The 56513-nt window shown below is 70.8% G+C and carries 58 protein-coding genes and 1 pseudogene (2 of these 59 running past the window's edge); 19 read left to right on the top strand and 40 right to left on the bottom strand.

Annotation, left to right across the window (positions count from 1 at the left end; genetic code table 11):
* Positions 1 to 228, bottom strand: partial view of a methionyl-tRNA formyltransferase gene (gene fmt / locus OG439_RS03265; RefSeq protein ID WP_326947830.1) — the 5' portion only. The gene continues 699 nt to the left of window position 1, outside the view; only the first 228 of its 927 coding nucleotides appear in the window; it begins with the start codon at positions 226 to 228; the stop codon falls past the left edge of the window.
* A gap of 724 nt (positions 229 to 952) precedes the next feature.
* Positions 953 to 2752 carry a gamma-glutamyltransferase gene (ggt, locus tag OG439_RS03260; protein ID WP_326947829.1) on the bottom strand — a complete coding sequence of 600 codons (1800 nt, stop codon included), beginning with the start codon at positions 2750 to 2752 and terminating at the stop codon, positions 953 to 955.
* A gap of 210 nt (positions 2753 to 2962) precedes the next feature.
* Between ggt and OG439_RS03255 the strand changes: the two genes are divergently transcribed.
* Both OG439_RS03255 and OG439_RS03250 read left to right on the top strand, forming a co-directional pair.
* A complete protein-coding gene (locus OG439_RS03255; RefSeq protein WP_326947828.1) occupies positions 2963 to 3787 on the top strand; it encodes a GH25 family lysozyme in 825 nt (274 codons plus the stop codon).
* A gap of 114 nt (positions 3788 to 3901) precedes the next feature.
* On the top strand, positions 3902 to 4990 hold the full coding sequence (locus OG439_RS03250; protein ID WP_326947827.1) for a hypothetical protein: 1089 nt from the start codon (positions 3902 to 3904) through the stop codon (positions 4988 to 4990).
* Positions 4991 to 5628: 638 nt separating this feature from the next.
* Here OG439_RS03250 and OG439_RS03245 read toward each other — a convergent pair.
* Together OG439_RS03245 and OG439_RS03240 are read right to left on the bottom strand one after the other, a co-directional pair.
* Positions 5629 to 6228 carry an STAS-like domain-containing protein gene (locus OG439_RS03245; RefSeq protein WP_326947826.1) on the bottom strand — a complete coding sequence of 200 codons (600 nt, stop codon included), beginning with the start codon at positions 6226 to 6228 and terminating at the stop codon, positions 5629 to 5631.
* A gap of 20 nt (positions 6229 to 6248) precedes the next feature.
* The gene (locus tag OG439_RS03240) at positions 6249 to 7088 is read right to left on the bottom strand and encodes a hypothetical protein (protein WP_326947825.1); all 840 of its coding nucleotides are present in this window, start codon (positions 7086 to 7088) and stop codon (positions 6249 to 6251) included.
* Positions 7089 to 7294: 206 nt separating this feature from the next.
* Here OG439_RS03240 and OG439_RS03235 point away from each other — a divergent pair, with 206 nt between their 5' ends.
* The 6 genes from OG439_RS03235 to OG439_RS03210 all read left to right on the top strand — a co-directional run bounded on the left by OG439_RS03235 (position 7295) and on the right by OG439_RS03210 (position 11963).
* A complete protein-coding gene (locus tag OG439_RS03235; protein ID WP_326947824.1) occupies positions 7295 to 7423 on the top strand; it encodes a hypothetical protein in 129 nt (42 codons plus the stop codon).
* Positions 7424 to 7471: 48 nt separating this feature from the next.
* Positions 7472 to 8491, top strand: coding sequence for a nucleotidyltransferase (locus OG439_RS03230; protein ID WP_326947823.1), 1020 nt, complete (start codon positions 7472 to 7474; stop codon positions 8489 to 8491).
* Positions 8488 to 9342 carry a hypothetical protein gene (locus OG439_RS03225; RefSeq protein WP_326947822.1) on the top strand — a complete coding sequence of 285 codons (855 nt, stop codon included), beginning with the start codon at positions 8488 to 8490 and terminating at the stop codon, positions 9340 to 9342. Before OG439_RS03230 ends, OG439_RS03225 begins: the two co-directional genes overlap by 4 nt.
* Positions 9339 to 9893, top strand: coding sequence for a Mov34/MPN/PAD-1 family protein (locus OG439_RS03220; RefSeq protein ID WP_326947821.1), 555 nt, complete (start codon positions 9339 to 9341; stop codon positions 9891 to 9893). Before OG439_RS03225 ends, OG439_RS03220 begins: the two co-directional genes overlap by 4 nt.
* A 3-nt stretch (positions 9894 to 9896) precedes the next feature.
* Positions 9897 to 11138 (top strand): SAVED domain-containing protein, encoded by a 1242-nt coding sequence (locus OG439_RS03215; protein WP_326947820.1) that lies wholly within the window; start codon positions 9897 to 9899, stop codon positions 11136 to 11138.
* 66 nt (positions 11139 to 11204) lie between these two features.
* Entirely contained in the window at positions 11205 to 11963 is a 759-nt protein-coding gene (locus OG439_RS03210; RefSeq protein WP_326947819.1) for a hypothetical protein, read from the top strand.
* A 211-nt stretch (positions 11964 to 12174) separates the two neighbouring features.
* Here OG439_RS03210 and OG439_RS03205 read toward each other — a convergent pair whose 3' ends face one another.
* Entirely contained in the window at positions 12175 to 12516 is a 342-nt protein-coding gene (locus OG439_RS03205; RefSeq protein WP_326947818.1) for a hypothetical protein, read from the bottom strand.
* A 28-nt stretch (positions 12517 to 12544) separates the two neighbouring features.
* Here OG439_RS03205 and OG439_RS03200 point away from each other — a divergent pair, with 28 nt between their 5' ends.
* Positions 12545 to 12823, top strand: a complete 279-nt coding sequence (locus OG439_RS03200) for a hypothetical protein (RefSeq protein ID WP_442792279.1) — start codon at positions 12545 to 12547, stop codon at positions 12821 to 12823.
* Positions 12824 to 12996: 173 nt separating this feature from the next.
* Here the strand turns inward: OG439_RS03200 and OG439_RS03195 are convergent, their stop codons facing one another.
* The 15 genes from OG439_RS03195 to pyrR form a co-directional block, all read right to left on the bottom strand.
* Positions 12997 to 15114, bottom strand: coding sequence for a primosomal protein N' (locus OG439_RS03195; RefSeq protein ID WP_326947817.1), 2118 nt, complete (start codon positions 15112 to 15114; stop codon positions 12997 to 12999).
* A gap of 115 nt (positions 15115 to 15229) precedes the next feature.
* Positions 15230 to 16432: a methionine adenosyltransferase gene (metK, locus tag OG439_RS03190; protein ID WP_326947816.1), complete on the bottom strand. Its 1203-nt coding sequence runs from the start codon at positions 16430 to 16432 to the stop codon at positions 15230 to 15232.
* A 93-nt stretch (positions 16433 to 16525) separates the two neighbouring features.
* The gene (gene coaBC / locus OG439_RS03185; RefSeq protein WP_326947815.1) at positions 16526 to 17746 is read right to left on the bottom strand and encodes a bifunctional phosphopantothenoylcysteine decarboxylase/phosphopantothenate--cysteine ligase CoaBC; all 1221 of its coding nucleotides are present in this window, start codon (positions 17744 to 17746) and stop codon (positions 16526 to 16528) included.
* Positions 17739 to 18008, bottom strand: coding sequence for a DNA-directed RNA polymerase subunit omega (gene rpoZ / locus OG439_RS03180; protein ID WP_005152353.1), 270 nt, complete (start codon positions 18006 to 18008; stop codon positions 17739 to 17741). Before rpoZ ends, coaBC begins: the two co-directional genes overlap by 8 nt.
* Positions 18005 to 18673: a guanylate kinase gene (gene gmk, locus OG439_RS03175; protein WP_442788233.1), complete on the bottom strand. Its 669-nt coding sequence runs from the start codon at positions 18671 to 18673 to the stop codon at positions 18005 to 18007. Before gmk ends, rpoZ begins: the two co-directional genes overlap by 4 nt.
* Positions 18670 to 18987 carry an integration host factor, actinobacterial type gene (gene mihF, locus OG439_RS03170; protein ID WP_013224622.1) on the bottom strand — a complete coding sequence of 106 codons (318 nt, stop codon included), beginning with the start codon at positions 18985 to 18987 and terminating at the stop codon, positions 18670 to 18672. Before mihF ends, gmk begins: the two co-directional genes overlap by 4 nt.
* Before the next feature lie 107 nt (positions 18988 to 19094).
* A complete protein-coding gene (pyrF, locus tag OG439_RS03165; protein ID WP_326947814.1) occupies positions 19095 to 19958 on the bottom strand; it encodes an orotidine-5'-phosphate decarboxylase in 864 nt (287 codons plus the stop codon).
* Positions 19955 to 23269, bottom strand: a complete 3315-nt coding sequence (gene carB, locus OG439_RS03160; protein ID WP_326947813.1) for a carbamoyl-phosphate synthase large subunit — start codon at positions 23267 to 23269, stop codon at positions 19955 to 19957. The genes pyrF and carB overlap by 4 nt, the downstream gene beginning before the upstream one ends.
* On the bottom strand, positions 23269 to 23880 hold the full coding sequence (locus OG439_RS03155) for a DUF4276 family protein (RefSeq protein ID WP_326947812.1): 612 nt from the start codon (positions 23878 to 23880) through the stop codon (positions 23269 to 23271). Before OG439_RS03155 ends, carB begins: the two co-directional genes overlap by 1 nt.
* Positions 23877 to 25037: an AAA family ATPase gene (locus tag OG439_RS03150; protein ID WP_326947811.1), complete on the bottom strand. Its 1161-nt coding sequence runs from the start codon at positions 25035 to 25037 to the stop codon at positions 23877 to 23879. Before OG439_RS03150 ends, OG439_RS03155 begins: the two co-directional genes overlap by 4 nt.
* Positions 25034 to 26155, bottom strand: coding sequence for a glutamine-hydrolyzing carbamoyl-phosphate synthase small subunit (carA, locus tag OG439_RS03145; RefSeq protein ID WP_326947810.1), 1122 nt, complete (start codon positions 26153 to 26155; stop codon positions 25034 to 25036). Before carA ends, OG439_RS03150 begins: the two co-directional genes overlap by 4 nt.
* A complete protein-coding gene (locus OG439_RS03140; RefSeq protein ID WP_247049137.1) occupies positions 26152 to 26646 on the bottom strand; it encodes a PH-like domain-containing protein in 495 nt (164 codons plus the stop codon). The genes carA and OG439_RS03140 overlap by 4 nt, the downstream gene beginning before the upstream one ends.
* The gene (locus OG439_RS03135; RefSeq protein ID WP_326947809.1) at positions 26646 to 27932 is read right to left on the bottom strand and encodes a dihydroorotase; all 1287 of its coding nucleotides are present in this window, start codon (positions 27930 to 27932) and stop codon (positions 26646 to 26648) included. Before OG439_RS03135 ends, OG439_RS03140 begins: the two co-directional genes overlap by 1 nt.
* Positions 27929 to 28876: an aspartate carbamoyltransferase catalytic subunit gene (locus OG439_RS03130; protein ID WP_326947808.1), complete on the bottom strand. Its 948-nt coding sequence runs from the start codon at positions 28874 to 28876 to the stop codon at positions 27929 to 27931. Before OG439_RS03130 ends, OG439_RS03135 begins: the two co-directional genes overlap by 4 nt.
* Positions 28873 to 29475: a bifunctional pyr operon transcriptional regulator/uracil phosphoribosyltransferase PyrR gene (gene pyrR / locus OG439_RS03125; RefSeq protein WP_256474682.1), complete on the bottom strand. Its 603-nt coding sequence runs from the start codon at positions 29473 to 29475 to the stop codon at positions 28873 to 28875. Before pyrR ends, OG439_RS03130 begins: the two co-directional genes overlap by 4 nt.
* A 249-nt stretch (positions 29476 to 29724) precedes the next feature.
* Here pyrR and bldD point away from each other — a divergent pair, with 249 nt between their 5' ends.
* Entirely contained in the window at positions 29725 to 30213 is a 489-nt protein-coding gene (gene bldD / locus OG439_RS03120) for a transcriptional regulator BldD (RefSeq protein ID WP_020422358.1), read from the top strand.
* A gap of 97 nt (positions 30214 to 30310) precedes the next feature.
* Here the strand turns inward: bldD and nusB are convergent, their stop codons facing one another.
* The 3 genes from nusB to OG439_RS03105 are packed head-to-tail and all read right to left on the bottom strand — an operon-like array spanning position 30311 to position 32461.
* Entirely contained in the window at positions 30311 to 30766 is a 456-nt protein-coding gene (gene nusB / locus OG439_RS03115; protein WP_326947807.1) for a transcription antitermination factor NusB, read from the bottom strand.
* Complete coding sequence (gene efp, locus OG439_RS03110) at positions 30766 to 31329, bottom strand: elongation factor P (protein ID WP_326947804.1); 564 nt, start codon at positions 31327 to 31329, stop codon at positions 30766 to 30768. Before efp ends, nusB begins: the two co-directional genes overlap by 1 nt.
* Before the next feature lie 55 nt (positions 31330 to 31384).
* The gene (locus OG439_RS03105; protein WP_326947803.1) at positions 31385 to 32461 is read right to left on the bottom strand and encodes a M24 family metallopeptidase; all 1077 of its coding nucleotides are present in this window, start codon (positions 32459 to 32461) and stop codon (positions 31385 to 31387) included.
* 133 nt (positions 32462 to 32594) lie between these two features.
* Here OG439_RS03105 and OG439_RS03100 point away from each other — a divergent pair.
* Positions 32595 to 32969: pseudogene (locus OG439_RS03100) on the top strand (B-4DMT family transporter); the annotation flags it as partial.
* 689 nt (positions 32970 to 33658) lie between these two features.
* Here OG439_RS03100 and OG439_RS03095 read toward each other — a convergent pair.
* The 10 genes from OG439_RS03095 to OG439_RS03050 form a co-directional block, all read right to left on the bottom strand.
* Positions 33659 to 34972, bottom strand: a complete 1314-nt coding sequence (locus OG439_RS03095) for a beta-xylosidase (RefSeq protein ID WP_326947802.1) — start codon at positions 34970 to 34972, stop codon at positions 33659 to 33661.
* Positions 34973 to 36121: 1149 nt separating this feature from the next.
* Positions 36122 to 37039: a GNAT family N-acetyltransferase gene (locus OG439_RS03090; RefSeq protein WP_326947801.1), complete on the bottom strand. Its 918-nt coding sequence runs from the start codon at positions 37037 to 37039 to the stop codon at positions 36122 to 36124.
* The gene (gene aroQ, locus OG439_RS03085) at positions 37036 to 37467 is read right to left on the bottom strand and encodes a type II 3-dehydroquinate dehydratase (protein WP_326947800.1); all 432 of its coding nucleotides are present in this window, start codon (positions 37465 to 37467) and stop codon (positions 37036 to 37038) included. Before aroQ ends, OG439_RS03090 begins: the two co-directional genes overlap by 4 nt.
* Positions 37464 to 38573, bottom strand: a complete 1110-nt coding sequence (aroB, locus tag OG439_RS03080; RefSeq protein WP_326947799.1) for a 3-dehydroquinate synthase — start codon at positions 38571 to 38573, stop codon at positions 37464 to 37466. Before aroB ends, aroQ begins: the two co-directional genes overlap by 4 nt.
* 7 nt (positions 38574 to 38580) lie before the next feature.
* On the bottom strand, positions 38581 to 39105 hold the full coding sequence (locus tag OG439_RS03075) for a shikimate kinase (RefSeq protein ID WP_326947798.1): 525 nt from the start codon (positions 39103 to 39105) through the stop codon (positions 38581 to 38583).
* Positions 39102 to 40289 (bottom strand): chorismate synthase, encoded by a 1188-nt coding sequence (gene aroC / locus OG439_RS03070; RefSeq protein WP_326947797.1) that lies wholly within the window; start codon positions 40287 to 40289, stop codon positions 39102 to 39104. The genes OG439_RS03075 and aroC overlap by 4 nt, the downstream gene beginning before the upstream one ends.
* 269 nt (positions 40290 to 40558) lie before the next feature.
* Positions 40559 to 41161 (bottom strand): A24 family peptidase, encoded by a 603-nt coding sequence (locus OG439_RS03065; RefSeq protein WP_326947796.1) that lies wholly within the window; start codon positions 41159 to 41161, stop codon positions 40559 to 40561.
* Positions 41162 to 41748: 587 nt separating this feature from the next.
* Positions 41749 to 42414: an anti-sigma factor family protein gene (locus OG439_RS03060; RefSeq protein ID WP_326947795.1), complete on the bottom strand. Its 666-nt coding sequence runs from the start codon at positions 42412 to 42414 to the stop codon at positions 41749 to 41751.
* Entirely contained in the window at positions 42411 to 42923 is a 513-nt protein-coding gene (locus OG439_RS03055; RefSeq protein ID WP_305879311.1) for a sigma-70 family RNA polymerase sigma factor, read from the bottom strand. The genes OG439_RS03060 and OG439_RS03055 overlap by 4 nt, the downstream gene beginning before the upstream one ends.
* A gap of 4 nt (positions 42924 to 42927) precedes the next feature.
* Positions 42928 to 43296 carry a hypothetical protein gene (locus OG439_RS03050; RefSeq protein WP_247049123.1) on the bottom strand — a complete coding sequence of 123 codons (369 nt, stop codon included), beginning with the start codon at positions 43294 to 43296 and terminating at the stop codon, positions 42928 to 42930.
* Positions 43297 to 43408: 112 nt separating this feature from the next.
* Between OG439_RS03050 and OG439_RS03045 the strand changes: the two genes are divergently transcribed.
* Positions 43409 to 43846 (top strand): QcrA and Rieske domain-containing protein, encoded by a 438-nt coding sequence (locus tag OG439_RS03045; RefSeq protein ID WP_326947794.1) that lies wholly within the window; start codon positions 43409 to 43411, stop codon positions 43844 to 43846.
* A 73-nt stretch (positions 43847 to 43919) separates the two neighbouring features.
* On the opposite strand, the gene OG439_RS03040 is transcribed toward OG439_RS03045, so the two are convergent.
* A complete protein-coding gene (locus OG439_RS03040; protein WP_326947793.1) occupies positions 43920 to 44375 on the bottom strand; it encodes a PTS sugar transporter subunit IIA in 456 nt (151 codons plus the stop codon).
* Positions 44372 to 44689 (bottom strand): PTS glucose/sucrose transporter subunit IIB, encoded by a 318-nt coding sequence (locus OG439_RS03035; protein ID WP_305879310.1) that lies wholly within the window; start codon positions 44687 to 44689, stop codon positions 44372 to 44374. Before OG439_RS03035 ends, OG439_RS03040 begins: the two co-directional genes overlap by 4 nt.
* 164 nt (positions 44690 to 44853) lie before the next feature.
* Between OG439_RS03035 and OG439_RS03030 the strand changes: the two genes are divergently transcribed.
* The 5 genes from OG439_RS03030 to OG439_RS03010 all read left to right on the top strand — a co-directional run bounded on the left by OG439_RS03030 (position 44854) and on the right by OG439_RS03010 (position 49562).
* Positions 44854 to 45639 carry a GntR family transcriptional regulator gene (locus OG439_RS03030; protein WP_247049119.1) on the top strand — a complete coding sequence of 262 codons (786 nt, stop codon included), beginning with the start codon at positions 44854 to 44856 and terminating at the stop codon, positions 45637 to 45639.
* On the top strand, positions 45639 to 46877 hold the full coding sequence (locus OG439_RS03025; protein WP_326947792.1) for a PTS transporter subunit EIIC: 1239 nt from the start codon (positions 45639 to 45641) through the stop codon (positions 46875 to 46877). The genes OG439_RS03030 and OG439_RS03025 overlap by 1 nt, the downstream gene beginning before the upstream one ends.
* 38 nt (positions 46878 to 46915) lie before the next feature.
* On the top strand, positions 46916 to 47182 hold the full coding sequence (locus OG439_RS03020; RefSeq protein WP_247049117.1) for an HPr family phosphocarrier protein: 267 nt from the start codon (positions 46916 to 46918) through the stop codon (positions 47180 to 47182).
* Between the two features lie 80 nt (positions 47183 to 47262).
* On the top strand, positions 47263 to 48078 hold the full coding sequence (locus tag OG439_RS03015) for a serine hydrolase domain-containing protein (protein ID WP_326947790.1): 816 nt from the start codon (positions 47263 to 47265) through the stop codon (positions 48076 to 48078).
* A complete protein-coding gene (locus tag OG439_RS03010; protein WP_326947789.1) occupies positions 48075 to 49562 on the top strand; it encodes an alpha/beta hydrolase in 1488 nt (495 codons plus the stop codon). The genes OG439_RS03015 and OG439_RS03010 overlap by 4 nt, the downstream gene beginning before the upstream one ends.
* A 208-nt stretch (positions 49563 to 49770) precedes the next feature.
* On the opposite strand, the gene OG439_RS03005 is transcribed toward OG439_RS03010, so the two are convergent.
* Positions 49771 to 50700, bottom strand: coding sequence for a D-2-hydroxyacid dehydrogenase family protein (locus OG439_RS03005; protein WP_326947787.1), 930 nt, complete (start codon positions 50698 to 50700; stop codon positions 49771 to 49773).
* A 113-nt stretch (positions 50701 to 50813) separates the two neighbouring features.
* On the opposite strand from OG439_RS03005, the gene OG439_RS03000 reads away from it, so the two are divergent.
* Positions 50814 to 51260, top strand: coding sequence for a hypothetical protein (locus OG439_RS03000; RefSeq protein ID WP_247049113.1), 447 nt, complete (start codon positions 50814 to 50816; stop codon positions 51258 to 51260).
* A gap of 25 nt (positions 51261 to 51285) precedes the next feature.
* The gene (locus OG439_RS02995; RefSeq protein ID WP_326947786.1) at positions 51286 to 51945 is read left to right on the top strand and encodes a TetR/AcrR family transcriptional regulator; all 660 of its coding nucleotides are present in this window, start codon (positions 51286 to 51288) and stop codon (positions 51943 to 51945) included.
* Here the strand turns inward: OG439_RS02995 and OG439_RS02990 are convergent.
* The 4 genes in view from OG439_RS02990 to ruvX are tightly spaced (at most 58 nt apart) and all read right to left on the bottom strand, a layout consistent with a single transcriptional unit that may run on beyond the window.
* Positions 51896 to 53188 (bottom strand): GrpB family protein, encoded by a 1293-nt coding sequence (locus tag OG439_RS02990; protein ID WP_326947785.1) that lies wholly within the window; start codon positions 53186 to 53188, stop codon positions 51896 to 51898. The two genes, OG439_RS02995 and OG439_RS02990, sit on opposite strands and share 50 nt — an antisense overlap.
* A 58-nt stretch (positions 53189 to 53246) precedes the next feature.
* A complete protein-coding gene (locus tag OG439_RS02985) occupies positions 53247 to 54077 on the bottom strand; it encodes a shikimate dehydrogenase (RefSeq protein WP_326951479.1) in 831 nt (276 codons plus the stop codon).
* A 16-nt stretch (positions 54078 to 54093) separates the two neighbouring features.
* Positions 54094 to 56256 (bottom strand): endolytic transglycosylase MltG, encoded by a 2163-nt coding sequence (gene mltG / locus OG439_RS02980; protein WP_326947784.1) that lies wholly within the window; start codon positions 56254 to 56256, stop codon positions 54094 to 54096.
* On the bottom strand, positions 56253 to 56513 hold the 3' portion of the coding sequence (gene ruvX, locus OG439_RS02975; protein ID WP_230862612.1) for a Holliday junction resolvase RuvX. Its footprint extends 168 nt past the window's final position; the window shows 261 of its 429 coding nt (coding positions 169-429); the start codon falls outside the window, past its right edge — the gene reads right to left on this strand; it ends in the stop codon at positions 56253 to 56255. Before ruvX ends, mltG begins: the two co-directional genes overlap by 4 nt.

Below are 56513 nucleotides of genomic sequence, written 5' to 3'. Positions count from 1 at the left end.
GGCGAGCCGTGCGAGGAAGGCCGGGTCGCCGGCGCGGGCGGGCGTCAGCACCTCGATGCCGTGCTCGTCAGCGAGGGCGCCGACGGGCGAGCGGACGACGTGGCGGCCGCGCCCGGCCTGGGCATCGGGCCGGGTCACGACGGCGACGACCTCGTGCCGGCCGGAGTCGAGCAGAGCGCGCAGGGCGGGGACCGCCGGTTCGGGGGTGCCGGCGAAGACGAGCTTCATCGGCCCACCACCGGCGGGAGCAGGGAGGATTCACGTGGCTGGAACATCGGGCCTGAGTCTAGAAGGCCCCCTCCGGCCGGGCGCGCCAGTGCCCACCTTGAGCCGAAGTTGTGCACAGCCCGGCCGTGATGTGGACAACCGTCCCCGGTCGCGCTCGTTCCCGGCTTCCCGTCGGCCACCCCCGGTAAACTGGGAGCGGGGCCGGACCCCCGGTGAGGGTGGGGGCTGCTTTCGGGACCGGGGCTGTGTGGCGAGCAGCGCGGTGCTGGGGGCTGGCCGCACTGGGGATCGGGCTGCGTCGGGACCGGGCTGCTCAGGACTCCGGCTGTTTGGGGCCGGTTGCACCGGGACCGAGGCGCGCCGCGAGTCAGGCCGAAGGCGCGCTGGGCCGTGTCGGGACCGGCTTGCTCCGGGACCGGCTTGCTCCGGGACCGGCTTGCTCCGGGACCGGCTTGCTCCGGGATCCGGCCGCAAGGCTAGCCAACCGGAGTTCCGGCCCAGCCAGACCGCAAGGCAAGCCGGCCCGCGCCGAAACCGGCTCGCTTCGAGATCCGACCGCAAGGCCAGCCAACCGGAGTTCAGCCGAGCCAGGCCACAAGGCGAACCGGGCCACGCCGGAACCGGCCTGCTTCGGGATCCGCCCGCAAGACGAAACCGACCGAAGTTTCGAACCAGGCCGCGCCGCGAGCCAGGCCGCAAGGCGAGCCGGCCTGGGCGCGAGCCGCTACCAGTGCGTGGGCCACACCACCTGGGCCGAGCCGATGCCGCGGCGGACCGGTTCCGCCGCCGCCAGCCAGCGGCCGTCGCGCAGCCTCTCGACTCCGGTGGCCGCGCCGATCTCCGCGGGTGCCGTCGAGAAGCCCTGGCCGCGGGCCTTGAGCGCCGCCGTCTCGGGCAGGTTCAGGAACTCCTGCTCGACCTGGGCCTGCACCGAGTTCCGCTGCGACGCGCGCGGCGCCGCGATGGCGTCCTCCAGCGAGAGGCCGCGGTCGATCCGGCCGGTCAGCACCTGCAGCACCGTCGTGATGATCGACGCCCCGCCCGGCGAACCCGTCGCGAAGAACGGGCGGCCGTCCTTGAGCACGATCGTCGGCGCCATCGACGAGCGCGGCCGCTTGCCGGGGCCGGGCAGGTTCGGGTCGGGCACGCCCGGCGTCACCGGGGTGAACGAGAAGTCGGTCAGCTCGTTGTTGAGCAGGAACCCGCGGCCCGGCACGACGATCCCGCTGCCGCCCTCCTGCTCGATCGTCAGCGTATAGGCGACGACGTTGCCCCACTTGTCGGCGACCGTGAGGTGGGTGGTGTTCTCACCCTCGTACGGCGTCGGCGCGGCCGTCGTGCCCGCGGCGCACGGGGTCGGGTGCCTCGGGTCGGCGGGCGCGACCGGGCTGGTCGCGGCCTTGTCCTTCGAGATCAGGCAGGCCCGCGAGTCGGCGAAGCGCTGGCTCAGCAGCTGCTTGGCCGGGACGTCGATCACGGCCGGGTCGCCGATCCAGCGGTTGCGGTCGGCAAAGGCGAACCGCGTCGACTCCAGGAAGTACTGCAGGTAGTCGGCCTTGCTCGCGTGCTTGAGGTCGAAGTTCTCGAGGATGTTGAGCGCTTCGCCGACGGTCAGCCCGCCCGACGACGGTGCCGGCATGCCGTAGACGTCCAGCCCGCGGTATTCGGCGTGGGTCGGCGTGCGCTCGATCGCCCGGTAGTCGGCGATGTCCCGGGCGGTCAGCTTGCCGGGCCGCACGTTCAGCGTCGAGGCGGGATCCTTCGGCGGATTCTGCACGGTCTTCGCGATGTCCGCGCCGATCGGGCCCCGGTACAGCGCGTCGACGCCGCCGCGCTCCAGCTGCGCGTACGTCGCGGCGAGGTCCGGGTTCCGGAAGACGGTGCCGGGCGCGGGCGGCGCGCCGTCCGGCAGGTACAGCGAGCGTGTCGACGGGAACGCGGCGAACCGCGCGGCGTTGTTCGCGATCTGCGTCTGGAACGTCGGATCGACGACGAATCCCTTACGCGCCAGGTTCTCCGCGGGCTTCAGGGTCTTCGCCAGCGACCGCGTCCCCCACTTGCGGAGGGCCTCGGACCACGTCGCGGGCGTGCCGGGGACGCCGACGCTCAGCCCGCTCGTGACGGCGTCGTTGAACGGCAGCGGCTGGCCGTTCTCGACGAAGAGGTTCGCGTCGGCCGACTTCGGCGCGGTCTCGCGGCCGTCCAAGGTGTGGACGCGGCCGGTCCTGGCGTCGTAGTAGACGAAGAACCCGCCCCCGCCGACCCCGGCCGAGAACGGATCGGTGACCCCGAGCGCGGCGGCGACGGCGACGGCCGCGTCGACGGCGTTCCCGCCGTCGCGCAGGACCTGGGTGCCGATCGCGGTGGCGTCGGCGTCGATGCTGGCCACGGCGCCGCCGAAGCCGGTGGCGACCGGTGTCTTCGGGGTGGGCGTGGCGGCGGTGGCGGGTCCGGTCGCGACGGTCGTGAGGAGCGCGGCCGTGGCGGCGATGACGAGGGTTCGGCGACTCCGGAGCGCGGGCATGCGGGGAGTCTGCCCCCTGCGCCAGGCCGCTTCAAGCGCCAAAGGGACCCCGGAATCCCTTTCGTCCGGTCCGTTGCCGATTCACGGGCTCGGCCACAGCGGGAAATTGAATCACATGGAGCAGTGACATCGCCTACGCAGATGTAACAGACTCATGCCGCGCGGCCCTGCACAGCCGCGCACAGCGAGGGCAACCCGAAAGGAACGACGATGACAGCACAACGACGGGGGTGGCGACGCCTGTTCGGCGCCGCGCTCGCGGTCTCGGCCTCCCTGCTGGTCGTGACCGCCACCGGCGCGAACGCGGCGCCGGGGCTCCCGGACCAGGACGCCACCGGCAACCACGAGATGGGCGCCGCGATCCGCGCCCACGACGGCGTCGGCGTCGCCCCGGCCGGCTTGGCCCCGGCGTCGGTGGACGCGAGCGTCCCCGGCATCGACGTCAGCTCCTACCAGGGCAACGTCAACTGGGCGTCGTACTGGAGCGCGGGCAAGAAGTTCGCCTACGTCAAGGCGACCGAGGGCACCGGCTACGTCAACGCCTACTTCAGCCAGCAGTACACCGGTTCCTACAACGTCGGCATGATCCACGGCGCCTACCACTACGGCCGCCCGGACCTCGCGGGCGGCGCGGCCCAGGCCGACTACTTCGTCGCCCACGGCGGCGGCTGGTCGAAGGACGGCAGGACACTGCCGGGCACACTCGACATCGAGTGGGGCCCGAACAACGCGTGCTACGGCAAGACCGCGGCGCAGATGGTCGCGTGGATCAAGGCGTTCAGCGACGAGTACCACAAGAAGACCACCCGCTGGCCGGTGATCTACACGGCGACGAGCTGGTGGAGCCAGTGCACCGGCAACACGGGCGACTTCAGCTCGACGAACCCGCTGTGGGTGGCTCGGTATGCGTCGTCGGTGGGCACGCTGCCGTACAAGTGGGGCTTCTACACGTTCTGGCAGTACAGCTCCACGCCGCTCGACCAGGACCAGTTCAGCGCGGACATCTCGCGCTTGAAGGTCCTGGCGACCGGCTGACACCCGGGTCGGGAGCACGCCACGCGCCGGGTGTGCTCCCGACTTGTGCCCCTACCCGGGTTTCGCGGACCCCGGAAGACTCGGCCGCGTCGCTCACGACGTGGAGGGAAACCCGTGCGCCTCACCGCTCTGCTCCCCCTGCTCGCCGCCGTCCCGCTCTTCGCGTCACCCGCTGTGGCCACAGCCGCGCCCGGCTGCTTCGACACGGCCGTCCCGCTGACCGTCGAGGAACAGCGGCTCACCGCCACCATGCCCGCGGGTGGTCCCGCGGTCGGCCCCGAGCTCGTCCGGCTGGCCGGGCTGGATCCCTTGGTGGCCGGGGTGAAGCACGATCTCTGCGCCGCGCGGACCCCGCGCCGGGCCGAGCGGGTCGTCACCGAGGCCGGCGACCGGCTGTGGCGGACCGCGGTCGACCGCGCCCAGGGCCGCCGTCCGGACCTCGGCACGCTCGACCGCTTCGACGACCGGCCGCTGTACTGGGCACGGCTGCAGCTCAGCAGCGCGCTGCGGCAGTGGACGCCCGCGTTTCCGTTGCTTGAACGCACTTCTCTGCTCACGGCGTTCGACCGGGGCTCGCGCGGCCTCGACGACGTCCGGTTCCCGCTCGGGAAGACGCGGCGGGTCATGGTGAGCGGGTTCGACCCGTTCCGGCTGGACGGCGCCGGCGTCCGGATCTCGAACCCGGCCGGGGCGTCGGCGCTGCAGCTGGACGGGCGCGTGCTGGACACGCCGTCCGGCCCCGCCGTGGTGCAGGCGGTGAGCTTCCCGGTCGTGTGGGGCTACTTCGACGAGGGTGTCGTCGAAGCGGCGTACGGCTCGGCGCTGCGCGACCGCGCGCGGCGGCCCGACGTGCTGGTCACGATCAGCCAGGGCCGGCCGGACCGGTTCGACATCGAACGCTGGGCCGGCGCCTGGCGCGGCGGCTTCCCGGACAACAACAACGCGTCGGTGACCGGCGGCGTCCCGCCCGCGGCGGGCTGGCCGCAGCCGGACGTCCAGTTCATCGAGACGACGCTGCCGTACCAACAGATGCTCGCCGCACCGGCCGGCGCGTACCCGGTGAACTTCAACCAGGCGTTCTGCGTGTGGCCCGACTCGTCACACCCGGGCGCGGGCGCGCCGGTGTGCCGTTCGGACGCTCCGGCCGCGGGCGAGATCGCGGCGTCGGGCGGCGGCGGGAACTACCTGTCGAAAGAGACATAACGACCGTAGGGACTCATGAACAGCCATCTGAGCTGCAGAAACTTACAAAGCACCTGCGCAAAGTTCACCCGTTCGGACTAGGCTTCGAGCCTCCGCAGCCACACCTCGTCAACAGAAACGACCGCCCGCTGGTGACGTTGATTGGTGACGGCCAGGCCGGGACGCCGATGATTCCGCATCTTGATACAGCACCTGCGCGCGTGGCGCGCCTCGGACGCGGTCGGACTCGGACTCGGACTCGGACTCGGACTGACCGTGCCAGCGGTGACGAGGCCTGTTCTCCGCTGGCTTTTGCGCGCCCGGGGCATCTTCGCCGTTTTCCCTGAATCTTCCGTTCAGGTCGAGGATCGCAGGCACCACGATTCCCTAGCCGGTGTCCACCAGCTTTCGACCCGGTCGACTACTGCGACCCAACGTCTTCGGACACCGCATCAGTGGCTCAAGCAATGGCACGGTTTGGCCACTCGTTACAACAAGCACTCCGACGTCTAGCGCTGCGCGGCAGTTCGCCATGCCGTGGTCGTGCAGACGAGGGAATTGTCATATAAGCCCTAGCCGGCCTGAGTGGACATGACATCCGGTTTAGTGTTGTCACAGAAAGCATGGCGCGACGCTGAGCAGTCGCTTCGATAGCCGGCTCATGCGGACCCTTCGGACCACGGTCCCGGTATCGTGTAAACGAATTCCTTGCCACCCCGGTTGGATGGAATACTCTTTTCCCGTTTGAGCGTGCCGCTCGACACCAGGCGTTTCAATCGATTGTTGACGTTCTGCAGTGTAACCCCGAGACGTTCGGAAAGTTCTCCCGCGCGAAATCTTCGCAAGGCGACAGCTTGGCGGTACGTTTCGTCAAGATGTTCCGGCGCGGCTATTAAACGAATTCCGTCACTGTCCACAGTGGCCGCTATTAACTCGCGCCGATCAAGGCAGACCTGCATGGTCTCGAAGGTCTCCTCGTTGAGCCCCTGCAGCAGCACTGCCGATACCGCGACGTCTCCAACCGCGACCGCGGCGTAAAACTTCCCGAGGAACTCATCGGCGAAACTGATGGTCATGGCATCGACACCGGTGAAGTCGATGATGACCTCTGTGGTGCGCGGACCGGCGGACGACTCTCGCTCCAGTGACTCCCGAGCCACCTTGGCTGTGCTCCGGGTGGCAAGGAAGGGACCATGCTTGCCCACCTGGTAAAGATGTTGCGAACCCATCACAAAGCCTCCCGGTTTCAATGAATCCATTGAAGCATAGGCTCCGGGGACTAGTAAGGATGTACTCGCAAGAACGCCCAGGTCCCCGCCACGTCAACGTCGGAAGGCACACAGGCCGGACGCCTTGAGCCGCCGTCGCCAACGACGCTGGCGAGACCTTTTCCGCTGCGGAGCTGAAGACGGGCGACACCGCCCTTCGGCACCGCCCGCCAGAGGTCGTTCAGACCATGACCCCGCATCTCCCGCGTGCCGGTCACCCCCGGCCGGAGCGCCGCCTCCAAGGCGGCTGCGTCGTCGACCAGGACGTCGTCGGCCAAGGTGTGACCGAGGTGCGCACGCACACCGACACCGGTGTCGCAGACCGCGAACTCGATACCTGGCAGGCCACTGGTCGCTCCGGTGTAGACCTGCGCCGCGACGAAGGCGCCGAGACCGCTCGCCCCGTGGCTGATCGCGTTGTCGATCAGCTCGCCAACCCCCGAAAAGTACCGTCGGCCGAGATCGCCGTAGTGCCGCGTGAGCATCCGCCCCATTCGCTCGCCCAGCCGATTGGCACCATCGGGTCCCAGCTGCGTGACTTCGAGAAGACGGTCCGTCAGGTCCGCGCGCGGCCCACTCGGGAGATCACCGACGACGTCCGCACCCGAGGGCAGGCCACTGACGACGTCCAGCCGCTCGAGGTACGACGCGACATTGCGATCACGCGGGGTGATCAGCCGCACTTGTTCACCCCGCGCTCCGGCAGCCTGAGCAAGGGCCACCATCGCCGCCAGGTCCAGCGGCGAAGCGAACGTAAGCAGCCGCGCGTCTAGGACCAGCGAGCCTGCCTCCGGCTCGACCGGGCAGAGCCGGCGCAGCAGCGGCCGCCGGCCGACGAGCTCGATGCGCACCCCCTGAGTCTCCCAGATCGACACGCCGAGTGAGGGGGCGCCACGCAGCGCTCGGTTTCATCTGCTTCAATGAAACCGATGCGCGTGATCGACGGGCCACGCGCCTGGTCAAGGAGGTAGGTGGTGGGGATGACCGCGGCGAGGAATGTCGACCGGCGGGTTCCGGCTCGAGACCCACAGTGCGACCGCCCTGGACAGTCCTGGAGGTGCGACAGACGCACCACGAGGCCCGAGCCATCATCTCCGCCCTCCCCGATCAGGTGGTTGCCGACGAGGACTTGCTCACGCTCGCCGTCGAGCTTGCCGCCGACCCGGTCTTCACCGAGGAGAACTGACACCACCCACATCGGGTATTCGCCCGAACTTTGGAAGGAGTAGCACCGATGGCGACCCTCGCCACGCAGTTCAAGACGGCGCTGAGCCGCATCGAACCGGAAGTCGACGCGGAGAACGCCGCCGAAGCTCACAAGCTGGTGACCGCGGCCTTGAAGGCCGACGGCAAGCTGAAGAACCTGGGGATCTCCACCTTCCTCATCGGTTCCTACGGCCGGCAGGTGTCGATCAAACGGGTCAAAGACGTCGACGTGTTCGTGCGCCTGGAGAAAGCGACCGACGCGTTGCGGCCGGGCGAAATCCTCGACCACGTGACTGATGTCCTCGAAGACGCCTTCCCCGGCAAGGTGACGCGGCAGCGCCGCTCGGTCATGATCGAGTTCCTGGACTTCGGCCTGTCAGTCGACGTCGTCATCGCCCGCCCGTGCGTCGACCACCCGGCCAAGCACTGGCAGATCCCCGAGAAGATCGAAGAAGATGGGCGCGCCAGCTGGATCGAGACCAACCCGATCAAGATGAGCGAGCTCACGACCGAAGCGAACGGCGACTTCCTCCTTGCCGGGTCCGGCGTCTACGTGCCTGTGGTCAAGCTGATCCGGCAGATCCGGCGCATCTGGGTCGAGGCCCAGCCGGGCGGTTACTACTTCGAGGTCCTCACCTACCACGCCTTCCAGGACCTCCAGCCGACTGAGAACACCGTCGCCGGGTACCTCTGCGTCATCCTGCGGGAGATCGCCGACAGGCTGCCGGACTACGTCACCGAAGGTCCCGCCGACCCGACGCTGGACGAGCGCACCATCACGACGAAGGCGACGCGGAAGCAGATCGAGGCCGCCGCAGAGCGGATCGCCGTGGCCGCTCAGCTCGCGGAGGACGCCCGCGACGACGAGGACATCTGCGCCAGCGCCCTGAAGTGGCAAAAGCTACTGGGCAAGACGCAGCAAACCGATGAACCCGAGTACGTCTTCGCCCTCCCCGAGGCGTGCGACGCCGACGGAACCGAGAAACCGACGGGCGGCCTCGTCAAAGGCGCCCCGGCGGTGCCGGCCGGCCGCGGTCGATATGCATGAGCATGCTCGCCACTGACATCGACCGATGGCGGGAGCAGTTTCCCACGCTCGGCTTCACCGATGACGGCGAACGGCTCCACGGCACTGTGCGGTGGGCCGGGTTGGCCACGCCCGACCAACCGGCGACCGTGTTCACGGCGCGAGTGGAGATCGTGCCCGGCGCGACTTTCCCCTTCGAACCACCGAAGGTGCGGCTCTTGGACCCCGGCGGCCCTCTCGAGATCACCTTTCACATCAACGCGGACGACACACTGTGTCTCTGGGAGGACGACTGGCCGGTCGACGAAGCACCTTGGCTGGACGCGCGAAAGCTCCTGAGGCGCGTCTCCGGCTGGCTGCAAGAGACCGCGGCCGGCTGGCCCGGCGACGACTCCTGCGACCTGGAACGTTACCTGTCCCAGGAAAGCGCCGGACCCCAGATGGTGCTCTACAACGCGACGAGGCTGGTCACGGACGAAGCCGTGCGGACCGAAGGAGGACCTGAAGTTTTCCTTGTCACCGACAGGGTCCGGCGCACCGGCACTATCATCAACGGCCGGCGACGCAACCGAAAGGACCGCCGGCTCGCCTGGGTAGCCGACATCGGACCCGTCGATCGGCCGATCCGGACCTGGGACGATGTCGCCACGGCCTTGGGCACGCACGCCGCAGAAGTCAGCCGACTGATCAAGATGGGCGTGCTCGACGTCGTCCTGCTCCAGTACTCCCGCGCCGGCGTAGATGCCGCCCTCGCGGTGCGGGCCCGCCCCGAAGACAGCAGCATCCGGATCACGGCCTGCGAAAGCGCGGACACCACTTTCGACGTCGCCGGCTTGATCACCGCCGGCCACCCGCGGCGAGCCGCGTCATGAACGACTTGGATCGAGTTCTGCGAGTGGCCTCCGAGGCGACCTCGACGATCGCCGCGGCTGCGGCGGCCGCGCATCCTCGAGAGACAGGTGGAGTCCTGCTCGGGTGGTGGCTCGAAGGGTGCGTCATCGTGCACCTCGCCGTCGAAGTGCCAGATCCCGACGCCACCCAAGCCTCCTGGGTTCGCGACCACGACACGGCACAGGTTGCGCTCCGAGAGGTTCTCGGCGACCTGGGACATCCCTGGCTCGGGTACGTCGGGGACTGGCACAGCCATCCCGCGGCGGGTGGAGCGAGCGGCCAAGACCTGACGTCGATCCAGGACGCGGCCGACCAGTACGACCAGCCGCTGGCGCTCCTCGTCCATCGAGCCGACTGCCTAGTCGAGGCCGTGGTGACCGAGTCCGCGAACCGCCCGCTCGCCCGCGGGCTGATTCCCGATTCGCCCGGTCGAAGTCGAGATGCCGACCAGCAGTGTCGGCTGGCCACCAATCCAGTGGTTCCCCGTCCGCTGCCGCCCCCTGAATCCAACCCAGCCCGGCACAGGAGATAGCAGATGCCCCAAGTATACGATCTGGACCCGATCTTCCTCAGCTACCGGCACTCGGACGGAGATGAGTTGGCCGACCGCGCCGCATGGGTACTCCGCGCCTACGGCGTGCCCGTGTGGCATGACCAGACTCACCTGCCACCGGGCCGCTTTCAGCGGCGACTGCAAGAAGCCCTCGATTCTGGACTGTCCGGAGCCGTGCTTCTCGTCACCGAAGACATGGCTCACTCGAGTTTCGTCCGGGAGTTGGAACTTCCGAACCTCCTGCGATGGGAAGCGGACTCCGCCTTCACCTTCGCCATCGGGAACACCGTCACCGACTCACGGGGTCGGCTCGACTACGGTGCTCCTGATCGTCTGCTGCCTCAGGAACTCGCGACGCTAAGTGATTTCGATCAGTTCGCGGTGCTCGACCACGCCGGACTTGCTCGTCTGGCCAGTGAGATGGCAGTCCGTCGTGTCCGCCGCGCGGCCGTCGATGATCGGCTGCATCTGGACATCCAGACCCGGGTTCCCGCCTTGGGTACTCGGAAGGTACCGCTCGCGACCCGGACCCGTCCGCCTCTGCCCGGTACCAGCGTGCCGCCTGCCGAGGCTTGGGAAGACTTCGCGGCGTTCCTCGGAGACCTGCCCCGCATCGTGCAGTCGGCCGGCGTTCAGCATCTGCACGTCACCGGCGGCGCGCACCTGAGCATGGCCTTCGCGCTCGGAGCCGCGTTACCGACCACGACCGGGTTGACGGTCACCATCGCCGACCAGTACGGAAACGAGTGGACGGGAGCCGAAACCCGGACCGTGCCGCTCGCGCAGAACACAATTCCCCTCGACGGTCCGGCCGAAGGTCCCATCGCCGTGTACCTCGATCTCGTACCCGCGCCGCCCAACAAAGACTTCCGCCGCTACGTCAAAAGTCACCCCTACGCTCACGCAGTCGAGATCGCCTTGGCGCAACGAGAACTCATACCCGCCGACGTGGCCCCCGCACTCGTCACTGAACTGCGCCGACGCATCGGCGAGATCGCGGGAAACCGGCCGGTGCACCTGTTCATGCGAGTCCCGTTCCCTCTCGCCGTGATGCTGGGCCGCGCCTGCAACACACTACGAGTCACCCTCTACGAGTGGGAACGGGAAACCGAGACGCCGACCTACCTCGAGATGGCCACCGTGTCCGCGGGCCGTAGTGGTGGGCCCGTTGTGTCCTGGACGACCGACCGTTCCCCCGCATATGCCGAAGTACACAGTGCGTGAACAGCACCGGCGCCGCGGCCAGAAAACGGACTGACCCAGCGTCGCCTCACGGTGAATAATGGACGCATGACGAACGAAGCTGGGACCGGCGGTGCTGAGGGGTTGCCCGCGTTCCGACCTGCACGAGAGCAACGCCCGGTCTTAGCCGGTACCGCCGCCCATCGCTTCCCGGAGCTACGCGAGCCGCGCGAGTATCTCGACCGGCTACGCGTTCACCATCTCGACTTAGTGCGCCGCGTAATTGAGGTCGACGAAGGCAAGATCTACTTGCCTGACCTCCTGATTATGTCGATGATGCAGCGAAGCTACGGCCTGGTGGAAGCGGTCGTTGACTGCGTTGACGGGTATAACCTGGCAGCGGCGGCTCCGCTACTCCGGATGCAACTCGACACCCTCGTGCGCGCTTGCTACGTGGCGCATGTGCCGTTGGCAGATGACGTGGTCACAGCGATGCTGGAGGGGACCGAGTTCCGCAAGATGAAGGATTCGGACGGGAGGCCGCTGACCGACGCGCGACTGGTCGAGCTTGCGACTCCGCATCACCCGTGGCTTCCACCGGTCTACAAAGAAACCTCGGGTTGGGTGCACCTCTCTGTCAATCATCTCCGCGCCGCGTGGCAAATGACCGGCGACCAGATGAGCGCTGGCGTTCCGCTCCGGCCCGACGTAATCCCCGGCAGGCTCTGGTTGGAGTTGCTGGCGGCGATGACCAAGGCAACTGAGCAACTCTTTGGCTACGTCGAGATGTGGGAGAGCCGGAAGGGCCTACCCCCGGGGCAGGCGCGAGGATGGCCGGACGCTGAGCCCGAACCGAGCGCCGGATAGCAAACCTCGTTTGTCGTGTCGCCGTGTCGCCGACCGGCGACACGGCCGGGGCCGGTCCGAGTAGGAAGGCAGGCCGGGCAGTGTCGAATCGGAACCGGTGAATAGGGCCTCGGCGCGGTTCGTGCAAGCTCGGATTCACACTGCACAGCAAGTTCACGCTGGACGGCCGGGAGTAGCCGCAGGCGGACCTGGACCGTCCCTTCCGCCGCACTTAGGTCTTTTCGAGCATGCAGATTTCGGTGAAGACGTGGCCCTCGGGAATCACGCGGAAGGAGTCCTCGGTTCGGACGGTGAGGGTGAGCATGATCTCACCAGCACCGGTCCACTGGTAACCAATGTGGTCGCGCGTAGCCGGCGGCCACGATCTCAGCGGTGAGCGCCCGCCGAACTTCGGCCACGGATCCGGGGCGGTGGTCTGCATACACATCGAAGCCTGGTGGACGATGATCGCCCGCCGCCGCAAGCTCTCGTACGCCAGCTCGTCGTCGCGCAAGCCAATCCGCACGGCGAGTTCCCGCATCTCGCGCCGCCGCCGCAGGACATCGTAGATCACCTCTCCTGAGCACCTACTAAGCAACTACTTGTCGAACGAGTCGATGTTCCGCGCCAACCGGATCCGGCTCGGCTTCGGCCTGACGTCGGTGGCGGGCGGGCACCTGCACACGCCGGTGCTGGGCCAGCCGACCGACCCGGCGGCGCTGACGGACCCGGACTTCGAGTCCCGCCGCCAGGCGATCGCGGCCCAGGTGATCACGTTGGCTACCGCCGCCGCGGCTCCTGCCGCCCCGGCAACTCCGCCGCCTGCAACGGAATCCCCGCGCGTCGCACTCGAATCCCTCCCGGGAACGGTCCTCAACTAATCACCGTGTCGACCCTTCAATCACGCGAGATCGCTCCCCGATCACGCGAGTTCCGTCTCCGGACACACGAGATCGGAGTTTCCGCGTGTGTGACAGGGCTTTACGCGTGATCCAGCGGGCATCACTCGTGATTGAAGAGGCATCACTCGTGATTGAAGGGTCGACAAGAACTGCTAAATGAGTTCCATCGGGTCCAGCTGGATGCGGATCGGTTCGGTGGCCTTTCGTGCGTCGCGCCGGGCTGCGGCTGCGTGGATTGCCGTGGCCAAGGCTTTGCCTTCGCTGCGGGAGACCCGGACCAGTGCTCGCTCTCGCTCCGCGTTGCCCTCTTCGTCCACCTCGCCCAGCGGGACCGGGCCCAGGACCTCGCCGGAGGGGGGCAGCGGAAGGTCGTCCAGGACTCCCGCTACCGCGTCCGGGGTGCCCTCTACGCTCGCCATGCGCATTGCCGGGGGGAAGCCCAGTTCCCGGCGCTCGGCCAGTTCCTGCGACGCGTGCCATGCCGGGTCCCAGCGGACCAGGGCCTGGACCACCGCCATGCCCGCCTCGGCTCCGACGATGACCCGGCCGCCCTGGGTAGAAGGGCGGACCAGGGCCGCCGCGGCCATCCAGCGGCGGAGCGTTTCCTCGCCTGCTCGGAGGTCCTGGCGGCCCAGCAATGCCCAGCCGTCCAGCAGCAATGCCGCGCCGTAGCCGCCTTCGGCCACCGGTTCCGCTCCTGGTGTGCACACCACCAGTGCGGGTTTTCCCGGCACCGAAGCGAGCACCTCCGACGCGCCCGACGTGCGGACCGGGATGCCTGGGAACGCCCGGCCCAGTTCCTCCGCCGTGCGCTTCGCGCCGACGATCACCGCTCGGAGGCGGACCGAGCCGCACGCCGAGCAGCGGAACGCCGTTTCCGGGACGCCGCACCAGCGGCACGCGGGCGGCTTCGGCTGGCCGTCGATCGAACCTCCCGGCAACGCCAGCGGGCCGGCGCAGCGGCGGCAGTGGGCCGATGTGCGGCAGTTTCCGCAGGCCAGGCCCGGCACGTAGCCGCGCCGCGGGACCTGGATCAACGTCGGGGCGCCCGCCGCGAACGCCTGGCGGGCCGCCTCGAACGCGACGGCCGGGAGGCGGGCGACGCGGGCCGCTTCGTCGCGGGCGACGTCGAAGTCCTCGCCGACCGGGGTGACGCGGGGGGCCGCCGCGCGCAGGTCCGTGCGGTCCGCCAGGACCGGGGCCGCCCAGCCCGACTCGACGAGCAGCTGCGCCTCGGCCGTCCGGGCGAAACCGCCGACCAGCAGGGACGCCTTCGCCGTGTGCGCGCGGTCCATCAGCACGTCGCGGACGTGCGGGTACGGCGCGTGCTGGTCGAGGTGCAGGTCGTCGCCGTCGTCCCAGACCACGAACAGGCCGGGCTCGGCGACCGGCGCGAACATCGCCGCCCGCGTGCCGACCACCACCCGCACCGCGCCGCGCAGCACCGCGAGCCAGCGCCGGTACCGCTCGGCGGGCCCGAGCCCGGCGATCAGCGCGACCACGCCATCGGAGCCCACGAGCGCGGCGCACGCCTCGTGCACCCGCGTCAGGTCGCGGTGGTCCGGCACCACCAGCACGGCGCCGTGTCCGGCCGCGGCGGCGGTCGCCGCGGCCTCGGCCAGCCGGCGCGGCCAGTCTTCGCCCGGCAGGGCCTGCCAGACGGCGTTCGCGGGCTTCCCCTCGGCCAGCGCCTCCAGGAACGCCGGGCCACGCTGGTAACGCGCCCAGGCCGTGCTGTCGGGCGCCTCCGGGAACGCGGCTGTCGGAGCGGGCGGCTCACCTTCGACTTTCGCGTGCCGCGGCGGGATCGCGAGCCGCAGGACGTCCGAGAGCGTGCCGCCGTAGCGGTCGGCCACCGCGCGGCAGAGGGCGTGCAACGACGGCGTCAGCACCGGTTCGGCGGAGGTGACGCGGTCGAGGAAGGCCAGTTTGCTGCCATAGTCGGTCGTCTCGGCGCGTTCGACGAGGTAGCCGTCGACCAGCTGCCCGGCGAACCGGACGCGGACCCGGCAGCCCGGCACGGCGGTCTCGTGCAGCTTCTCCGGCACGCGGTAGTCGAAGGTGCGGTCGAGGTGCGCCAGCGGGATGTCGACGACGATCCGCGCCACGGACCGTTCGGGCGCGGGCTGCTGGGCGCCTTTCGCCTTCTCCCCCGGCTTCGGCGCCTTCGACGGCTTCTTCCGGGCACGCGACGGCACCGCGGCTTTCGCGGCGGCGGGCGGCGGCCCCTCGGGAAGCTCCCAGAGGGCGGCGGGCTCGGAACTGCTCACCCGGAGATCTCTACCAGACCCCACTGACAGACTCCGACAGCCCCGACGCCAGAACGCCGTGAAGGGCACCTTCAGGGCTTATATGTCCCTGAAGGTGCCCTTCACGGCAAACGGATCAGGCTCCCGCGGCCGACTTCAGGTCCGCGGCGCGGGCGGTGCTCTCCCACGGGAGGTTCAGCTCCGGACGGCCGAAGTGGCCGTACGCGGCGGTCGGAGCGTAGATCGGACGCAGCAGATCCAGATCACGGATGATCGCGGCCGGCCGCAGGTCGAACACCTCGGTGATCGCCTGCTGGATCTTCGACGGGTCCACCGTCTCCGTCCCGAACGTCTCCACGAACAACCCCACCGGAGCCGCCTTGCCGATCGCGTACGCGACCTGCACCTCAGTCCGCGTCGCCAACCCGGCCGCGACGACGTTCTTCGCCACCCACCGCATCGCGTACGCGGCGGAACGGTCGACCTTCGACGGGTCCTTGCCCGAGAACGCGCCGCCACCGTGGCGGGCCATGCCGCCGTAGGTGTCGACGATGATCTTGCGACCGGTCAGGCCGGCGTCACCCATCGGACCACCGATCACGAACCGGCCCGTGGGGTTGACCAGCAGCCGCGCGCTGGAGGTGTCGATGCCCAGGTCTTCGAGCTCCGGGCCGACGACGTGCTCCTTGACGTCGACGCTGAGCATCTTGTCCAGGTCGATGCCGTCGGCGTGCTGCGAGGACACGACCACGGTGTCGAGCCGCACCGGCTGGTCACCGGCGTACTCGATGGTCACCTGCGTCTTGCCGTCCGGACGCAGGTACGGCAGCACACCGTCCTTGCGGACCGCGGTCAGCCGCTTCGACAACCGGTGCGCCAGCGCGATCGGCAGCGGCATCAGCTCCGGGGTGTCGGAGCACGCGTAGCCGAACATCAGGCCCTGGTCACCCGCACCCTGGCGGTTGATCTCGTCCTCATCCGACTCCACGCGCGACTCGTAGGCGGTGTCGACGCCCTGGGCGATGTCGGCCGACTGCGACCCGATCGCCACGTTGACGCCACACGAATTGCCGTCGAACCCCTTCGCCGACGAGTCGTACCCGATCCGCAGGATCACATCCCGCACGATGGTCGGGATGTCGGCGTAAGCCTCGGTCGTCACCTCACCGGCGACGTGGACCTGCCCGGTGGTGATCAGAGTCTCGACCGCGACGCGGCTGCGCGGGTCCTTCGACAGCAGCCCGTCCAGGATCGAGTCGCTGATGGCGTCACAAATCTTGTCGGGGTGCCCTTCGGTCACCGACTCCGAGGTGAACAATCTGCTGCTAGACGCGGTCACGGTGGCCGTCACTTCCTCACCTTGTCGTCGGATGCCCCGAAACTTAGGCACCCCTTACCTGTGCAAGCGTACTGACTATCGCTCGGGGGACAGTCAATGCTTCATGAAGCCCACCACAGCGTCCCACAGGGTGGACGCGAGCTCCGACTTCTGAGCCAGAGGTATAGGGATTTCCGTGCCGTCGGCGGCCAGCAGCCAGCCCGAGTTGTCCTCGGTGCCGAACGCCTTGCCGTCGCCGACCGCGTTGACCATCAGCAGGTCGGCGCCCTTGCGCTTGAGCTTCACGCGGGCGTGGTCGAGCACGCTGCCGTGCTCGTCACCGGTCTCGGCGGCGAATCCGACGACGACCTGCCCGCTGCGCCGGTTCCGCACCAGCTCGGCGAGGATGTCGGCGTTGCGGTCCAGGGTGATGACCGGGTCCGGCTGGTCGTCGGACTTCTTGATCTTGACCTCGGCCCGGTTCGCCGGCCGGAAGTCGGCGACGGCGGCGGCCATCACGACGACGTCGGCCGAAGCGGCCGCCTCGTGCACCGCGACCCGCATCTCCTCGGCGGTCGACACGTGCTTCACGGTGCTCCCCGCCGGGTCCGGCAGCGCGACCGTGTGCGCCGCGACCAGGGTGACCTCGGCGCCGCGCTGCGCGGCGACGCGGGCCAGCGCGTAGCCCTGCTTGCCGGACGAGCGGTTGCCCAGGTAGCGGACCGGGTCCAGCGGCTCACGCGTCCCACCCGCTGAGACGACGACGTGGACGCCTTCGAGGTCGCGCGGCAGGGCGCCGGGCTTGGCCAGCAGCAGCCGGGCGAGATCGACGATTTCGGCGGGGTTCGCCAGCCGGCCCTTGCCGGTGTCGACGCCGGTCAGCCGGCCGGAGTCGGGCTCGGCGACGACCAGGCCGCGGGACCGCAGCAGCGCGACGTTGTCGCGGGTCGCCGGGTGCTCCCACATCTCGGTGTGCATCGCCGGGAAGAAGGCGATCGGGCACCGGGCGGTGAGCAGGGTGTTCGTCAGCAGGTCGTCCGCGATGCCGTGGGCGGCCTTCGCGAGCAGGTTCGCGGTGGCCGGGACGACGATGACGAGGTCGGCCTCCTTGCCGACGCGGACGTGCTGCACCTCGGGCACCTCGGTGAACACGCCGGTGTGCACCGGGTGGCCGGAGAGGGCTTCGAAGGTGGCCGCGCCGACGAAGTTCAGCGCGGCTTCGGTGGGTACCACGCGGACGTCGTGACCGGATTCGGTCAGTCCGCGCAGGACCTCACAGGCCTTGTAGGCGGCGATGCCGCCGCCCACGCCCAGGACGACGCGGGGGCTACTCACCCTCGGTGTGCTCGAGCAGGCCACCGTGGATCTCGCGCAGCGCGATCGAGAGCGGCTTCTCGCGCGGGCCCGGCTCGACGAGCGGGCCGACGTACTCGAGCAGGCCCTCGCCCAGCTGGGCGTAGTAGTCGTTGATCTGGCGGGCACGCTTGGCCGAGTAGATCACCAGCGCGTACTTCGAGCTGACCTTCTCGAGGAGGTCGTCGATCGGCGGGTTGGTGATGCCCTCGAGCTCTTCGTGCAGGGTCGCCTGAGTCGTCACTCGTGGTGCTCCGAATCCTCTGGTCTACCGGCGGCAAACTGCGCACCGGTAATCAAGCTTAGCAAGTGCTCAGCGGCCTCTCGCACGTCGGCGTTGACGAGGCGCTCGTCGAACTCGCCGGCGGCGGCCAGCTCACGCTCCGCTTCCGCCAGCCGGGTCTGCACCGCGGCCTCGCTCTCGGTGCCGCGCCCGGTGAGCCGGCCGACCAGTTCTTCCCACGACGGCGGCATCAGCATCACGAGCCGGGCCTCCGGCATCGCCACGCGGACCTGACGGGCCCCCTGGAGTTCGATCTCCAGGATCGCCGGCCGGCCGTCGGCGAGCGCCTTCTCGACGGGCTCGCGCGGGGTGCCGTAGCAGTTGCCCGCGAACTCGGCCCATTCCAGCAGCCGGCCCTCGGCGACCATCGCGTCGAATTCGACGCGATCGACGAAGTGGTAGTGCGCCCCGTCGATCTCGCCGGGACGCGGCTTGCGCGTCGTGACCGAGACGCTGAAGTAGATGTCGGGCTCCAGCTTCCGCAGTTCGCCCACCACACTCGACTTCCCGACTCCGGACGGCCCCGATACGACCGTGAGCCGGTGCCGGGAGAGGTCCCCCGTCACCGGCTCACTGCCGCGGTCGGCGCCCCGGCTCGCCGGGTTGTCCTGACCGACGCCGCTCACTCGCCGCTGAACTCGGCCAGCAGCGCCTTGCGCTGCCGGTCGCCGAGGCCGCGGAGACGACGGCTGGGGGCGATCTCCAGTCGTTCCATGGTCTGCTGAGCGCGGACCTTGCCGACGCCCGGAAGGGCCTCGAGCAGAGCCGAAACCTTCATCTTGCCGAGGACTTCGTTCTCCTCGGCCTGCTTCAGCACGTCGACCAGAGTGGTACCGCCCCGCTTCAGCCGCTCCTTCAGCTCAGCACGGATCTTGCGAGCAGCGGCGGCCTTCTCCAGCGCCGCAGCGCGCTGTTCCTCTGTCAGCTGGGGAAGTGCCACGTTTTCCTCCGGTAGTTCTCAAATCTGGGTGGGTGACGCGACGGTACCCACCCGTGAGCACCGGCCACAATGCGGGGGTGGCTGGTGGGACCCGCTTCCGAGGCCTGCTATTGGCCGTTTTCCTGCGGGTCGGCCAGCAGTTCGGCGACACGTTCGACCGCTTGGCGCAAAGCGGGTTGCTCCGGTCCGTGACGCAGCAGGTCACGGGACGATGCAGGTAGCAGCACTCCAGGCAGTCCAGCCCCGGCTGTATCACCAAAGACGGCCCGTAAATCGGCCACAGTGGCTCCCTGGGCCCCGAAACCGGGCGCCAGCACGGGTCCGTGGAGCCGCGAGAGATCGAGTTCGCCCGGCGAAACCGTCGCGCCGACGACGACACCCACATCGCCGAACGGCTCCGCTCCGTCGTTGAACGCCGCCGCGGAATCGACGATTCCCTGTGCCACGGTGCGTCCGTCGGGCAGCCGCGCGTTCTGCACGGCCGCCGCTTCCGGGTTCGAAGTTCGCGCAAGCACGAAGACGCCGCGCCCCGCGGACACCGCCGTCTCCGCGCATTGGGCCAAAGAGCCGAACCCGAGGTACGGCGAAACGGTGATCGCGTCCGCCGCGATGGCCGCGCCGTCGGCCACGTACGCCGCCGTGTAGGCCGCCATCGTGGAGCCGATGTCGCCGCGCTTGACGTCCAGCAGCACCAGCGCGCCGGCTTCGCGCGCCGTTTCCACCACCCGTTCCAGCACCCGGACGCCCGCGGCGCCGAAACTTTCGAAGAACGCCGACTGCGGCTTCACGATCGCCGTGTGCGCCGCCAGGACCTCGGTGGCGGACAGCGCGAACCGTTCCAGGCCCGAGACGTCCACCGGGAGCCCCCAGGCCTCGATGAGGCCCGGGTGCGGGTCGATCCCGGCGCACAGTGGACCGCGGGCCGCGACGGCCTTCGCCAGCCGCGCCCCGAACCGCTCCTGGGCGCTCACGACTTCGCCTTCAGCGCCGCCTGCAGCTCCTGCAGGGACTTGACGCCGATGTCGCCCCGGATGAGCGCCTCGATGCCGTGCACGGCCGCCGCGGCGCCCTGCACGGTGGTCACGCACGGGATGTCGCGCGACACCGCGGCGGTGCGGATCTCGTAGCCGTCGATCCGCGGGCCGCTGTTGCCGTACGGCGTGTTGATGACCATCTCGACACCGCCCGCGAGGATGAGGTCGACGATGTTCGGCTCGGCTTCGCTGGAGCCCTCGTAGTGCTTGCGCACCACCGTGCAGGCGACTCCGTTGCGCCGCAGCACTTCCGCGGTGCCGGACGTCGCGAGGATCTCGAACCCGAGGTCCGCCAGGCGCTTCACCGGGAACACCAGCGAGCGCTTGTCGCGGTTGGCGACCGACACGAACACGCGCCCGGACGTCGGCAGCGAACCGTAGGCCGCGCTCTGCGACTTGGCGAACGCCTTGCCGAAGGAGACGTCGACGCCCATCACCTCGCCGGTCGACTTCATCTCCGGGCCCAGCAGCGAGTCGACGCCGTGGCCTTCGGGGGTGCGGAAGCGGTGGAAGGGCAGCACGGCCTCCTTCACCGCGACCGGCGAGTCGGCCGGCATCCGGCCGCCGTCACCCTCGGCCGGGAGCACGCCGCTGCCGCGCAGGTCCTTGATCGTCGAGCCGGTCATGATCAGCGCCGCGGCCTTGGCCAGCGGCACCGCGGTGGCCTTGGACACGAACGGCACCGTCCGCGACGCGCGCGGATTGGCCTCCAGGACGTAGAGGACGTCGTCCTTCAGCGCGTACTGGACGTTCAGCAGCCCGCGGACGCCGACCCCGCGGGCGATCGCCTCGGTGGAGCGGCGGACGGCCTGCAGGTCGGTGTGCCCGAGCGTGATCGGCGGCAGCGCGCACGACGAGTCGCCGGAGTGGATCCCGGCCTCTTCGATGTGCTCCATGACGCCGCCGAGGTAGAGCTCCTCGCCGTCGTAGAGCGCGTCGACGTCGATCTCGATGGCGTCGTCGAGGAACCGGTCGACGAGCACCGGGTGCTCGGGGTTGATCTCGGTGGCGCGGCCGATGTAGCCGGCGAGGGTCTGCTCGTCGTAGACGATCTCCATGCCGCGCCCGCCGAGCACGTAGGACGGCCGGACGAGCACCGGGTAGCCGATCTCGTCGGCGATCCGCTTCGCGCCCTCGAACGACGTCGCGGTGCCGTAGCGCGGCGCGGGCAGCCCGGCCTCGCTGAGCACCTCGCCGAACGCGCCGCGGTCCTCGGCCAGGTGGATCGCCTCCGGCGGCGTGCCGACCACCGGCACCCCGGCGTCGGCGAGGCGCTTGGCCAGGCCGAGCGGGGTCTGGCCGCCGAGCTGGACGATCACGCCGGCGACCGTGCCGGACACCTGCTCGGCGTGCACCACCTCGAGGACGTCCTCGAAGGACAGCGGCTCGAAGTACAGCCGGTCCGAGGTGTCGTAGTCGGTGGACACGGTTTCCGGGTTGCAGTTGACCATGACGGCCTCGAACCCGGCTTCCCGCAACGCGATCGCCGCGTGGACGCAGGAGTAGTCGAACTCGATGCCCTGGCCGATCCGGTTCGGGCCGGAGCCGAGGATGAGCACCTTCGGCTTCTCGGTCTGCGGCGCGACCTCGGTCTGCGCCTCGGGGTCGGACTCGTAGGCCGAGTAGTGGTAAGGCGTGTTCGCGGCGAACTCGGCCGCGCAGGTGTCGACGGTCTTGAACACCGGCCGCACGCCGAGGCGGTGGCGCAGCGCGCGGACGCCGTCCTCGCCGGCCAGTTCCGGGCGCAGCGCGGCGATCTGGCGGTCGGCCAGGCCGGTGCGCTTGGCGCGGCGCAGCAGGTCGCCGTCCAGCACGGGCGCGTCGCGGACCTCGGCGCCCACCTCGCCGATGAGCGCGATCTGGTCGATGAACCACGGGTCGATGCCGGAGGCCTCGTGCACCTGCTGCACGGTGCCGCCCAGGCGCAGCGCGCGTTCCACTTCGTACAGCCGGCCCTCGTGCGGCACGCGCAGAGCGTCCAAAGTGGACTCCAGCGTGGCGCCTTCCGGGTCGGGCAGCGTCCAGAACCCGGTGGCCTTGGTCTCGATCGACCGCATCGCCTTGCCGAGCGCCTCGGGGAAGCTGCGGCCGAACGACATCGCCTCGCCGACGCTCTTCATCGTCGTGGTCAGCGTCGGGTCCGCGCCCGGGAACTTCTCGAAGGCGAACCGCGGGATCTTGACGACGACGTAGTCCAGCGTCGGCTCGAACGCCGCCGGGGTCGCCTTGGTGATGTCGTTGGTGATCTCGTCGAGCGTGTAGCCGATGGCGAGCTTCGCGGCGATCTTGGCGATCGGGAAGCCGGTCGCCTTCGACGCCAGCGCGGAGCTGCGCGACACCCGCGGGTTCATCTCGATGACGACCATCCGGCCGTCTTCCGGGTTGATCGCGAACTGGATGTTGCAACCGCCGGTGTCGACGCCGACCGCGCGCAGCACGTCGATGCCGACGTCGCGCATCACCTGGTACTCGCGGTCGGTGAGGGTCATGGTCGGCGCGACGGTGACCGAGTCGCCGGTGTGCACGCCCATCGCGTCGACGTTCTCGATCGAGCAGACGACCACGACGTTGTCGCTGCGGTCGCGCATCAGCTCGAGCTCGTACTCCTTCCAGCCGAGCACGCTCTCCTCGATGAGCACCTCGGTGACCGGCGACTCGTCGAGGCCGGTGGACGCGAGCCGCTCCAGGTCCGCGGGCGTGTGCGCCATGCCGGACCCGAGCCCGCCCATGGTGAACGACGGCCGGATGACGACCGGCAGGCCGAGCTCCTTCACCGTGTCCCGGACCTCGTCCATCGTGGTGCAGACGCGGGAACGCGGGGTCTCGGCACCGACCTCGGCGACGATGTTCTTGAACTTCTGCCGGTCCTCACCGCGCTGGATGGCGTCGATGTCGGCCCCGATCAGCTCGACGCCGTACTTGGCGAGCACCCCGCGCTCGTGCAGCGCGACGGCGCAGTTGAGCGCCGTCTGCCCGCCGAGGGTGGCCAGGATCGCGTCCGGCCGCTCCACCGCGATGACCTTCTCGACGAAGTCCGGCGTCACCGGCTCGATGTAGGTCGCGTCGGCGAACTCGGGGTCGGTCATGATGGTGGCCGGGTTCGAGTTCACCAGGGACACGCGCAGGCCTTCGCTGCGCAGCACCCGGCAGGCCTGGGTACCGGAGTAGTCGAACTCCGCGGCCTGCCCGATCACGATCGGCCCGGAGCCGATCACCAGCACGTGCTGGATGTCCGTCCTCTTCGGCATCAGTTTCCTTCTTTCACCAGGCGCCGCAGACCGTCGCGGAAGACCTGAAAGCTCTTGGATCGGTTGTTCTCGATGTCCATGTGGGGCGTGATCTCGCTCGCCGCCCGGACCTTCTGGAGGCCCTTCCGGTGGTAGCCGTGCTTCTGCAGCACGTGCTCCAAGCCCTCCCACGCACCGCCGGAGACGTTCTCCGGGTCGCGGAACTTCGTCTGGCTTCCCAGGCTCGGAGGCACCTTGGGGTAGGCCGCGTGCAGCGCGGGCACGTCGCCGAGAAACCACGCTTCGAGTTCCTCGATCACGATGCGGAACAGCGTCGCGTCAGCGGGCAGTCCCGCTTCGTGTGCGATCTCGACAAGACGGTTCTTGAGTTTGGCGCAGTCGTCGTCATCCCGGTCGAGCAGGACCACGATCCGCAGGCCCGTCTCGGCCCAGTAGTACGTGTAGTCCCGGAGCCGGACGGGCAGCTTGCGCAGCAGATCGCTCTTCCCGTTGAAGGGAATGATCTCGAAGGCGACATCGGGAACGATCTTCGGGAGAAGAGTTTTCAACGCCTCTTCCGCGGACGGTTCCTCGACGAGCACTTCGAGGCGGCAGGGGGCGAGAACGGTCACGGGCGCTCCCCGAGCGGGTCACCGAACCGGAAGTATCCCTCGGTCCACAGGTCGCCGAGCGCTCCGCCCGATTCGACCATGCGGACGACGGCCGCTTCGTCGGAGGCTCGTTTGACCTCGGCGTAGCCGTCGTGTCCCCGGGCGAACGTCCAGACCTCGTTCGGTCGCAACGCATCGACGAAGCGAGGCGCGTGAGTCGCAACGATGACCTGGTCGGCGCGCGCACCGCGCGCGTCTTCAGCGAGCGAGTAGTGGAGGCGCGGGTGGACCTGGTTCTCCGGTTCTTCGAGTAGGAGGACCGACGTGTCCGTGCGCAATGCCACCAGATAGCCGAGCAGCAGCAGCGTGCCGTCGGAGATGTTCTCCGGGGCGATGAGATCTTCCTTGCCGTGCTCGCGCAGCCGAACGATCCAGGCGCCGTTGCCCTGCTGGAACGGTTCGATGTCTTCGAATCCCGGGACGTACTTGCGCAGAGAAGCCCTGATGACTCCCCACTCGGGTGGAAACTCATCGCGAAGGCGCCGGACGATGGCGCCCACGTTCCGGCCATCCGGTTTGAGCCGGGACGTCCTGTCGTCCTTCGCACCGTTGCGCATCGCATCGAGATTCAGGTCTGAGAGCCCGATCTCAGCTATGAACCGGTGGAACTTGCCGACTTCGGCCGCGGTGGCGAGCTGACTGACCACGCTAACGCCGAGCAGGTCCGGGCCGGCCAGCGAGACCTGCTCCCCGACAGCGCCCAGACCGGCAACCGTCCCCATCCCACCCCGAAACTCCAGAGCTCCGGAAGGCGCATCAGCGCCCTCCGGCTGCCAAGTCAGCTTCTCCTCGGCAATCACCGGCCCGTCATCGTCGTGGTCGATGACCAGCCGGTACTCCCCCACCGCGCCTTCGATACGGCACGTCACCTCGATTTCGACAGGCCTCTCGGCGCCGTGGGTGATGATGTCGGCGGCACCGCCACGCCGGTCCCACGCCGCGAGCAACCCGATCCGGAATGACTCGGAGAGAAAGTCCAGCGCGTCGAAGACCGTGGACTTTCCGCTGCCGTTCGGGCCCAGCAGCGCCGTCACCGCCGTCAGGCCGTCCAGCTCGACGTCCCGGAGCACCCGGTAGTTCCGGATCCGGAGCCGCTCGATGCCGGTCGTGAGGGTCACGACCGCTTCTCCATGAGCGTCACGAAATCGTCGAACAGGGGCGCTGCGTCGTGCGGGCCGGCCGCCGCTTCGGGGTGGTACTGCACCGAAAACGCCGGGACGTCGAACGCCCTCAGGCCTTCGACCGCGCCGTCGTTCGCGCAGTAGTGGCTTACCTGGGCCGCGCCGAAGGGCGACTCGAAGCGCTGCCCGGGCTCGCCTTCGAGGGCGAAGCCGTGGTTCTGCGCGGTGATCGCGACGCGCTTGGTCACGACGTCGATCACCGGGATGTTGATGCCGCGGTGGCCGTAGCGCATCTTGTACGTTCCCAGCCCGAGCGCGCGGCCCAGGACCTGGTTGCCGAAGCAGATGCCGAACAGCGGGATCTCGCGGCCGAGGACCTGCTTGGTCAGCTCGGTGGCGTGCACCGTGGTGGCCGGGTCGCCCGGGCCGTTGGAGAGGAACACGCCGTCCGGCTCCACCGCCAGGACGTCCTCCAGCGACGCGGACGAGGGCAGCACGTGCACCTCGATGCCCCGCTTGACCATCTGGCGCGGGGTGTTGGACTTGATGCCCAGGTCCAGCGCCACGACGCGGAAGCGCGTCTCACCGGAAGGCGAGACGACGTACGGCTTCGGCGTCGAGACCTGGCCGGCCAGGTCGGCGCCCTCCATCTTCGGGCTCGCGAGGACCTCGGCGACCATCTCCTCGACGGTGCCCAGCGCGTCACCGGAGAAGACCCCGGCGCGCATCGCGCCGAGCTCGCGCAGGTGCCGCGTCAGCGAGCGGGTGTCGACCTCGGCGATGCCGACGATCCCCTGGTTCACCAGCTCGTCGTCCAGGGTGCGCTTCGAGCGCCAGTTGGACGGCGTGCGCGCGGGGTCGCGCACCACGTAGCCGTTGACCCAGATCTTCGCCGACTCGTCGTCCTCGTCGTTCCAGCCGGTGTTGCCGATCTGCGGTGCGGTCTGCACCACGATCTGCCCGTGGTAGGACGGGTCGGTCAGCGTCTCCTGGTAGCCGGTCATCCCGGTGCAGAACACCGCCTCGCCGAGGCTCCGCCCCCGCGCGCCGTACGCCGCGCCGCGGAACACCCGGCCGTCTTCGAGCACCAGTGCGGCCTGAGCGCGCGCGTTCACTGGGCACCTCCCTTGATCTTCAGCTCTTCGATCCAGTGTGGATAGTCGTCGAGTTCGTCACCGCGGAACCCGGTGTCGAGCTCGGTTTCGCCGGCGCGCCAGGTGATGACCAGCAGGGCGTCGGTGCCCATCACCTTCCCGGCGATCTTCGAGTCCTGCCGGACCCCGGTGACGGCGTCACGCGGGATCCAGAAGTCGGGGGCGCCGCCGCGTTCGACCGCGACGCCGCTTTCGTGCAGCCGCCAGACCGCGCCGGAGCGCAGGCCGGCGCCGCGGGTGACGACCCGGTTCTGCCACTCCCCCGCGATCGTCGTCGCGATGTAGACCCCGGTCGATTCGAGCAGGACCTCGCCGGGCTCGGCGGGGATCTGCTCGAACGGCGGCACCCGCACGCTCTGCGAGCGCGCCTTGCGGCGCCAGCCGAGGTACATGCCCCACAGGCACAGCAGGAAGAAGGCGACGATCGCCAGCACCAGCCACAGGCGTTCCATCAGCAGATCTTCCCGTCCCGGGCGGTGACCCGCCCGCGCAGCAGCGTCGCGGTCACCACGCCGGGCAGCCGCATTCCCTCGTACGGGGTGTTGGCCGCGATGCTGGCCAGCTCGGCACCCCGGACCGTCCACTCGGCGTCCGGGTCGACCAGGGCCAGGTTCGCCGGCTCGCCCACCGCGATCGGCCGGCCGTGGTCGGCCAGGTTCCCGATCTCGGCGGGCCGCTCGCTCAGGACGCGGGCGACGCCGCGCCAGTCGAGCAGCCCGGTGCGGACCATCGTCTCGGCCACGATGGACAGTGCCGTCTGCAGCCCGAGCATGCCCGGCCGCGCGGCCGCCCACTCCGTGTCCTTGTCCTGCACCGCGTGCGGGGCGTGGTCGGTGGCGACGCAGTCGATGACGCCCTCCGCCAGCGCCGCCCGCAGCTTCTCGGCGTCGGACTGGGTCCGCAGCGGCGGGTTCACCTTGTTCACCGGGTCGTAGGTGGCCAGGCGCTCGTCGGTGAGCAGCAGGTGGTGGGGCGTGACCTCGGCCGACACCTTCGTGCCGCGGTCCTTGGCCCAGCGCAGCACGTCCGCGGTGCCCGAAGTGGACACGTGGCAGACGTGCAGCCGCGCGTTGGCGTGCAGCGCGAGCAGGCAGTCGCGCGCCACGATGGACTCCTCCGCCGCGGCGGGCCAGCCGGTGTAACCGAGCCGTGCGGCCTGCTCGCCCTCGTGCGCCTGGGCGCCGACGGTCAGCCGCGGCTCCTCGGCGTGCTGTGCGATGACGACGTCCAGCGCGGTCGAGTACTCCAGCGCGCGGCGCATCAGCAGCGGGTCGGCGACGCAGAGGCCGTCGTCGGAGAACACCTTCACCCGCGCCTGCGACGCGGCCATCGAGCCGAGCTCGGCGAGCCGCTCGCCCTTGAGCCCGACGGTGACGGCGCCGACCGGGTGGACGTCGACCAGGCCGACCTCCTGCCCGCGCCGCCACACGTGCTCGACGATGACGGCGTTGTCGGCGACCGGGTCGGTGTTGGCCATGGCGAACACCGCGGTGTAGCCACCGAGCGCCGCGGCGGCCGAGCCGGAGTCGATCGTCTCGGTGTCCTCGCGGCCGGGTTCGCGCAGGTGGGTGTGCAGATCGACGAAGCCGGGCAGCAGAACCTGGCCGCCTGCTTCGATGATTTCGGCGTCCTCGGGGACGTCCACCGCGCCGATTGCGGTGATCACGCCGTCCTCCACCAGGACGTCGACGGGATCACCCTCGCCGTAGGGCCGGGCGCCCTTGATCACGGTGCTCACGCGGCGGCTCCTTCACTGGCCAAGAGGTGGTAGAGGACCGCCATCCGGACGTGCACGCCGTTGCGGACCTGTTCGGTGATGGCCGAAGCCGGGGAGTCGGCGACCGCGCTCGCGATCTCCATCCCGCGCAGCATCGGGCCGGGGTGCAGCACGACCGCGTGGTCCGGCAGCAGCTTCTGCCGCCGTTCCGAAAGGCCGTACGCGATCGAGTATTCGCGTGCGGAAGGGAAAAAGCTCTGCCCTGGGCCCCCGCCAGCCATCCGTTCCTGTTGGACCCGCAGCATCATCACCGCGTCGACCGCGGGCAGCTCGGCGTCGAGGTCGTGCGAGACGGTCACCGGCAGGCTTTCGACGCCGTAGGGCAGCAACGTCGGCGGCGCGACGAGCACCACTTCCGCGCCCAGGGCCGAAAGCAGGTGCAGGTTCGAGCGGGCGACGCGGCTGTGCAGCACATCGCCGACGATCGCGATGCGACGGTCCTTCAAGGACCCGAGCCGCTCCCGCAGCGTCGCCGCGTCGAGCAGCGCCTGGGTCGGGTGCTCGTGGGTGCCGTCGCCGGCGTTGACCACCGACGTGCCGGGCTCGGCCAGCCACTCCGACAGCCGCTGGGCCGCGCCGCTGGCGGGGTGCCGGACGATCACGCAGTCGGCGCCCGCGGCGGCCAGCGTCAGCGCCGTGTCCCGCAGGGACTCCCCCTTGTTGACCGAGGAGCTGGACGCCGAGACGTTGATCACGTCGGCGCTCATCCACTTCCCGGCGATCTCGAACGACACCCGGGTGCGCGTCGAGTTCTCGTAGAACAGGGTGATCACGGTGCGGCCGCGCAACGTCGGCAGCTTCTTGACCTCGCGGCCGAGCAGCGTGTGCTTCAGCTCGTCGGCCGTGTCCAGCACGGCCGTGGCCAGCGCCGGGTCGAGCCCGTCCGTGGCGAGCAGGTGCTTCACGAATCTTCTCCAGGGACTTCTTCGCTTGCGCGGAGCAGCACCGAGTCGCGGCCGTCGATCTCCGCCAGCAGGACGGACACGCCCTCGGTGCGGGCGGTGGGCACGTTCTTGCCGACGTAGTCCGCGCGGATCGGCAGCTCACGGTGACCTCGGTCGACGAGCACCGCCAGCTGCACCGCGCGGGGGCGGCCATGATCACGGAGGGCATCGAGCGCGGCCCGGATCGTGCGGCCGGAGAACAGGACGTCGTCGACCAGGATCACCACCCGGTCGTCGATCCCGCCGGGCGGCAGCTGCGTCTGCTCGAGCGCGCGGGGCGGGCGGCGGCGCAGGTCGTCCCGGTAGAGGGTGACGTCGAGGGCGCCGGTCGGCGGGCGGACTCCGGAGAACTCGCCGATCTTGCCGGCGAGGCGGGTCGCGAGGGGGGTGCCGCGGGTGGGAATTCCCAGCAACACGGGCGGGGTAGTGCTTTCCGCACCGTTCGCGGTCTTTTCGATGACCTGATGGGCCATTCGGGCGATCGTGCGCGCGACGTCGCCGGCCGTCAGGAGCTCGCGCTCCCCGGCCGAACCAGCCGCGTCACGGGGTCGTGACGACACTGCGGACTCCTTCCCCGCCTCACCGGACGGGTCCTTAAAGGACGTCTGTTCCCCTGCTGGTCGGGGCTTTCGCACCGACAGTAGCAGGCACTTTGCTCAGCCTTACGGGTGGTGTGGCGTGATTCGCGACAAGCTGCTGCTTGACCTGGTGACAACAATGCGTAACCATTACTCTGAGTATTCGACTCTCAGAGTCCCCTGGACCGGTCACCCCGACCGGGAGAGGGGTGAAGAACGGAGAACGACCAGATGGGCGATTACGCCAAGGCGCTCGGGGCCAAGCTCCGCGGGATCCGCCAGCAGCAGGGCCTGTCCCTGCACGGGGTCGAGCAGAAGTCCGGTGGGCGCTGGAAGGCCGTCGTCGTCGGCTCGTACGAGCGTGGCGACCGTGCCGTCACCGTGCAGAAGCTGGCCGAGCTGGCCGACTTCTACGGCGTACCGGTGGTCGAGCTGCTGCCCGAGGGCCGGGTCCCGTCCGGCGCGGAGCCCGCAACCAAGATCGTGATCAACCTGGAGCGCCTGCAGCAGCTGCCGGCGGAGAAGGTGGGCCCGCTGGCGCGCTACGCGGCGACCATCCAGAGCCAGCGCGGCGACTACAACGGCAAGGTGCTCTCGATCCGGACCGAGGACCTGCGGTCCCTGGCGATCATCTACGACATGACGCCGGGCGAGCTGACCGAGCAGCTCATCGACTGGGGTGTCCTGCCGCCCGAGGCCCGTCCCGCCAAAGAAGACTGATCCACTGTGTGCTGCCGACGCAGTGAGCGTTCCCCGGTGGGGCACCGGAGACGCTCACTGAGCCGTCGGGGGGCATCAGCACACCAGTGTTCTTCCGTCAGAGCACCGCGCGCAGGCGGTCGGCGATCGTGCCGATCCGGCCCAGCACGCCGTTGACGAAGCGCGGCGAGTCGTCCGTGGACAGTTCCTTCGCCAAGCCGACGGCCTCGTCGATCGCGACCGGGTCCGGCACGTCCTCGGCCCAGAGCAGCTCGTAGACCCCGACCCGCAGCACCGCGAGGTCGACCTTCGGCATCCGCTCCACGGTCCAGCCCTGCGCGTGCTCGGCCAGCAGCTCGTCGATCTGCGCGCGCCGGGCGGTGACGCCCTCGACCAGGCTGATCGTGTAGTCCCCGATCGGGTCGACCTCGGTCGCGCCGACGCGGTCGGCCAGCAGCGTCACCGGATCGGTGTCGCGCTGCGCGGCCTCGTAGAGCATTTCCACGGCACGGCGGCGCGCCTGCCTGCGGCTGATCGCGCCGCCGCGGTTCGGGTGGGGCTTCGACGTCGGCATCAGCTGGAGACGCGGCCCAGGTAACGGCCGTCGCGGGTGTCGACCTTGATCTTCTCGCCGGTGGACAGGAACAGCGGGACCTGGATCTCCGCGCCGGTCTCCAGCGTCGCCGGCTTGGTGCCGCCGGTGGAGCGGTCGCCCTGCAGGCCCGGGTCGGTGTGCTGGATGAGGATCTCGACCGAGGTCGGGAGCTCGACGTAGAGCGCCTCGTTCTCGTGCACCGCGACCTGGACCTCGGTGTTCTCCAGCATGTAGTCGGCGTTGGTGCCGACCACCGCGGCCAGCACGGTGATCTGGTCGTAGGTGTCGCCGTCCATGAACACGAAGTCCTGGCCGTCCTTGTACAGGTAGGTCATGTTCCGGCGGTCCACCGTGGCCGTCTCGACCTTCGTGCCCGCGTTGAACGTCTTGTCGACCACCTTGCCGGTGAGCACGTGCTTGAGCGTCGTGCGCACGAAGGCACCGCCCTTGCCCGGCTTCACGTGCTGGAACGCGGTGACGGTCCACAGCTGGCCCTCGAGGTTGAGGACGAGCCCGTTCTTCAGGTCGTTGGTCGTGGCCACGAGCTTGCAGTCTCCTGTGTCGATCTTCGGGTCGATCTTCGGTTCGGGGCCGCCGTCAGACGACCACGAGGTTCTTGGTGCTCAGGGTGAGGAGTTCGGGTTCCCCAGCCCGCACGACGAGCGTGTCCTCGATGCGCACGCCACCGCGCCCCGCGAGGTAGACGCCGGGCTCGACGGTGACCGCCATACCGGCGGACAGTGTACCGACGCCCGTGGCGGCGAGGCTGGGCGCCTCGTGGATCTGCAGGCCGACGCCGTGTCCGAGGCCGTGCGCGAAGTGTTCGCGGTGACCCGCGTCCGCGATCACCTTCCGCGCCGCGGCGTCCACTTCGGACACCACGGCGCCCGGCGCGACGGCGGCGACCCCGGCCGCTTGCGCGGTGTAGACGAGGTCGTAGACCTCCCGCTGCCAGTCCGCGGGCTCGCCGAGGACGAAGGTGCGGGTCATGTCCGAGTGGTAGCCGTCGACGGTGGCGCCGAAGTCCAGCTTCAGGAAGTCGCCGCGCTTCAGCTCGGCGTGCGTGGGCCGGTGGTGCGGGATGGCCGAGTGCGCGCCGGTGGCCACGATCGAGGCGAAGCTCGGCCCGGTCGAGCCGTGCTCCAGCATCCGGTTCTCCAGGTCGCGGGCGACGTCCAGCTCGGTCCGCCCGGGCCGCAGGCCACCGGTGGCCACCAGGTCGTCGAGCGCGCGATCGGCCGCGGCACACGCCTGCCGCAGCGCCTCGACCTCGGCGTCGTCCTTCACCAGCCGCAGGGCCTCGATCAGCCCGGGGGTCCGGACGAGGTCCGCGTGCGTCCGGAAGGCTTCGTACTCCTCGACGCTCACGTGCTGGCTCTCGAAGCCGACCTTCCAGTCCTTCGCGACGCCCTTGACGAGCGCGGCGGCGCTGGCCCGGTCGACGACGGTCTCGAGGTCGGGCACCTCGGCGGCGGCCTGGGTGGTGTAGCGGCCGTCGGTGCAGAAGAGCGTCTTGCCGTCGCCGCCCGCGTACAGCAGCACGGCGGCGTTCGAACCGGTGAACCCGGTGAGGTAGCGGATGTTCAGCAGGTCGGTGACCAGCAGCGCGTCGAGGCCCGCGTCGGTGAGCGAGTCCCGCAGCGCCGCGCGGCGGCGTCCATGGGTTTCAGGCACTTCCCCACCCTAGTGGGGGCGGGGTGGGACCTTCGTCGGTTTCGTCCCCGGCCTCGCGCCGGCCGCTAAGCGACTCGCCAGTAGGCGGCCTAGAATCCGCAGGATGAGTGCCTGGGTGTTGCGCGGACTCGGGATGGCGGTGCTGCACGGCGCGGCCATCACCCTGCTGGCCAAGTACGCGGTCTACCACCCCACGGACCAGACGCTGGTCATCTCGATCGCCCTCGCCGTCCTCGTCGGGGCCGCCGCGCTGTGGAGCGCTCTGGACGCCTGGCGCGACCTGCCCGACCGCGGGAAAGTCTGGTTCATCTCGGCGCTGATCGCCGGACCGGTCGCCGGAATCCTCTACGTCATCGGGCGCGCGGTGTTCGTCGACCAGACGGGCGTTTCCGAACTGGGCGGCGCGCTGACGGGCGGCGCCGCGTTCTCGGCGTTGCTGGTGCTGATCCCGGCCGGGCTGGGGTTGTTCGTCGGCGGGCGTATCGGTGGCCGCACGCAGCCTGAGGACGCCGAGTCCGATGCGGTCGAGCCCGCTGCCGCTTCCCGCCGCGCTCGGTCTGGCCGCGCTCGATCCGCCGATGCCGAACCGGTCGTCGCTCGCTCCGGCCGCCCGGGGTCTGACGAGTCCGCCGACACTCCCCGCCGCCCGCGGCCCGGCCGCGGTCGACCTGGCGATGCAGAAGCCGAGACCACTCAATTCAGCCGTGTCCCAGCAGATTCCGCCGAGTCCGGCAGTGCGCCACGCCTCTCTCGGCTCAACCGAGGCCGCCGCGGCGAGGCCAGCACCGCTGCGTCCGGTGCTGCCGAATCCGCCGGCACGCAAGCCAGCCGCCCACGGCCCGGTTACCCCGGCGAAGCAGACCCCAGCACCACTGAACCTGGCACCGCCGAATCCGCCGGCGCTCAAGCCAGCCGCCCACGGCCCGGCCGCACTCGGTCCGGCACTGACGAGCCCGCCGGCACTCCGTCCGGCGCGGCCGAGTCCGCGAGCGCTCAGGCCGACACCGTTCGGCCCGGCACCGTCGAGGCCGCCGGTGCTCAAGCCGGGCGACCCAGCCGCGGCCGCCCCGGCGAAGCAGGCCCCAGCACCACTGAACCCGGCACCGCCGAGTCCGCCAATGCTCAGCCCGGGCGGCCCCGTCCTGGCAGGGCCCGGCTCGGCCGTCCGCAACCCGGCGTTGCGCCGTCTCGCCGGGTTCAGCCGCCGAGTGAGGGGCCCGGCGCGTAGCCGTCCCACTGCGCCGTCGTGACCGTGTGCGGTGGTGAGCCGTTGTTCAGCGCCACGCCGCCGTCCGGTACCCGCCACAGGCGGTGGTCGTCGAGGACCAGCGCGAACCCGCGTCCGGGTGTCTGCACCGCTTCGGCGCCCGAGCCGAGCCGCGCCGCGACCGGCAGCACCGCCACCGCGGGCGGCGCCTTGTCCAGCAGCTCGCCGGCCAGCGAAAGCGCCACCACGCGCCGGTCGACCCGCACCCGCTTCCCGGCCCGGACCAGGTCCATCGTCCGTTCCGGGGACGGCATGGTGACGCCGTCGAACGTCGCGGCCACCCGGCCGGGGTTCCCGCAGGCCTGGCTGCCGAGCAGGTCGAGGCCGTAGTGCCGCAGGCCGGTCGGCGCGGCCGCCCCGCCGATCGCGGTGGCGCGCACGACGTCGAACGGCACCCGGTCGCACGGGTCGGCCGTCGACAACGGCGCGTGACCGTCCGAGCGGCGCACGAGGCCCGGCCCTTCCTTCCACGGCCCGGCGATCACGACCGGCTGGAACGGGTGCTCGGTGAAGTCGGCCGTCCAGAAGGTGAGCGTGGTGCCGTCGTCGGTCTCGTGCGCGATGACCCACGCGTCGAGCGCGCCGGCCCACATCAGGTCGGCGCTGAAGCCGTCGACCACCGAGCGCGTGCGCGGCGTGGCGGTCGACGCCACCGGCACGAACCCGCCGACGTCGAGCGCCTGCACCCCGGCCGCGAACGCCGGGTCGTGCGAGCGGAGCACGAACTGCCCGGCGCCGTTCCAGCCCGCGGCGCGGGCGGTGGTGTCGGTGAACATCAGGTAGAACCAGCCGTCGAGGTAGACGGCCGAGGGCTGGCCGGCGCCGTAGACGTTGGCGCGGTGCACGTCGTGCGACGGCCCGAGGATCGGTTTCCCGCCGGCCGCGCGGGTCCAGTGGACGCCGTCGGGGCTGGTCGCGAGCCCGACGGCGTTGCCGAGCGCGTGGTCGCCCGCCGCGCCGGTGTAGTACAGGTAGTACGTCGAGCCGACGCGCAGCACCGACGGGTCGCAGGTGTGCATGCCGTCGAAGTTCCCGGGCGCGCCGGAGAAGACGGCGGCCGGGATGCCGCCGCCGGGCCCGGTGAACGGGCCGTCCATGGACTGCGCCTGGGCGTAGAGGATGTCGTCGCCGGGCGGGCCGGCGCCGCCGTACTGGCTGCACCACCACATCCGGGTCTGCCCGCGGTCGAGCATCACGGTGGGCCCGTAGTTGTAGACGGCATCCGCGCCCCCGGCGGCGATCACACCGCCACTCTGCCGGGGGTCACCCGAAGCGAGCTTGACATCGGTGGGCCGGGACGGATCGGCGGTCTGACCCCCCGCGATGGCGGGCTTGTCCCCGGCGGCTTGAGGCTGGGCGTAACCCTCGGTACAGCCCGCGAGCAGGAGCCCGGCCAGCACGCCGGCGAGAAGGGCACGAGCGGGTCGCCGACCCCCACGACGAAACGGGCTCACGACGCCGAAGTGTAGCGAGACCCAACCCACCCGAGTGAGGACACTCCCCGTCGACGGTCCCCCGATCGCGGCCGGTTGACGCTTGAAGATCGTTAGTCACAAGGCTCCCGCCAGCGGTTTTCGATCACCGGTCCGCGGACGGCCGCCGGTCCGGCCAGGTCACAACGCTCGATCGGCGGGCCCATCGACCGGACCGGCCCCGCCGATGAGCGACGCCCTTTGGCCGGTCGGACCATCTGGCCCCCGGGCTCGATGGGCGGGCATTCGCCACCTGTCCCAGCGGAGTCAAGCACCGGGCGGACGGCTGTCCCGGCCTTGAGGCGAGGTCGATTCCCCTCGGCCGGCAGCCTTCGTCACCAGCTCGGCCGAGCAGCTACCTTGGCCGGCGGGTTCGTCATCTTGCCGTCCACGACACCCGGCCGCCTGCGGTACCTGGCCGACAGAGCCACTCCCCTGGCCCGCGGCCGTCGCCGCCCCGAATCACCTCCCTCGGCAGGCAGCTTCGTCGCCTGCTCCGCCGAGCCACCTCCTTGGCTGGCGACATCCGTCGTCAACCCGAGCCACTTCCCTTGGTCGAAGGCCGTCATCGCCTGCCCAGCCGAGCCACTTCCTCGGCCGACGGCATCCGTCGCCAGCCCGAGCTATTTCTCTGTTCGCGCTGAACCGGCCGCCCGCGCTTGGGCCCGCCCGCCGCTTCAAGCGGCCCGCCGCCCTTGACCGGCGGCCTTCATCGCGTGCCGGAGACGCGCCACTTACTTTGTCCAGCGGGCTCGCCATCTGACCCGCCCGCGGCACCCCGGCCGCCTGCGGCACCCCGGCCGACCGAGCCACTCCCCTGCCCGGCGGCCGTCGCCGGCACAGGTCACTTCCCTTGGCCGGCGGGGGTTTGCCATCTGACCGCGCGCGGCACCCGGCCGCCTGGCGGCTCGGGTGGCTGGGTCAGTTTCGCTTGGGCTGTGGGCCTTCGATCGCGACCAGTTCGACCTCGAAACCGGCGTTGTTCTCCAGGTAGGCCGCGTAGTGGGCGTCGCCGCCCGCGTGTGGGTAGCGGTCCTCGAACAGCGGGCTCCAGCCGTGGTCGGGCGCGCGGGCCGCCAGGTCGTCTACCTGCTTGCGCGTGTCCACGTGCAGTGCCAGGTGGTTCAAGCCGGGGCGGGTGCGCTCGTGGTTCGGTGCGCTCATGGCCGGTGATGCCTCGACCACCAGGTAGGTGGCACCCAAGCGCCAGCTGACTCCGGCGGGCCAGCGCTGGAACTCGCGCCAGCCCAGTTCGGCCAGCAGCCAGCCCCAGCTTCGCTCGGCCGCCGCGAGGTCCGGTACCCACAGTTCGATGTGGTGCGGGCGCCCGTGGGTGGCGGGCAGCGCGACCAGCACGCGGTGCAGGTCGCCGTAGTGGACGCCGCTGCCGACGTCGAGGAAACCCAAGCGCCCGGCCACTTTCCGGCTCGCCGCGTTGTTCTCGTGCACCAGCGCCCAGACCGCGGGCAGGCCGAGGCCGTCGAGCCCGTGGTCCAGCACCGCGCGGGCGGCTTCGGACGCGAGGCCCTGCCCGGCGTGCGCGCTCGCGACGTAGTAGCCCAGCTCCGGCACCCCGCCCGGCAGTTCGGACGACGGGCGCAGGTGCGCGACGCCGATGACCTCGCCGTCGCGCTCGATCACCCAGTGGCCTTGGCCGGCCGGGCCGTCGTAGGCCAGGCGGCGGTCCACCATGCCGCTCGCCGCCGCCGGGTCGGAGAAGTCCGCGGCGAAGTAGCGGCTCATCTCCGGGTCGGAGAACACCTTCACGACGCTCTCGCGGTCGGCTTCGACCAGCGGCCGCAGGGTGAGCCGCGCGGTGGTCAGCGTCGGCAGGCTCATGCCGGGTGGGCGGCGAGCCAGCGCAACGCCAACGGGTAGCCGTCGACGCCGAGGCCCGCGATCACCGCCGTCGCGATGTCCGACAGCACGCTGTGGTGCCGGAACGCCTCGCGCTTGTGGACGTTCGAGATGTGCAGCTCGATCAGCGGCGCGGACAGCTGCGCGGCGGCGTCGCGCACCGCGATCGAGTAGTGCGTCCAGGCGCCGGCGTTGAGGACCACCGGGTTACCGCCGTCGGCGGCCTCGTGCAGCCAGCCGACCAGTTCGCCTTCGTGGTCGGTCTGCCGGACCTCGACCTCGATCCCGAGCTCCTCGCCGGCTTTCACGCACAGCGCCGCGAGGTCGTCGTGAGTCGTCGAGCCGTAGACCGACGGCTCGCGCTTGCCGAGGCGCCCGAGGTTGGGGCCGTTGAACACGAACGCCTTCACAGCAGCACACTCCCGCCACTCTTAGGGGCGTCCGCGGCGATCGCCGAGTACGCGGCGGCGAGCAGCGACGGGTCCGGACCCTCGAGCCGGCCGGGCTTGCCGAGGCCGTCGAGGACGACGAACCGCAGCACCCCGGAGCGGGTTTTCTTGTCGCCCTTCATGGTTTCCAGCAGCTGGGACAACGCGTCGGCGTCGTACGTCGTCGGCAGCCCGAGCAGCTTCAGGACGGCCGCGTGCCGCTCCGCCGTGGCGTCGTCGAGCCGCCCGGCCAGCCGCGCCAGCTCGGCGGCGAACACCAGGCCGACGCTCACCGCGGCGCCGTGGCGCCACCGGTACCGCTCGCGGCGTTCGATGGCGTGACCGAGCGTGTGGCCGTAGTTGAGGATCTCGCGCAGGTCGGACTCGCGCAGGTCGGCGGCCACGACGTCGGCCTTGACCTGGATGGACCGGCGGACCAGCTCGGCCAGCACGTCGCCGGTCGCGTCGAGCGCGGCCGAAGGGTCGGCCTCGATCAGCTCGAGGATCCGCGGGTCGGCGATGAAGCCGGTCTTGACGACCTCGGCCATCCCGGCGACCAGCTCGTTCGGCGGCAGCGTCTCCAGCGTCGCCAGGTCGACGAACACCGCGCTCGGCTCGTGGAACACCCCGACGAGGTTCTTGCCCGCCTCGGTGTTGATGCCGGTCTTGCCGCCGACGGCGGCGTCGACCATGCCCAGCAGCGTCGTCGGCACGTTGACCAGCCGGACGCCGCGCATCCAGGTGCCCGCGACGAACCCGGCGAGGTCGGTGACCGCGCCGCCGCCGAGGCCGACGACGACACCGCGCCGGTCCAGCCCCATCCGGCCGAGCACCTCCCAGCAGAAGCTGGCGACGGTGAGGGCCTTGCCGTCTTCGGCGTCCGGGATCTCCACGCGGTGCGCGTCGAGGCCGGCCGCGACCAGCTCCTCGCGGATGGCCTCGGCGGTGGTGGTCAGCGTCGGCGGGTGGATCAGCGCGATCTTGGAGGCGTCGGCCAGCTGCGCGGTGAGCTCGCCGAGCAGGCCGCGCCCGACCACGACGTCGTAGGGGCGGGCGGTGGCGACGGTGATGCGCACCGGTTCGGACACGGGTGACTCACTCCTTGGCTTCGGCGGGGACGACGAGCCCCGCGGCGAGGTCCGCGACGATCTCGGCGGGGGTCCGGTCGTCGGTGACGACCTCGACGGTGGCGACCTCGCGGTAGACCGGCACGCGCTCGTCGAGCAGTTTCTTGAACGTGGCGCGGGGGTTCACCCCGGCCAGCAGCGGCCGCGCGCTCGACAGCCCGGTGCGCTGCACCCCGGCGGCGAGACCGACGTTGAGGAACACGACGGTGTGCGCGGCCAGCCGGGCGCGGGTGCCCGACGTGAGCGGCGCGCCGCCGCCGAGCGAGAGCACTCCGCTGTGCTCCGCCAGCGCGGTGGTGACCGCTTCCTCTTCCAGCGCGCGGAAAGCGGCTTCGCCGTCTTCGGCGAAGATGTCAGAGATGCTGCGCCCGGTGCGGGCGACGATGTCGGCGTCACTGTCCCGGAAGACCAGGCCGAGCGTCTCCGCCAGCAGTGGCCCGACGGTGCTCTTGCCCGAGCCCGGCGGGCCGACGATGACCGCGCGCGGGCTCACCAGCGCTCCTCGAGGGCCTTCAGGTACGCCTCGGCGTTGCGCTTGCTCTCGATCAGCGAGTCGCCGCCGAACTTCTCCAGCGCGGCGTCCGCGAGGATCAGCGCCACCACGGACTCCAGCACGACGCCGGCGCGCGGCACCGCGCAGACGTCGGAGCGCTGGTGGATGGCGACCGCGGGCTCGCCCGTCCGGACGTCCACAGTGGACAGTGCCTTGGGGACGGTCGAGATCGGCTTCATCGCGACGCGCACGCGCAGCGGCTCGCCGTTGGTGATGCCGCCCTCCAGGCCGCCCGCGCGGTTGGACCGGCGGGTGACGCCGACCGGGCCGGAGCCGCGGTCGATCTCGTCGTGCGCCTGGCTGCCCCAGCGGCGGGCGGTGGTGAAGCCGTCGCCGACCTCGACGCCCTTCATCGCTTGGACGCCCATCAGCGCGCCGGCCAGCCGCGCGTCGAGCCGGCGGTCCCAGTGGACGTGCGAGCCGAGGCCCGGCGGCAGGCCGTAGGCGATGACCTCGATCACGCCGCCGACGGTGTCGCCCGCCTTCCGCACGGCGTCGACCTCGGCGACCATCGCGTCGGTGCCTTCCTGGCTGAAGGCGCGCACCGGGCTCTCGTCGATGGCGGGCAGGTCCGCGGCGACGGGCAGCGGGCCTTCGGGCGCGTCCGCGCCGCCGATCGATACGACGTGGCTGAGGATCTCGACGCCCAGCAGCTGCTGCAGGTAGTTCCGCGCGACGGTGCCCAGCGCGGTCCGCGACGCGGTCTCCCGCGCGCTCGCCCGCTCCAGGACCGGGCGCGCCTCGTCGAAGCCGTACTTCTGCATGCCCGGCAGGTCCGCGTGGCCCGGCCGCGGCCGGGTGAGCGGTTCGTTGCGGGCGAGGCCTTCGAGGATCTCCGGGTCGACCGGGTCGGCCGCCATGACCTGTTCCCACTTGGGCCACTCGGCGTTTTCGATCTGCACGGCGATCGGGCCGCCCTGGGTGCGCCCGTGGCGGACGCCGCCGAGGAAGGCGATGTGGTCGGTCTCGAAGCCCATCCGCGGGCTGCGCCCGAACCCGAGCCGGCGGCGGGCCAGCTGCCCGGTGACGTCGGCGGTGGTGACCTCCACCCCGGCGGGCATGCCTTCGAGCACGGCGGCCAGCGCGGGTCCGTGCGATTCACCTGCGGTGATCCAGCGCAACATGTCCTCAATCCTGTCACGGGCGCCGAGGGGACCGGAGCAGCGCCCCGGCCCCTCCGGCAGAGACAGCAGGAAGGGACAAGCGCGCACATCCGGACGGCGGATGGCCACTCCGCCGAAGGGTTGCCGCGGCGGGGTGCGGGGCGGGTGGCGTGACCCCGTCACGACGCAAGCGGGAAGAACACGCACAGCCAGGCCCCGGGCGAGGAGGGCGGGGACGCGGGCCTGCCGACACCGCGAGCGTCGCCAGACCACGGCAAGCAGCCGGGCCGTCACAACGCGAGCGGGAACAGCACACACAGCCACGCCGCGGCGAGGAGGGCCGGTCCGTGCGGGACGCGGTCCTTCCGGCTGATAGCCGCAATAGCGAGGGTGATCAGCGCGGCCGCGAGCGTCGCCAGGATCAGGGCGGGCCAGCCCGCCGCGCCCAGGACGGCACCCAAGCTGCCGGACAGTTTCACGTCGCCCGCGCCGAGGCCGGCCGGGGCGAGGTGGTGGATCGCCGCGTGTGCGCCGCCGAACAGGAGTGCGCCCACCGCCGCTCGGATGGCGAGCGACGGTCCGCCGCCGCCCAGCGCGGCCGCGCCGATCGCGGCGCCGAAGAGGGGGTACGCGGGCAGGGTCAGCACGTCGGGCAACCGGAGGTGGCGCAGGTCGGCGAGGGCCAGCGGGACCGCGAAGACGGTCAGCAGTGCAGGGACCGGGAGCCACCAGCCGGGCCAGCCACCGGTCAGCCAGCGGACGGCGACGGCCGTGGCGCCGAGGGTGGTCAGACCGGCGGCGGTGACGACCGGGATCGGGGCGGCCGCTCGCCTCAGGGCCCAGGCCGCGATCGGCGCGGAGATTGCGGTGGCTGCGACTAGGAAGAAGATCACCTCACCAGCCTGCTGCGGGCAAGTTGACCAGGGCAAATGCCGGGCGTCACGAACGGTCCGTTCGCGACGCTTTGGCGCGGGTTTCACTCCTGTGGGCGACAGCTTGGGCACGGCGGCACAGGTCGCGGGTCGTGAGTGGTAATTCGGGTTCTAACCCGAATTACCACTCACGACCGGCGAAGCGGACGGGCGAGAGAGTGCCGGAGGTTGTGGCTGGGTTGGGCCAATGCTCTGAAGGTCTGCGAAGCACTCACGGTGGCCTTCGGAAGCTGCGAACGGCCGCGGGAGCGGCCGATCGAAGCGAGCGCTTGGGTTGGCCAGAGCCTGCGGGTAACAGGGTCGGGCTGGGCGATCGGGTGCGGCAGAACAAGGCGACCGGGTCGGCAGGAAGTGCGGAGGCCAGGTGCGGCCGGGCCGAGCAGGGTGGCCAAGTGCAGCCGGTCACCAGGTGCGACCGGGCTGTGCCTGGGTGGCCGGACGGGGTGTGACCGCACCGGATGGCGAGCCGTGGACACGAGAAACCCCTGCGGAAGGTGGCTCATCCGGGACCCCCTGCGTCCCGGATGAGCCACCGAAGCCTCACGAGCTCACAAACTCAGCCGCAGCAATGCCCGTCCGCTTCCACCGCGAACCTCCAGCGCCGCCATGTCCGGGGTCTTCAGCGCCGTGCCCACCACGATGCGGGCCGTGTTGTCCGGCAAGGCCTTCCACGTTGCCAGCTGTGTCTCCTTGCCGTCGCGGCCGATGGCCACCAAGGCGTAGTCGCCGCCGCTGTGGCCGCCCGTGTAGCTGCATGACATGTCGACTTCGGTGCCCCACTCGTGGACGCCCAGGCGTGCGTCGGCGCGGACCGGGAACTGGCCCAGGGCCGTCAGCGCCAGCGGCTGCGGGCCGAGGCCGGGAGCCGGAGCGGCAGGCGCGGGTAACGCCGCCACCACTCCCAGCGCCACGCACGCCGCCACCGCCACCGCGGCCGACAGGGACGTCACCGCGTTGCGGATCCGGCGGCCGCGGCGCACCCGCTTCAGCACCGACGACAGCAGGTCCGGCGGTGGCGGACCGGCGTCCACTACCGCGCTGACCTGCGGTGGGCCGCTCTGGGCGAGTAGCCCCGGCAGGCCCGCCAGCTCACGCACCGCGGCCGCGCAGCGCTCGCAGCCGCGCAGGTGCTGCTCGAAGCGCTGGCGGTCCTCGGGGGACAGCGCCCCGAGCACGTACGCGGCGTCGAACGTCGCGAACGGGTCTTCACTCACTGGGTCACCCCCCTCTCCTCGAGCACCAGGCGCAACGCGCGCAACGCGTAGTGCGTGCGCGACTTGACCGTCCCCTCGGCCACCCCCAGCCGCACCGCCGCGTCCGCGACCGAATACCCCTGGAAGTAGCACAGCACCAGCACCTCGCGGTGCCGTTCCGAGAGCTCCGCGAGCGCCTCGGCGACCAGCCAGCCCTGCACGGCGCGGTCGGTGCCGTCCGCGACGGCCCGCTCCGGCGGCTGGTCGGTCATCACTTCCGAGCGCGCCGACGCCGAGCGCCAGCCGTCGATCGCGATCCGCCGGGCGACCGTGAACAGCCAAGCCCGCGCCGAGCCCTGGGACTGGTCCAGCACCGTCGTCGACCGCCAGGCCCGCAGCAGCGTCTCCTGGACGACGTCCTCGGCGCGGATCCGGTCCCCGGAGGTCAGGTGGAGCGCGTACGACCACAGCGCGGCCGCGTGCTCCTCGTGCAGCGCGCGCATCAGCGCGTCCTCCGCGACTTCGCCCACGGGGTCAGACCGCGACTTTGCGCCGGTCCTTCACGACCATCAGCGCCAGCCCGCCGATGATGCAGATCACCTCGGTGATCACGCCCCAGTACTCCGGCTGGCTGTTGAACTGGTCGTGGTTGCCGGCGAAGCCGACCGTCGCGGCCAGCACGTACGCACCGAGCGTCAGCGCCCCGAAACCGAACGCGCCCAGCGCGGGCAGCCAGTGTCGCCAGGCCAGCACGGCGATCGCGAGCACCAGCCCGGCGATCGCGTCCAGCAGGAACAGCGGGCCGACGATGCCCGGGTAGTCCTCCGTCCACAGCACGTAGTGCACACCCGCCGAACCCAGCAGCGCCACCGCCGTGACGATCCGCAGAACCCAACCCACCATGATCGTTCCTCCGCTCCACACCCACTCGGGTAATACACGGAACAGGGGGCGTTCCGGTTCACCCGCCCCGGTGGGAATTGAACCGAAGCGATGTCGATCTCGTTTAAGAGGCATGACTGCCGAACTGCACTCCCGCCGCACCGTCCTCACCACCGGTGCCACAGTCGCCGGTGTCGCCGTGGGCGCCGTCGCGCTTTCCGCCTGCGGATCCTCGGACGACTCGAAGTCGGGAACCGCTCAGGCGCCCATCGCCGCAGGTACCCCGCTCGTGGCGCTCGCCGACGTCCCGGTCGGCCAGGCCAAGGCGGCCAAGGCGCCGGACGGCTCCGACGTGATCGTGGCCCGCACCTCCGACTCGGCCGTCGCCGCGTTCAGCGCGATCTGCACGCACCAGGGCTGCACCGTCGCGCCGAAGGGCGCCGACCTGGTCTGCCCGTGCCACGGCTCGGTGTTCAACGCCCTCACCGGCGAGGTCAAGCAGGGGCCGGCGAACAAGCCGCTGCCGGCCGTCGCGGTGAAGGTCGAGAACGGGAAGGTCGTCACCGGCTGACGGGCCGGGAGACAGCGAAGGGCCCTTGTGGACGGTGATCGTCCACAAGGGCCCTTCGTGTGACAAAACCGACTCAGGCGTCCCAAGCGAACAGTCGCTCGCCCGCCGTGACGTCGCGGTCGCCGTCCAAACCGGACAGCACCTCCGCGCCGGCGTCCAGCGCGACGACGGGCACGATCGCCGAGTAGCCCGCCGCGGTCACCGCCTCCGGGTCCCAGCTGACGATCGGCTGCCCGGCCCGCACCTGCTCGTCCTTGACGACGTGCAGCGTGAAGCCCTCGCCCTTCTCCTTCACCGTGTCGATCCCCAGGTGCACCAGCACGGCCTGGCCGTCGTCGGTCTGGACGACGAAGGCGTGCGGGTGCAGCGTCTTGATCGTGCCGTCGACCGGCGAAACCGCGTCCGCACGGCCACCCGTCGGCTGGACGGCGATGCCCGGACCCACCATGGCCTGCGCGAACACCGGGTCCGGGACCTCGGTGATCGCCACCACGTGCCCGGCGACCGGGCTGAGGATCTCCAGGGTCACAGCAGGTCCTCGATGTCGCTGGCGATCGTGTCCGCCTCCGGCCCGACGATCACCTGCAGCGCCGTGCTCCCCATCTTGACGACGCCCATCGCGCCGGCCTTCTTCAGGGCCGCCTCGTCGACGAGGCCCATGTCCTCGACCTCGCACCGCAGCCGTGTGATGCAGCCCTCGACCTCGGTGAGATTGCCCGCGCCGCCGAGTGCCGCGAGGATCTTTTCCGGCCTGTCATCCGCCATCGCGGTCTCCTTGTTCACTGTTTGTTCCCAACCTGACGCGAACCGCGTGTCCACCTGTACTACGCCGTTCGTCGGCATGCACGCCGCCGCGGGCCACGAACGGATAACGGTGGGTTGACACCCGTCCGCGCGGCGGAGCATCCTGCCCCATCAGATCATTGGTCTAGACCGGAACGTACCAATGTTCCGGACCGGACGCGAGCACCGGTCCCCGGGGACCGAGAACGAGGAGGGTGACGCCGATGAGCGCGGCCGCGCACGTCCCGCCACCCGACCGGGTCGTCAACGGGCCCACGCCCAAGCACGCCCAGCTGCGGGAGATCCTCCGCCGCACGGTGGAGCGCGAGCTCCCGCCGGGCGCGCCGATCCCGTCGGAACGCGAGCTGGCGCAGCGCTACGGCGTGTCGCGGCTCACGGTCCGGTCGGCGATCGGCAAGCTGGTCGAGGAGGGCCTGCTCGCCCGGGTCCGCGGCAAGGGCACCTTCACCGCGGCCCGGCGGATGGAACTGCAGCTCTACCTGATGTCGTTCACCGACGACATGCGGCGGCGGGGGCTGACCCCGACGACCGAGGTGGTCTCCGCGGCCACCGAGGTCCCACCCACCGCCTCCGCGCACGCCCTCGGCCTGGCCGAGGGCTCCACCGCACACCACCTCGTGCGGTTGCGCCACGCCGACGGCGTACCCCTCGCCGTCGAACGCGGCTGGTACCACGCGGGCCGGGCTCCCGGCCTGCTCGAGCTCGACCTGACCCAGTCGCTCTACGCGCAGCTGGCCGAGACGTACGACGTGCGTCCCGACCAGGCGTGGCAGACGGTCTGGGCCGAAGGAGCGGACCGCGAGACGGCCCGGCTGCTCGGCATGCGCGCCGGCAGTCCCCTGCTCGTGTTCCGCCGGGTCTCCAGCGCGAACGGCGACCCGATCGAAGACATCACGTCCTGGTACCGGGGAGATCACTACCAGGTGACCATGCAGTTGGACCGGAACACCCCGGAATCCGGTACCCCACCCCACTATGGAGGTTCCTGATGAGCTCCACCACCGCGGAAGGGGCGACGAAGAAGAGCGGCAGCGGTCTTGCCGGTCTTCAGCGCTTCGGCCGTAGCCTCATGCTCCCGATCGCCGTGCTCCCGGCGGCAGGGATCCTGCTGCGTTTCGGGCAGGACGACATGCTCGGCAAGGACGGCCTGGGCTGGAACAAGGTCGCCTCGGTGCTGGGCGCCGCGGGTGGCACGCTGTTCAACTGGCTGCCCCTGCTGTTCGCGGTCGGCATCGCCGTCGGCTTCGCCCGCAAGGGTGACGGCTCGACCGCCGTCGCCGCCGTTGTCGGCTTCTTCGTCTTCAGCGCCGTCATCCAGGTGTTCGCCCCGCTGACCGACCTCCCCGGTTACAAGGCCGGTGCGACCGAGCTCGCGCCGATCAAGTGGCCCTACTCCGTACTCGCCGGCGTCGTCGTCGGCATCGTGGCGGCGTTGCTGTGGCAGCGTTATCACCGCATCAAGCTGCCGGCCTACTTGGCGTTCTTCGGCGGCCGCCGGTTCGTCCCGATCATCACCGCGCTGGTCATGGTGATCCTCGGCGTGATCTTCGGCCTGGTCTTCCACTGGGTCGACCAGGGCATCCAGGCCGCCGGTGACGCGGTCACCGCCTCCCCGATCGTCGGTGGCGGCATCTACGGCGCACTGAACCGGCTGCTGATCCCGGTCGGTCTGCACCAGCTGCTCAACGTGCCGGTCTGGTTCATCTTCGACGGCGGCGACATCAACAACTTCGTCGCGGGCAAGCTGTCGGCGGGTGCCTTCACCACGGGCTTCTTCCCGATCTTCATGTTCGCGCTGCCCGCCGCGGCCCTCGCCATCTGGCAGACGGCCCGTCCGGCGCAGAAGAAGGTCGTCGGCGGTGTGATGATCGCCGGTGCGCTGACCTCGTTCCTCACCGGTGTCACCGAGCCGATCGAGTTCTCGTTCATGTTCGTGGCGTGGCCGCTGTACCTGTTCCACGCGGTCATGACCGGCACCTCGCTGGCCCTCACGAACGCGCTGGGCATCCACCAGAGCTTCAACTTCTCGGCCGGCGCGATCGACTACCTGCTCAACTTCAACGCCCCGGCCGCGCAGAAGCCGTGGCTGCTGATCCCGATCGGGCTCGTCTACGCGGTGATCTACTACGTGGTGTTCCGCTTCGTGATCACCAAGTGGAACCTGCGCACGCCGGGTCGCGAGGACGAAGCCGTCCAGGCCGACCTCGATGCGACGGCCGCGAAGTAACATCGAGAACGACGTAACCCCGTAGCGAGAGGACGAACATGCCGGAGAAACGCGTCGCCGTCGCGAGCAAGGTGGGCCTGCACGCCAGGCCGGCCGCGCTGGTGGCGAAGGCGGCCGCGGCGCAGCCCGTCGCGGTGCAGATCGCCAAGGCCGGGGGAACCCCGGTGGCCGCCGGCAGCGTGCTCAACCTGATGACACTCGCCGCCGGATACGGTGACGAGGTCGTCATCAGCGCCGAGGGCGAGGGCGCCGAGGAGGCCGTGGAAGCGGTCGCCCAGCTGGTCGCCACCGACCTCGACGCCTGAGTAACACCCACCGCGAAGGCCCCCGCACCGGTCCCCGACACCGGTGCGGGGGCCTTCGCGGCGTTTCGTAGGGTGGACGCATGGATAGCGTGCGCCTGATCGACGAGTGGCCGGTGGACAACGCCGCGACGGCGGTGGTGACCGCGGATGGGACCGTCGTGGGCCGCCACGGCGACACCACGCGGAAGTTCCGGCTGGCCTCGGTCAGCAAGCCGCTGACCGCCTACGCGGCGCTGATCGCGATCGAAGAGGGCGTCGTCGAGCTCGACACCCCGGCCGGCCCCGAGGGGTCGACCGTGCGGCATCTGCTGTCCCACACCTCCGGGCTCGCGTTCGACGCGCACAAGGCGATGGCCGCGCCGGGCACCCGCCGGCTCTACTCCAACGCCGGGTTCGAGCAGCTGGCCGACGCGCTGGCCGAGCACTCCGGCATCCCGTTCGCGCGGTACCAGGCCGAAGCCCTGTTCGGGCCGCTCGGCATGACCGGCACCACCCTCGACGGCTCGCCCGCGTCCGGCGCGGAGTCCACTGTGGACGACCTGGTCGCGTTCGCCGCCGAGCTGCAGGCGCCGAAGCTGCTCGACCCGGCCACCGTGGCCGAAGCGACGAACGTCGTCTTCCCCGGCCTTTCCGGTGTGCTGCCCGGGTTCGGCCACCAGAAACCCAACGACTGGGGCCTGGGCTTCGAGATCCGCGACCACAAGAGCCCGCACTGGACCGGCTCGGCGAGCTCGCCGCGGACCTTCGGGCACTTCGGGCAGTCGGGCACGTTCCTCTGGGTCGACCCGGACGCCGGCGCGGCCTGCGTCGCCCTGACCGACCGCGCCTTCGGGCCCTGGGCCGCCGAGGTCTGGCCCCGCTACACCGACGCCGTGCTGGCGGACCTGGGCGCGTGAAACGGCTCCTCCTCGCGTCACTGCTCCTGCTCGCCGCCTGCAGCGCCCCCGAAGCCGCGCCGGCCCCGTCGTCGACGCCGCAATCGACGACAGCCGACGCTCCCCCGGCGCTCGGCACCAACGGCGCCGCCGTGCCCACGCTGCGCTGGACGCCGTGCCACGGCGGCTTCCAGTGCACGCCCGCGGCCGTGCCGCTGAGCTACCGCGAACCGAAGGGCCAGGCGATCACGCTCTCGGTGATCCGGCTCCCGGCGAGCGACCCGGCCCGGCGGATCGGCTCGCTGTTCTTCAACTTCGGCGGCCCGGGCACCGACGGCGTCGGCGAGCTGACGCGGTTCGCCGCGCGCTACCCCGACGAGCTGCGCGCCCGGTTCGACCTGGTGGGCTTCGACCCGCGCGGGATCGGCGGGTCGGCGCCGATCAGCTGTCCCGGCGCGGACCACCCGCCGGCGATCCCGTCGCCGCTGCGGCAGCCGGACGGCTTCTTCGCGGCCAGCGCGGCGCCCGGGAAGGCGTGCGCGGCCGGCTCCGGCGACCTGCTGAGCCATCTCTCGACGGCGAACGTGGCGCGGGACATGGACTTGCTGCGCCAGGCCGTCGGCGATCCGGCACTGAACTTCTACGGCTACTCCTACGGCACCTACCTCGGCGGCACCTACGCGAACCTGTTCCCGGACAAGGTCCGCGCGATGACCCTCGACGGCACGCTCGACCTGGTCGCGAACGCCACCGGGAAACCGGGGCAGGAGCAGCAGCCGGTAGACGTCCGCGCCGACGTCGCCGCCGCGCAGCAGCAGGAGCTGGACCAGTTCTTCACGGTGTGCGCCGCGGCCGGGCCGAAGTGCGCGTTCGCCGGCGGCGACCCGAAGGCGAAGTTCGCGGGCGTCTTCGCCCACGCGTCACGCGGGCCGGGCGTGTCCTCGCTGATGCGGACGATCGACAGCGCGTTGTACCAGTCCGGCCGGTGGAAGCGCCTGGCGGAAACCCTTTCCGCGCTTCCGGCGGACCCGGGCGCCGCCGTGCCGGTGCTCGACCCGTACGTGCCGACGCACTCCCCGAGCTTCCTGGCCGTCCAGTGCGTCGACAGCGACAACCCCGCGGCCCCGGCCGGCTACGCGGCGCTCGCGGCGAGCGAAAGCAAGCGGCAGCCGTACTTCGGGCTCGGCGCGGTGTTCTCGATGGCCCAGTGCGTCGGCTGGCCCGCGCACGACGCCGACCGCTACACCGGCCCGTGGAACCGGCCGCGCAAGAACCCGGTGCTGGTGCTGAACAACCGGTTCGACCCGGCGACCCCGCTGCACAACGCCCAGGCGACGGCGGCGGAACTGGGCGACGGCCGGGTCCTGGTGGTCGACGGCTACGGCCACACGTCCCTGGACGTCCACAGCGCCTGCGCCACGACGGCGGTGGTCCGGTACCTGACGGACCTGGCTGTGCCGGCGGCGGGGACGAGCTGCGCCCCGGACACGGTGCCGTTCCCCTGACTTGACGGGACGCGCCGGTCGTGAGTGAGAAACCGTGTTAGAACACTGTTTCTCACTCACGACCAACCCGCGCCGCGCGTTCAGCCGGATGGCCGCGCGGGGCAGGGTCCAACGGCCCTGCCCGGCGCGCGGGCCGGGTGGTGTCATCTAGGGGTGCGGGCCCGCCCGGGCCGGTGCGGGGACCTCGGGCCCCGGCGGGCCGCACGCCCTACTCCATGACGCGGATCGGGGCCCCCGCCTGGTAGGCCGCGATGTCCTCGACCGCGTCGCCGTAGAAGATCTCGTAGACCTCCCGCGTGACGAAGCCGATGTGCGGCGTCAGCGTCGCGTTCTCGAGCGTCCTCAGTGGATGGTCCGCCGGGAACGGCTCGGTGTCGTAGACGTCGATCGCCGCGCGGATCGCCTTGCGCCCCAACGCGTCGAGCAACGCCGTTTCGTCGACGATCGGGCCGCGCGAGGTGTTCACCAGCAACGCGCCCGGCTTCATCGCCGCCAGTTCGCCGGCCCCGACCAGGCCGCGGCTGCGGTCGCTGAGCACGAGGTGGATCGACAGCACGTCCGAGCGGGCGAACAGGTCCTCTTTGGACACCGCGGTGACGCCGTGCGGCTCGGCCTTCTCCGGCGTCAGGTTCTGGCTCCAGGCGATGGTCTCCATCCCGAAGACCTGCCCGATCTTCGCCGCGCCCGCACCGAGCCGGCCCAGGCCGAGCAGACCGAGCGTCTTGCCGTGCAGCATCGTGCCGACGCTCGTCTGCCAGCCGCCCTCGCGCATGGAGCGGAACTCCTGCGGCAGGTTGCGCGACGCCGCGAGGATCAACGCCCACGTGTGCTCGGCCGTCGGCTCGCCGATGTAGCCGGTGGCCGTCACGACGACGCCGTTGCGCCGCGCCGCCGAGACGTCGATGGCGGCGTTGCGCTTGCCGGTGCTGACGAGCAGCTTGAGATCGGGCAGCCGGTCGAGGACCTCGGCGGTGAACCGGGTCCGCTCGCGCATCGCGACGACGGCTTCGAAGCCCTGCAACTGTTCGACGACGTCGTCCAGCGGCTCGGTGAAGACCGTGATGTCGGCCCCCAGTGAGTCCCAGTCCCCGAAGGTGAGGGCGACGTTCTGGTAGTCGTCGAGAATGGCGATCCGCATGATCTCACCGTAGCCCGGCGACGCCCTTCCGGCCGACGTGACCCCGCTCTCTTGAACGTGTTCAAAACAAGGCCTACAGTCTGTCTTGAACACGTTCAAAACTTGGAGGGACCATGGAACCCGTTGTTGTCGCCTACGCGCTCTACCTGCTGATCAGCATCCCGTTGACGGTGCTCGTCGCCCGGACGCTCAGCAAGCACGGCCGCACCTTCCTCACCCAGGTCTTCGAGGACAGCCCCGGCCTGGCCAACGCCGTCAACCAGCTGCTGGTCGTCGGCTTCTACCTGATCAGCCTCGGCTTCGTGACGCTCTTCCTGACCAGCCGGGCCGACGTCGGCACCGCCCGCCAGGTGTTCGAGGTCGTCTCGGTGAAGGTCGGTGTCGTCGCGCTCGTGCTCGGCGTGATGCACCTGTTCAACGTCCTGGTGTTCAACGGCATCCGCCGCCGCCACCTCGCCCCGAAGGCCGCTCCCGCACCGCAGCAGCCGGTGTTCGCCGGCCGGCCCGTGCCCTACCCCGGCGCGCCGGGCCCGCAGGTCCCGCCCTTCCCCGCGCCCTGACGTGCCCGCCGCTAACGTGCAGACCGTGCCGAAGAGCGAGGAAACGCGGTCCCTGATCGTCACCACCGCCATGCGGTTGTTCACCGAGAACGGGTACGACCGCACGACGATGCGCGCGATCGCCGCCGAGGCCGGGGTCTCGGTCGGGAACGCGTACTACTACTTCTCCTCGAAGGAACAGCTGATCCAGGGGTTCTACGACGAGATCGCGCGGCTGCACCTGGACGCTGCCCGCGCTCAGCTCGTGCACGAGACCCGCTTCGCCGACCGCTTGAAGACGGTCCTGCTGTGCTGGCTCGAGCTGGCCGAGCCCTACCACCGCTTCGGGACGCAGTTCTTCGTCAACGCGGCCGACCCGGAGTCCCCGCTGAGCCCGTTCAGCGAGGAGTCCTCGGCCGCCCGCACCGCCTCGATCGAGCTGATGCGCGAGGTCGTCGACGGCTCCGACGTCAAGCTCGACCCGGAGCTGCGGGCGCAGCTGCCCGAGCTGCTGTGGCTCTTCCAGATGGGCGTGGTGCTCTTCTGGGTGCACGACCGCTCGGCCGGCGAGAAGCGCAGCAAGATGCTGGTCGAGCGCAGTGTCCCGCTGCTCGCCCGGCTGGCCGCGCTCTCCCGGCTGCGGGTGTTCCGCCCCGTCAGCCGGGAGATCGTCGACCTGATCCAAGACCTGGCCAAGCGGGACTGAACGCCCGGAAGTAGAGGAACCGCGGCTTGGTCCGCAGGTTCTTCGCCCACTTCGGGTCGGCTTCGTCGGCCTCGGGCACCGGCATCGGCTCGACCAGCCGGTCGACGGCGAACCCGGCGTCGCGGACCGCGCCGAACATCCAGCTCAGCGGCCGCCGGTAGAACCGGACGGGGTGCGGTCGCCCGCCGAGCCCGAAGTCGTCTTCGAGCAGCTCGACCTCGAAGTAGTTCTCCTTGTCGAACCAGTGCCAGTCCTCGCCGGGGTGGTGCACCGAGAACACCAGCGCGCCCCCGGGCTTCAGGACCCGGCGGAACTCGGCCAGGGTGGCGTCCCAGTCCTTCAGGTAGTGCAGCACGAGCGACGCGGTGATCACGTCGATCGAGCCGTCCGCCAGGTCGAGCGGCCGGGAGACGTCGGCGTGCTCGAACCGCGCGACGTCGCCGAACTTCTCGCGCGCGACGGCGACCATGCCCGCGCTGGCGTCGACGCCCACGACGTCGGCGCCTCGCTCGGCCAGCAGCGCGCTCAGGTGCCCGGCCGCGCAGCCGACGTCCAGCACGCGCTTGGCTTCGACGTCCCCCGCCAGCTCCACGATCGCGGGCCGGTCGTAGAGGGCGTTGGTGACGGACTTCCCGGCGTGCTCGGCGTAGGCCTCGCTGTAGTCGTCGTACTGCTCGGCGCGGGCGCGGGCGAGGATCTCCTCGACCACCTCGGTCTTGGCGTCGGCGTAGTTCTGGACGTACTTCCACTCCCGCGCGGCCAGCTCGCGCTTCTTCGCGGCGTAGAGCTCCAGCTCCTCCGGGTGCGACCGCAGGCGGTCGCGGAAGAGCCGGTAGCGCGCCGCCTGGCCGTTGCCCGGCGAGTACGTGTGCAGGTTGACGTTCGTGTCCGGGCCCTTGAAGCAGCGGTGCTTCTCCCAGTCCGGCTCACGGATGACGAGCCGGTAGCCCGCACCTTCCAGCGCCGGGACGTAGACGCTCTCGTCGTCGGAGTCCGGCACCTCGAGGTAGATGTCGACGCACGGCTTGGCGCACAGGCCGGGCACCGACGTCGACCCGACGTGCTCCAGGGCGAGCACCTGCTCCCCCAGGGCACCGCGGATCCGCTCGGCTTCGCGCTCGAAGGCCGCCGGCCACGCCGGGTCGTAGTCGACGAGCGTCACGGTCGAGTCGAGCTTGGGCGGCTCGCCGCCGACCCAGGCGCTCTCCAACTGGTCGTCGTTCAGCGCTTCTTGACTGGTCATTCCGGTAGACCCCCTTGTTCAAGGCAGTCGGCCAGAATATCAACCTGGGGCAAGCGGTTTACCCGATCGGCAGCGGCAGCAGGTTCCCGGTCGCTTCGCGCAGCGCGTCGCGCATCGCCGCGCGCGGGGCCGGCCGGCCGGTGAAGTGCTCGGCCTGGCCGAACGCCTGGTGCAGCAGCATGTCCAGCCCGGTCGCGAGCTTGCCGCCGCGGCGGGCGACGGCGTCGGCGAGCGGCGTCGGCCACGGGTGGTAGATGACGTCGAGCACGTGCGCGACGGCCGCGAGGTCGGCGACGTGCGCCGAGACGGCGTCCGGCGGGACGGTGTTCACCAGCACCGCGGCTTCGGCGGCCAGCGCCGCGAAGTCCGTTTCGGCCCACCGCAGCACCTCGACGTCGAGGGACGCCCGCTTCGCCGCGTCGAGGGTTTCGCCGGCCCGCGCGGGTTCCCGCACGACCAGCCGCACCTGACGCACACCCAGCGCCGCCAGCCCGACGACCGCGGCGGCCGCGGTACCGCCCGCGCCGAGCACGATCGCCGTGTCCGACGGCGACGGGCTGTACCCGCCCGCCGCGCGCAGGGCGCCGGTGACGCCCTCGACGTCGGTGCAGTCCGCGAGCCAGCCCTTCGCCGTGCGGACCAGCGTGTTGGCCGCGCCGACCGCGGCCGCCCGCGCCGTCACCTCGTCCGCGTGGTCCAGCGCCGCGCGCTTGCCCGGCATCGTGACCGAGAGCCCGGCCCACTCCGGGCCGAGGCCCTCGACCAGCGCCGGGAGCTCGTCGGCGGCCGTCTCGATGCGCTCGTAGGTCCAGCCGGTCAGGCCGAGCGCGGCGAACGCGGCGCCGTGCAGGACCGGGGACAGCGAGTGCGCCACCGGCTTGCCCAGCACGGCCGCCTTGCGCGGCTCAGATGACACCGCGATCCCTGGCCAGGTCCCGGTTCTTGTTGTGCTCGTCGTTGGTGACCGCGAAGCAGGACAGGCCGTTCTTCTCGCACTTGACGAAGTAGACCCAGTCGCCCGCGACCGGGTGCACCGCGGCCTGGATGGCCTCGGGGCTGGGCACCGAGATCGGCGTCGGGGTCAGCCCGGTGTTCTTGTACGTGTTGTACGGCCCGGCCTTGATCCGCTCGGTCTCGTCGGTCAGCAGGGTCGGCTTGTCCAGCACGTAGTTGACCGTGGAGTCCATCTGCAGCCGCATGTTGATCGCCAGCCGGTTGTAGATCACCCGGGAGAGCTTGCCGAAGTCGGCCTTCACCGCTTCCCGCTCGATGATCGAGGCGATGATCAGCGTCTGGTACGGCGTCATGCCCGGACCGGTCGACTGCGGGCTCAGCCCGGCGTTCTGGATCGCCTCGGTCGAGCTGCGGACCAGCTGGCCGATGATCTCGAGCGCGGTCGCCCCGGGCTTGACGTCGTAGAGGCCCGGCGCGATCAGGCCCTCCAGCCTGCGGTCCTTGCGGTCGGCCTTGTTCGCGTCGGCGACCGCCCAGTCGGGCACGCCCAGCGTCTTGAGGTCCGCCCCGTCGACGGCCTTGCGCAGGTCGTCGGTGGTCACGCAGGTGCTCTTGCCGTCGATCTGCGCGCACGACGCCTTCGCCATCAGGCTGTACACACCGGGCGTGATCTTGCCGTCGGGCTGGGTGATGTCGTCGAACTGCGTGTACGGCCGGACCTCCAGCTGCCCGACCCGCGAGGTCGGCGCGACGATCCGGTCGACCGCGCTGGCCCCGGACATGTGCGACTTCATGACGTAGAAGCCGTGCTGGATCTTCGACAGCTTCGGGTTGTCCGCGCCGGCCTTCACGAAGGCCTTGCTGCTGGCGACGACGCCCGCCGTCGTCAGCTTGGCGCCGATCGCCGACGTCGAGTCGCCGTCGTCGACCTGGAACAGGACGTCGCCGTCGCCGGCGCCGTCGTAGTCCTCGTAGCCGAAGAACCGGTTGAAGCCGTAGTAGGCGCCGCCGGCGAGCAGGACGATCACCGCGACCGCGGCGATCCAGCCGAGCGCGCGCTTGCCCTTCTTCTTCCGGGGCTTCTTCGGCTCTTCCTCGTAGTCGTCGTAGTCCTCTTCGTACTCCGGCTCGTCGTAGCCGTCTTCGGCGTACTCACCGTCGTAGTCGTCGTCGTACTCCGCGTACTCGTCGTACTCGTCCTCGGCGAAGAGGGCGTCCCCGGCCGGCTGCTCCTCGTGCGGCGCGCGGACGGGCTCCGGCGCCGGGGGCGGTGCGGTCTGCGCGGGGATGATGTCGGTGACCGGCTCCTCGCGCACCGGCGGGGGCGGCGGGCGGCGCCGGCGCGGCGGCTCGGCGCCGGGCGCGGGCACGCCGGCAGGGCGGTCACCCGGCTGGACGGACCGTCGCGCGGGCGGCTGGGCGGCGGCGGGCGGCTCGGCGGCCGCACGACGGCGCTGCGGAGCCTCGCTTTCGACCGGTTCCGGGGCGGCGCGACGCCGTCTCGGGGCCTCGGCCGGCTCTTCGGGCTCCGGGCGACGCCGGCGAGGCGCCTCGGCCACTTCTTCGGGTTCGGGGGCCGGACGACGCCGTCGTGGCGGCTCGGGGGCCTCTTCCGGCTCGGGAGCGCGGCGCCGTCGGGGGGCCTGGACCTCCGAGCCCTCGTCGAGACCGTGCCGGGCGTGGGCGGCGCGCGCCGGGGCGGCCCGGCGGGCCTGCGGGTCGAGCTCGTCGTCGACCGGGGGCAGCGCGTCCGGCGGTTCGAGCCGGCGACGGCGCCCTGTCGGCGGCGCGTCGCGGCGCGGGTCGGCGGCCGGGGGTTCGGCGGGCCGGCCCTGCCGGGACGGTTGCGGCAGATCGTGGTAGCCGCTCGGCTGCTGCGGCTGCTGTGCGCGCCGCGGCGGCACCTCGTGCCGGTCGCTCGGCTGCTGCGGACGGCGGGACGGCTGGGGCAGCTCGTGGTAGCCGCTCTGCGGCTGCGCACGGCGCTGTTCGGCGGCCCGCGGGTCACGCGGGTCGGCTCGGCGGGGCGCGGGGCGGGCCGGCGGCGGGGCCGCGTCTTCCGGCTCCCGCAGCCTCCGGCGGCCTCGCGGGCGCTCAGGCTCCTCGTCGTTCATCGGTCTCCCTCCCGGGCGCGGTGCGCAGCAGCGGCGTCGATCCAGGCCTGCAGGATCTCGACGGCGGCGGCCTGGTCGACCACCGCTCGCTGCTTGCGGCCTTTGACCCCGCGCTGGGAGAGGATGCGGGATGCGGTGACCGTGGTCAGCCGCTCGTCGCCCAGCCGGACCGGCACGGGCGCGACGCGCCCGGCCAGACGTTCAGAATACGCGATCGCCAGCTCGGCCGCCGGACCCTGCCGGTTGGCGAGCGTGCG

The organism is Amycolatopsis sp. NBC_01307 (assembly GCF_035975215.1).
Lineage (GTDB): Bacteria > Actinomycetota > Actinomycetes > Mycobacteriales > Pseudonocardiaceae > Amycolatopsis.
This window is presented reverse-complemented; position numbering and strand designations above follow the sequence as displayed.

Bases quoted from the DNA above. Each gene is read 5' to 3' on its own strand.
- OG439_RS03225 (WP_326947822.1), top strand. From the start codon at position 8,488: ATGAGCATGCTCGCCACTGACATCGACCGATGGCGGGAGCAGTTTCCC.
- OG439_RS03015 (WP_326947790.1), top strand. From the start codon at position 47,263: ATGGATAGCGTGCGCCTGATCGACGAGTGGCCGGTGGACAACGCCGCG.
- OG439_RS03020 (WP_247049117.1), top strand. From the start codon at position 46,916: ATGCCGGAGAAACGCGTCGCCGTCGCGAGCAAGGTGGGCCTGCACGCC.
- OG439_RS03255 (WP_326947828.1), top strand. From the start codon at position 2,963: ATGACAGCACAACGACGGGGGTGGCGACGCCTGTTCGGCGCCGCGCTC.
- OG439_RS03000 (WP_247049113.1), top strand. From the start codon at position 50,814: ATGGAACCCGTTGTTGTCGCCTACGCGCTCTACCTGCTGATCAGCATC.
- aroC (WP_326947797.1), bottom strand. From the start codon at position 40,289: ATGTTGCGCTGGATCACCGCAGGTGAATCGCACGGACCCGCGCTGGCC.
- OG439_RS02990 (WP_326947785.1), bottom strand. From the start codon at position 53,188: ATGACCAGTCAAGAAGCGCTGAACGACGACCAGTTGGAGAGCGCCTGG.
- carB (WP_326947813.1), bottom strand. From the start codon at position 23,269: ATGCCGAAGAGGACGGACATCCAGCACGTGCTGGTGATCGGCTCCGGG.
- OG439_RS03035 (WP_305879310.1), bottom strand. From the start codon at position 44,689: ATGCCGACGAACGGCGTAGTACAGGTGGACACGCGGTTCGCGTCAGGT.
- OG439_RS03050 (WP_247049123.1), bottom strand. From the start codon at position 43,296: ATGGTGGGTTGGGTTCTGCGGATCGTCACGGCGGTGGCGCTGCTGGGT.
- OG439_RS03045 (WP_326947794.1), top strand. From the start codon at position 43,409: ATGACTGCCGAACTGCACTCCCGCCGCACCGTCCTCACCACCGGTGCC.
- OG439_RS03210 (WP_326947819.1), top strand. From the start codon at position 11,205: ATGACGAACGAAGCTGGGACCGGCGGTGCTGAGGGGTTGCCCGCGTTC.
- OG439_RS03090 (WP_326947801.1), bottom strand. From the start codon at position 37,039: ATGAGCCTGCCGACGCTGACCACCGCGCGGCTCACCCTGCGGCCGCTG.
- ggt (WP_326947829.1), bottom strand. From the start codon at position 2,752: ATGCCCGCGCTCCGGAGTCGCCGAACCCTCGTCATCGCCGCCACGGCC.
- OG439_RS03215 (WP_326947820.1), top strand. From the start codon at position 9,897: ATGCCCCAAGTATACGATCTGGACCCGATCTTCCTCAGCTACCGGCAC.
- OG439_RS03030 (WP_247049119.1), top strand. From the start codon at position 44,854: ATGAGCGCGGCCGCGCACGTCCCGCCACCCGACCGGGTCGTCAACGGG.
- OG439_RS03230 (WP_326947823.1), top strand. From the start codon at position 7,472: ATGGCGACCCTCGCCACGCAGTTCAAGACGGCGCTGAGCCGCATCGAA.
- OG439_RS03025 (WP_326947792.1), top strand. From the start codon at position 45,639: ATGAGCTCCACCACCGCGGAAGGGGCGACGAAGAAGAGCGGCAGCGGT.
- OG439_RS03220 (WP_326947821.1), top strand. From the start codon at position 9,339: ATGAACGACTTGGATCGAGTTCTGCGAGTGGCCTCCGAGGCGACCTCG.
- OG439_RS03005 (WP_326947787.1), bottom strand. From the start codon at position 50,700: ATGCGGATCGCCATTCTCGACGACTACCAGAACGTCGCCCTCACCTTC.
- OG439_RS03140 (WP_247049137.1), bottom strand. From the start codon at position 26,646: ATGGAACGCCTGTGGCTGGTGCTGGCGATCGTCGCCTTCTTCCTGCTG.
- nusB (WP_326947807.1), bottom strand. From the start codon at position 30,766: ATGCCGACGTCGAAGCCCCACCCGAACCGCGGCGGCGCGATCAGCCGC.
- bldD (WP_020422358.1), top strand. From the start codon at position 29,725: ATGGGCGATTACGCCAAGGCGCTCGGGGCCAAGCTCCGCGGGATCCGC.
- OG439_RS03245 (WP_326947826.1), bottom strand. From the start codon at position 6,228: ATGGATTCATTGAAACCGGGAGGCTTTGTGATGGGTTCGCAACATCTT.
- mltG (WP_326947784.1), bottom strand. From the start codon at position 56,256: ATGAACGACGAGGAGCCTGAGCGCCCGCGAGGCCGCCGGAGGCTGCGG.